This is a genomic window from Blastopirellula retiformator (assembly GCF_007859755.1).
GTDB lineage: Bacteria > Planctomycetota > Planctomycetia > Pirellulales > Pirellulaceae > Blastopirellula > Blastopirellula retiformator.
The window spans coordinates 1,147,440-1,205,110 of sequence record NZ_SJPF01000001.1; the positions used below are offsets into that span (position 1 = coordinate 1,147,440).

The 57,671-nt window shown below is 59.1% G+C and carries 48 protein-coding genes and 1 pseudogene (1 of these 49 only partly in view); 18 read left to right on the forward strand and 31 right to left on the reverse strand.

Annotated features, from left to right (window positions below; genetic code table 11):
• Positions 1-9: 9 nt before the first annotated feature.
• Positions 10-1,092 (reverse strand): magnesium/cobalt transporter CorA, encoded by a 1,083-nt coding sequence (corA, locus tag Enr8_RS04785; protein WP_146429448.1) that lies wholly within the window; start codon positions 1,090-1,092, stop codon positions 10-12.
• A 212-nt stretch (positions 1,093-1,304) separates the two neighbouring features.
• On the opposite strand from corA, the gene rimK reads away from it, so the two are divergent.
• Positions 1,305-2,207 carry a 30S ribosomal protein S6--L-glutamate ligase gene (rimK, locus tag Enr8_RS04790; protein ID WP_146429985.1) on the forward strand — a complete coding sequence of 301 codons (903 nt, stop codon included), beginning with the start codon at positions 1,305-1,307 and terminating at the stop codon, positions 2,205-2,207.
• Positions 2,208-2,395: 188 nt separating this feature from the next.
• Positions 2,396-3,493, forward strand: a complete 1,098-nt coding sequence (locus Enr8_RS04795; protein WP_146429449.1) for a succinylglutamate desuccinylase/aspartoacylase family protein — start codon at positions 2,396-2,398, stop codon at positions 3,491-3,493.
• A 180-nt stretch (positions 3,494-3,673) separates the two neighbouring features.
• Here Enr8_RS04795 and Enr8_RS04800 read toward each other — a convergent pair whose 3' ends face one another.
• Positions 3,674-3,871 carry a cold-shock protein gene (locus Enr8_RS04800; RefSeq protein WP_146429450.1) on the reverse strand — a complete coding sequence of 66 codons (198 nt, stop codon included), beginning with the start codon at positions 3,869-3,871 and terminating at the stop codon, positions 3,674-3,676.
• A 404-nt stretch (positions 3,872-4,275) separates the two neighbouring features.
• On the opposite strand from Enr8_RS04800, the gene Enr8_RS04805 reads away from it, so the two are divergent.
• The 4 genes from Enr8_RS04805 to Enr8_RS04820 all read left to right on the forward strand — a co-directional run bounded on the left by Enr8_RS04805 (position 4,276) and on the right by Enr8_RS04820 (position 8,888).
• Entirely contained in the window at positions 4,276-5,244 is a 969-nt protein-coding gene (locus tag Enr8_RS04805; RefSeq protein ID WP_146429451.1) for a hemolysin family protein, read from the forward strand.
• 94 nt (positions 5,245-5,338) lie between these two features.
• Entirely contained in the window at positions 5,339-7,129 is a 1,791-nt protein-coding gene (locus tag Enr8_RS26390; protein ID WP_146429452.1) for a zinc ribbon domain-containing protein, read from the forward strand.
• Positions 7,130-7,319: 190 nt separating this feature from the next.
• Positions 7,320-8,444: a leucine-rich repeat domain-containing protein gene (locus Enr8_RS04815; protein WP_146429453.1), complete on the forward strand. Its 1,125-nt coding sequence runs from the start codon at positions 7,320-7,322 to the stop codon at positions 8,442-8,444.
• Positions 8,445-8,585: 141 nt separating this feature from the next.
• Entirely contained in the window at positions 8,586-8,888 is a 303-nt protein-coding gene (locus tag Enr8_RS04820) for a GYF domain-containing protein (protein ID WP_146429454.1), read from the forward strand.
• Positions 8,889-9,511: 623 nt separating this feature from the next.
• Here the strand turns inward: Enr8_RS04820 and Enr8_RS04825 are convergent.
• The 6 genes from Enr8_RS04825 to Enr8_RS04850 form a co-directional block, all read right to left on the reverse strand.
• The gene (locus tag Enr8_RS04825; RefSeq protein ID WP_146429455.1) at positions 9,512-10,312 is read right to left on the reverse strand and encodes a creatininase family protein; all 801 of its coding nucleotides are present in this window, start codon (positions 10,310-10,312) and stop codon (positions 9,512-9,514) included.
• A gap of 58 nt (positions 10,313-10,370) precedes the next feature.
• On the reverse strand, positions 10,371-12,182 hold the full coding sequence (locus tag Enr8_RS04830; RefSeq protein WP_146429456.1) for a leucine-rich repeat domain-containing protein: 1,812 nt from the start codon (positions 12,180-12,182) through the stop codon (positions 10,371-10,373).
• 142 nt (positions 12,183-12,324) lie between these two features.
• The gene (locus tag Enr8_RS04835; RefSeq protein ID WP_146429457.1) at positions 12,325-12,843 is read right to left on the reverse strand and encodes a carboxypeptidase-like regulatory domain-containing protein; all 519 of its coding nucleotides are present in this window, start codon (positions 12,841-12,843) and stop codon (positions 12,325-12,327) included.
• A 60-nt stretch (positions 12,844-12,903) separates the two neighbouring features.
• Complete coding sequence (locus tag Enr8_RS04840; RefSeq protein ID WP_146429458.1) at positions 12,904-13,992, reverse strand: DUF1559 domain-containing protein; 1,089 nt, start codon at positions 13,990-13,992, stop codon at positions 12,904-12,906.
• Between the two features lie 486 nt (positions 13,993-14,478).
• Positions 14,479-15,483 carry a sugar phosphate isomerase/epimerase family protein gene (locus Enr8_RS04845; protein ID WP_146429459.1) on the reverse strand — a complete coding sequence of 335 codons (1,005 nt, stop codon included), beginning with the start codon at positions 15,481-15,483 and terminating at the stop codon, positions 14,479-14,481.
• Positions 15,484-15,755: 272 nt separating this feature from the next.
• Positions 15,756-17,288 carry a sigma-70 family RNA polymerase sigma factor gene (locus Enr8_RS04850; protein WP_146429460.1) on the reverse strand — a complete coding sequence of 511 codons (1,533 nt, stop codon included), beginning with the start codon at positions 17,286-17,288 and terminating at the stop codon, positions 15,756-15,758.
• Between the two features lie 542 nt (positions 17,289-17,830).
• Between Enr8_RS04850 and Enr8_RS04855 the strand changes: the two genes are divergently transcribed.
• The gene (locus Enr8_RS04855; protein WP_246119947.1) at positions 17,831-18,619 is read left to right on the forward strand and encodes an enoyl-CoA hydratase/isomerase family protein; all 789 of its coding nucleotides are present in this window, start codon (positions 17,831-17,833) and stop codon (positions 18,617-18,619) included.
• Positions 18,620-18,743: 124 nt separating this feature from the next.
• On the opposite strand, the gene Enr8_RS04860 is transcribed toward Enr8_RS04855, so the two are convergent.
• Positions 18,744-19,010 (reverse strand): ribosomal protein L7/L12, encoded by a 267-nt coding sequence (locus tag Enr8_RS04860; RefSeq protein WP_146429462.1) that lies wholly within the window; start codon positions 19,008-19,010, stop codon positions 18,744-18,746.
• 369 nt (positions 19,011-19,379) lie between these two features.
• Here Enr8_RS04860 and Enr8_RS04865 point away from each other — a divergent pair.
• The 3 genes and pseudogenes from Enr8_RS04865 (at position 19,380) to glnD (ending at position 25,266) form a co-directional block, all read left to right on the forward strand.
• Positions 19,380-20,748 (forward strand): annotated as a pseudogene (locus Enr8_RS04865) (MFS transporter).
• Between the two features lie 83 nt (positions 20,749-20,831).
• The gene (locus Enr8_RS04870; RefSeq protein ID WP_146429463.1) at positions 20,832-22,511 is read left to right on the forward strand and encodes an FAD-dependent oxidoreductase; all 1,680 of its coding nucleotides are present in this window, start codon (positions 20,832-20,834) and stop codon (positions 22,509-22,511) included.
• A 106-nt stretch (positions 22,512-22,617) separates the two neighbouring features.
• Positions 22,618-25,266: a [protein-PII] uridylyltransferase gene (gene glnD / locus Enr8_RS04875; RefSeq protein ID WP_146429464.1), complete on the forward strand. Its 2,649-nt coding sequence runs from the start codon at positions 22,618-22,620 to the stop codon at positions 25,264-25,266.
• Between the two features lie 7 nt (positions 25,267-25,273).
• Here glnD and Enr8_RS04880 read toward each other — a convergent pair whose 3' ends face one another.
• The 3 genes from Enr8_RS04880 to Enr8_RS04890 all read right to left on the reverse strand — a co-directional run bounded on the left by Enr8_RS04880 (position 25,274) and on the right by Enr8_RS04890 (position 28,337).
• A complete protein-coding gene (locus Enr8_RS04880; protein ID WP_146429465.1) occupies positions 25,274-26,632 on the reverse strand; it encodes a DUF1570 domain-containing protein in 1,359 nt (452 codons plus the stop codon).
• A gap of 90 nt (positions 26,633-26,722) precedes the next feature.
• Complete coding sequence (locus Enr8_RS04885; RefSeq protein ID WP_146429466.1) at positions 26,723-27,148, reverse strand: PilZ domain-containing protein; 426 nt, start codon at positions 27,146-27,148, stop codon at positions 26,723-26,725.
• A gap of 166 nt (positions 27,149-27,314) precedes the next feature.
• Entirely contained in the window at positions 27,315-28,337 is a 1,023-nt protein-coding gene (locus Enr8_RS04890) for a DUF3500 domain-containing protein (RefSeq protein ID WP_246119948.1), read from the reverse strand.
• 212 nt (positions 28,338-28,549) lie between these two features.
• On the opposite strand from Enr8_RS04890, the gene Enr8_RS04895 reads away from it, so the two are divergent.
• The 4 genes from Enr8_RS04895 to Enr8_RS04910 all read left to right on the forward strand — a co-directional run bounded on the left by Enr8_RS04895 (position 28,550) and on the right by Enr8_RS04910 (position 33,996).
• On the forward strand, positions 28,550-29,089 hold the full coding sequence (locus tag Enr8_RS04895) for a PTS sugar transporter subunit IIA (RefSeq protein WP_146429467.1): 540 nt from the start codon (positions 28,550-28,552) through the stop codon (positions 29,087-29,089).
• Between the two features lie 118 nt (positions 29,090-29,207).
• Positions 29,208-31,388: a sialate O-acetylesterase gene (locus Enr8_RS04900; RefSeq protein WP_146429468.1), complete on the forward strand. Its 2,181-nt coding sequence runs from the start codon at positions 29,208-29,210 to the stop codon at positions 31,386-31,388.
• A gap of 54 nt (positions 31,389-31,442) precedes the next feature.
• Entirely contained in the window at positions 31,443-32,165 is a 723-nt protein-coding gene (locus Enr8_RS04905) for an SGNH/GDSL hydrolase family protein (RefSeq protein ID WP_146429469.1), read from the forward strand.
• Between the two features lie 640 nt (positions 32,166-32,805).
• Entirely contained in the window at positions 32,806-33,996 is a 1,191-nt protein-coding gene (locus Enr8_RS04910; protein ID WP_146429470.1) for a DUF6268 family outer membrane beta-barrel protein, read from the forward strand.
• A 31-nt stretch (positions 33,997-34,027) separates the two neighbouring features.
• Here the strand turns inward: Enr8_RS04910 and Enr8_RS04915 are convergent, their stop codons facing one another.
• On the reverse strand, positions 34,028-34,798 hold the full coding sequence (locus Enr8_RS04915; protein ID WP_146429471.1) for an SDR family oxidoreductase: 771 nt from the start codon (positions 34,796-34,798) through the stop codon (positions 34,028-34,030).
• A 129-nt stretch (positions 34,799-34,927) separates the two neighbouring features.
• On the opposite strand from Enr8_RS04915, the gene Enr8_RS04920 reads away from it, so the two are divergent.
• Complete coding sequence (locus Enr8_RS04920) at positions 34,928-35,320, forward strand: winged helix-turn-helix transcriptional regulator (RefSeq protein WP_146429472.1); 393 nt, start codon at positions 34,928-34,930, stop codon at positions 35,318-35,320.
• Between the two features lie 72 nt (positions 35,321-35,392).
• Here the strand turns inward: Enr8_RS04920 and Enr8_RS04925 are convergent, their stop codons facing one another.
• From Enr8_RS04925 to Enr8_RS04950, 6 genes are all read right to left on the reverse strand, one after another.
• Positions 35,393-36,112 carry an SUKH-4 family immunity protein gene (locus tag Enr8_RS04925; RefSeq protein ID WP_146429473.1) on the reverse strand — a complete coding sequence of 240 codons (720 nt, stop codon included), beginning with the start codon at positions 36,110-36,112 and terminating at the stop codon, positions 35,393-35,395.
• A 139-nt stretch (positions 36,113-36,251) separates the two neighbouring features.
• Entirely contained in the window at positions 36,252-37,346 is a 1,095-nt protein-coding gene (locus Enr8_RS04930; RefSeq protein ID WP_146429474.1) for a serine hydrolase domain-containing protein, read from the reverse strand.
• A gap of 823 nt (positions 37,347-38,169) precedes the next feature.
• Positions 38,170-38,637: a DUF1569 domain-containing protein gene (locus Enr8_RS04935; RefSeq protein WP_146429475.1), complete on the reverse strand. Its 468-nt coding sequence runs from the start codon at positions 38,635-38,637 to the stop codon at positions 38,170-38,172.
• A 181-nt stretch (positions 38,638-38,818) separates the two neighbouring features.
• A complete protein-coding gene (locus Enr8_RS04940) occupies positions 38,819-39,379 on the reverse strand; it encodes a hypothetical protein (protein ID WP_146429476.1) in 561 nt (186 codons plus the stop codon).
• Between the two features lie 127 nt (positions 39,380-39,506).
• Positions 39,507-40,721, reverse strand: coding sequence for an argininosuccinate synthase (locus tag Enr8_RS04945; protein ID WP_146429477.1), 1,215 nt, complete (start codon positions 40,719-40,721; stop codon positions 39,507-39,509).
• Positions 40,722-40,955: 234 nt separating this feature from the next.
• The gene (locus Enr8_RS04950; RefSeq protein ID WP_146429478.1) at positions 40,956-41,849 is read right to left on the reverse strand and encodes an SDR family oxidoreductase; all 894 of its coding nucleotides are present in this window, start codon (positions 41,847-41,849) and stop codon (positions 40,956-40,958) included.
• Positions 41,850-42,091: 242 nt separating this feature from the next.
• Between Enr8_RS04950 and Enr8_RS04955 the strand changes: the two genes are divergently transcribed.
• The 3 genes from Enr8_RS04955 to Enr8_RS04965 all read left to right on the forward strand — a co-directional run bounded on the left by Enr8_RS04955 (position 42,092) and on the right by Enr8_RS04965 (position 44,615).
• A complete protein-coding gene (locus tag Enr8_RS04955) occupies positions 42,092-43,132 on the forward strand; it encodes a S1C family serine protease (protein WP_146429479.1) in 1,041 nt (346 codons plus the stop codon).
• Between the two features lie 70 nt (positions 43,133-43,202).
• Positions 43,203-44,300, forward strand: coding sequence for a S1C family serine protease (locus Enr8_RS04960; RefSeq protein ID WP_186767436.1), 1,098 nt, complete (start codon positions 43,203-43,205; stop codon positions 44,298-44,300).
• A gap of 42 nt (positions 44,301-44,342) precedes the next feature.
• On the forward strand, positions 44,343-44,615 hold the full coding sequence (locus Enr8_RS04965) for a DUF4404 family protein (RefSeq protein WP_146429481.1): 273 nt from the start codon (positions 44,343-44,345) through the stop codon (positions 44,613-44,615).
• A 250-nt stretch (positions 44,616-44,865) separates the two neighbouring features.
• On the opposite strand, the gene Enr8_RS04970 is transcribed toward Enr8_RS04965, so the two are convergent.
• The 12 genes from Enr8_RS04970 to Enr8_RS05025 all read right to left on the reverse strand — a co-directional run.
• Complete coding sequence (locus Enr8_RS04970) at positions 44,866-46,128, reverse strand: outer membrane protein assembly factor BamB family protein (protein WP_146429482.1); 1,263 nt, start codon at positions 46,126-46,128, stop codon at positions 44,866-44,868.
• 143 nt (positions 46,129-46,271) lie between these two features.
• Positions 46,272-47,033: a hypothetical protein gene (locus Enr8_RS04975; RefSeq protein WP_146429483.1), complete on the reverse strand. Its 762-nt coding sequence runs from the start codon at positions 47,031-47,033 to the stop codon at positions 46,272-46,274.
• Positions 47,014-47,580: an RNA polymerase sigma factor gene (locus Enr8_RS04980; RefSeq protein WP_146429484.1), complete on the reverse strand. Its 567-nt coding sequence runs from the start codon at positions 47,578-47,580 to the stop codon at positions 47,014-47,016. Before Enr8_RS04980 ends, Enr8_RS04975 begins: the two co-directional genes overlap by 20 nt.
• A 226-nt stretch (positions 47,581-47,806) precedes the next feature.
• Positions 47,807-48,484, reverse strand: coding sequence for an FHA domain-containing protein (locus Enr8_RS04985; protein ID WP_146429485.1), 678 nt, complete (start codon positions 48,482-48,484; stop codon positions 47,807-47,809).
• Between the two features lie 403 nt (positions 48,485-48,887).
• On the reverse strand, positions 48,888-49,577 hold the full coding sequence (locus Enr8_RS04990) for a lipoate--protein ligase family protein (RefSeq protein WP_186767437.1): 690 nt from the start codon (positions 49,575-49,577) through the stop codon (positions 48,888-48,890).
• A 57-nt stretch (positions 49,578-49,634) separates the two neighbouring features.
• Positions 49,635-51,089, reverse strand: coding sequence for an aminomethyl-transferring glycine dehydrogenase subunit GcvPB (gcvPB, locus tag Enr8_RS04995; RefSeq protein ID WP_146429487.1), 1,455 nt, complete (start codon positions 51,087-51,089; stop codon positions 49,635-49,637).
• On the reverse strand, positions 51,082-52,449 hold the full coding sequence (gene gcvPA, locus Enr8_RS05000; protein ID WP_146429488.1) for an aminomethyl-transferring glycine dehydrogenase subunit GcvPA: 1,368 nt from the start codon (positions 52,447-52,449) through the stop codon (positions 51,082-51,084). The genes gcvPB and gcvPA overlap by 8 nt, the downstream gene beginning before the upstream one ends.
• 124 nt (positions 52,450-52,573) lie before the next feature.
• Positions 52,574-52,969, reverse strand: coding sequence for a glycine cleavage system protein GcvH (gcvH, locus tag Enr8_RS05005; RefSeq protein WP_146429489.1), 396 nt, complete (start codon positions 52,967-52,969; stop codon positions 52,574-52,576).
• 27 nt (positions 52,970-52,996) lie between these two features.
• On the reverse strand, positions 52,997-54,100 hold the full coding sequence (gene gcvT, locus Enr8_RS05010; protein ID WP_146429490.1) for a glycine cleavage system aminomethyltransferase GcvT: 1,104 nt from the start codon (positions 54,098-54,100) through the stop codon (positions 52,997-52,999).
• Positions 54,101-54,487: 387 nt separating this feature from the next.
• Positions 54,488-55,447 carry a bestrophin family protein gene (locus Enr8_RS05015; RefSeq protein ID WP_146429491.1) on the reverse strand — a complete coding sequence of 320 codons (960 nt, stop codon included), beginning with the start codon at positions 55,445-55,447 and terminating at the stop codon, positions 54,488-54,490.
• Between the two features lie 183 nt (positions 55,448-55,630).
• Positions 55,631-57,352, reverse strand: a complete 1,722-nt coding sequence (locus Enr8_RS05020; protein ID WP_186767438.1) for a DUF1559 family PulG-like putative transporter — start codon at positions 57,350-57,352, stop codon at positions 55,631-55,633.
• Positions 57,353-57,495: 143 nt separating this feature from the next.
• Positions 57,496-57,671: the end of a lipase family protein gene (locus tag Enr8_RS05025; protein ID WP_146429493.1), read on the reverse strand. 1,285 nt of this gene lie beyond the right edge of the window; only the last 176 of its 1,461 coding nucleotides appear in the window; the start codon falls outside the window, past its right edge; the stop codon is at positions 57,496-57,498.

A 57,671-nucleotide genomic window follows, 5' to 3' on the forward strand; every position in this document is an offset into this window, starting at 1 on the left:
TGATTCCGTTTACTCGGGGTCGTTTACCTGCTTGGTCTCTTGCGGGCGTAGCCATCCTTTGCGACCAAAGAAGATCAACATGCCAACGGCTAATACGGTCGCCAGCGACCAGAACATTGGGTAGCCAAACGTCCAGTGCAGTTCTGGCATGTCGACGAAGTTCATCCCGTAGACGCCTGCCAAAAAGGACATCGGAATGAAGATGGTCGAGACGATTGTCAGTACCCGCATTATCTCGTTGGTGCGATTGGCCATCGCCGAGAGGTAGGTGTTGATCATGCCGCTGACCATGTCACGGTACATTTCGATCACTTCGGTCGTCTGCACGCAGTGATCGTAAGTGTCGCGCAAGTGCAGGCGAACTTCTTCTCCGACAAGCGTATTCGGTTCCCAGACCATCGAGTGCAGCGCCTCGCGCTGTGGCCAGAGTGCCCGGCGGAGGTTGATCAGGCGGTTCTTCATGTGATGGATTTTTTGCAGAATCGCGGTTGTTGGAGCGACGACCGCCTCTTCTTCCAGGTCTTCCATACGCTCGCCAATCACTTCGAGCGCCGGGTAATAATGGTCAATGATCGAGTCGGCGATCGAGTAGGCCAGGTAGTCGGCTCGCTTTTCTCTAAAGCGGCGGTGTCCGGCGGTGATTCGTTTGCGGATCGGGTCGAACACGTCTCCGTATTTCTCCTGGAAGGTCAGCACATAGTCTTCGCCCAGGACGATTCCGACCTGCTCGATCGTAATCTTGGCGTCTTCCTCCACTTTGACCATCCGCAAGACGATCAACAGATTGTCATCGTGCAGTTCCACCTTCGACCGCTGCGGTACGTTGACGACATCTTCCAGCAACAGCGGGTGCAGTCCGTAGGTCTCGGCCAGTTCGACCAGCAGTCGGCGATCGCCGAAGCCTTGAATATCGACCCACGAGACCCCTGATTCGGGCGCCGCTTCCAATTCCTCCAGATCGGTGATCGGTCGGTCCGACTTCAGGCCATCGATCGAATAGAGGATCTGGCGGAATCTGGGCGTCGGGGCGTCCTCGGGAATGACCAAGGTTCCGGGAGCGGCGCCGACTTGGGGATGACGTTTGTGGAACATAGGATGGCTGGAAAGTTCCCCGGTGCAGAAAGAGACGCCGCATTGGCAGGATATGGTCAATTGCTAAGATAAACGGCCGATCGTTACACGGGGCGCGATAAATTTCTAGTCGAATATTCAACCCAGCGGCCCAAATCGTCGATTTCTCGTCCTTCAATGGCGGCATCCCTAGGCAACTGTACCCCAACCTCGGTGATTAGCAGACTATGTCGATGGATATCGTAATCCTCTCCCGGAAAGCCTCTCTGTATTCGACCCGTCGCCTGCGCGAAGCGGCCGTAGAGCGAGGGCATGACGTCCGTGTGGTCGATTATCTCCGCTGCTACATGGACATCACGTCGCATCGTCCCCGGGTCTTATACCAGGGGGAAGAACTAGTTCCCGACGCGATTATTCCCCGAATTGGCGCCAGCTATACTTTCTATGGGACCGCGGTCGTTCGCCAGTTTGAAATGATGGGCGTCTTCACCGTCAACGAGTCGCAGGCGATCAATCGCTCGCGAGACAAACTCCGCTCGACCCAGTTGCTAGCACGCGACGGGGTTGGCTTGCCGGTTACCGGCTTCGCCCACTCAACCAAGGATATCGATGGCCTGATCTCGATCGCCGGCGGTTCGCCCTGCGTCGTCAAGCTGATCGAAGGGACCCAAGGTGTCGGCGTGATCCTGGCCGAAACCAAGAAGGCGGCCCAGGCCGTTATCGAGGCGTTCCGCGGTCTGGATGCGAACATCCTGGTTCAGGAGTTCATCAAAGAGGCAGGCGGCAGCGATATTCGCTGCATCGTCGTCGGCAATCGGGTGATCGCCACGATGAAACGCCAGGCCGCGCCGGGCGAGTTCCGCTCGAACCTGCATCGCGGCGGCTATGCCGACAAGATCAAGATTACGCCGGAAGAGCGAACCACCGCCAAGCGAGCCGCCAAGACGATGGGGCTGAACGTGGCGGGCGTCGACATCCTTCGCTCGAACCATGGCCCGGTGGTGATGGAAGTCAATTCTTCGCCTGGGCTGGAAGGGATCGAAGGGGCGACCGAGGTCGACGTGGCAGGTAAAGTGATCGAATTTATCGAACAGCACGCCAAGCCCGGCCGCCAACGCGATAAAGGGAAGGGCTAGCTGCCTGTTGAAAAATGCCATCGTGGCATTTTCCAACCTCGCCAGGCTCAGAGCATAGCTCTTCGCGGCTTGCAAAATAACGACTTACGTCGCTATTTTGGGATCGCATCCATGCGATCACGCAGTCCGTCGAGAAAATCAACGGACTGCTAGGAAGTCCACCTGAATACGTACCAGAGACACTGCCAATGACGGGCAATGAAGGCGAGTCCGCGGAGCCGCGGATCAAGCGTCCCATCGACGATTGGAACGGCGTCATTATTGAGCCAGGGCAGACCCGCGACGTGCAGGTTTCGATCGGCGAAAGCTACAGCGGCTTTGACGTCTTGATCCCGGTGCAAGTGCGCCGGGCAGTTGAAGATGGTCCGGTCGTCTTTATTACCGCCGCTTTGCATGGGGACGAGATCAACGGGACCGGCGCGATCCGGTCGTTGATCATGGATGACACGCTACGGCTCAAAAAAGGGGTTCTCGTCCTGGCCCCGGTGCTCAATATCCTCGGGTTCGATAACCATACCCGCTATCTCCCCGATCGCCGCGACTTGAATCGCGTTTTCCCGGGGTCCCCGAGCGGCAGTCTTGCCAGTCGGATGGCGCGGCGAATCTTTGACGAGATCGTCGCTCGCTGCGACTACGGTATCGACCTGCACACGGCGGCGATTCGGCGGACGAACTTTCCCAATGTTCGGGTCGATTGGGGCAATCCGGAGGCCCGCAAGCTGGCCGAGGCGTTCGGCAGCGAGTTGATCGTGACCGGCAAGGGCCCGATTGGGGCGTTCCGCCGTACGGCCTGCGGCGTCGGCTGTGCGACGATCATTTTGGAGGCGGGCGAGGTCTCGAAGGTCGAACCGTCGATCGTCAATTGGGAGCTGCGAGGGATTCGAAACGTGCTGGTTAAGCTGGGAATGATCTCCGGTACTCATGTGCCGGCGTCGCGGAAGTTTATCATCGACAAGACAAAGTGGGTACGCGCCGATCGGGGTGGTTTTCTACAGTTTCACGCCGCGCCCGGTGAGGTGGTCCGTCAGGGGCAACTCTTAGCGACCAACGCCGGGCTGCTTGGCAACCAGCTGAATCAAATCGTCGCCCCGTTTGATGCGATCGTCATCGGCACGACAACGCTGCCGGCGGTAAGCCCTGGCGAGCCGATCTGTCATTTAGGTTTCTTGGTCGACGACGCCCAAATGGTGCAAAACCATCTAGAGAAGGATGAAATGTACGGCACGGTGAGCGATCACCTAGCGACGAGCATGGTGATTGACCGACCGCACGATACCGGCGGCTAGTCGTAGGTTGGAGACGCCATAATACAGGATCTTGGGATCGCTTGGCGGAAAGTGGGCCGGCTGCTTTGGCCAGCGGGAAGTTCGCGAGAATCGCGAGAGAGTTGGGGAAGAACCCTAAAAGGCGAGCTCGCCCCGCGATTGATAGTTCGCGAGGCGGCTCTGCATTTAGCTTGGCCTAGCTCAGATCAGTTGGACCTGCTCAGCGCGCGGACCCTTCGGACCTTGGCCTTCGACGTACGAGACCGTTTGGCCTTCGCGCAAATCGTCGTAGCGGACGCCTTCCAAACTCGACATGTGGAAGAACAAGTCCTTGTTTGACCCGGTGTCGATGAAACCGAAACCCTTGTCGGTCAAACGCTTGATTTTACCTTCTGGCATCAAAATCACTCACAAAACATAAAGCTGTGGCTGCCGGTCAAAAAAACACTCTCGCAACCGGTAAAGCCACCATCAAAACTGAGAAGCATCCTATGCGTGTGGGGGCCCGTCGTCAACGATCGGGCGGTATTTGGGGGCGAAATCTACAAGAAAACTACATCCGGGAGGTGAGAAATAGTGAAACCGGCCGGTTGCGCCCTCTTTTGGTCCCGGTTTTTGAGGGTTTACGCGTTCTAGGAAGACGCTGGATCGGCGTCCCTGAACGGGACCGGCCCAGCCGTTTCGCCCGGCGATCGGTCCTTCGGCGTTGCGTTGGAGTAGGGCGCCCTTCGGAACATCTCCGCCGGTCCGTTACTATGGGATTCTGATCCCACCTTGCTACGCTCTTACCCGTGGAACCGACCATGCTTACCCTGATCCTTTACATCGTTGGCTTCATCTGCCTTTCCGGGGTCGCCGCCTTGGTCGATGCCGCCATCCTGAGCGTCTCGCGCAGCGAGGTTGAGGAGATGGTCATGAAGAAGCTGCCGGGCGCCGTCGCTTTACAGGCAGTGAAAAACCGGATCACCCGGGCGGTGGTCGTCGTCGTGATTCTGACCAACACGATCAATATCTTGGGGCCGATCCTGGCCGGCAACAAGGCGATCGAGCTATACGGCGATACCGTGATCGGCATCGTCACGGCGATCTTGACCTTCGGCACGATCATCTTCTCCGAGATCATTCCCAAGTCGCTCGGTACGCATTACGCTCCGCTGATCTCCCGATTGGCGGCGCCCCCGATCTTAGCGCTGATCTACGTCTTGTACCCGATTGTGCTGCCGTTGGACTGGATCTCGCGGCAGATGCAACAAGGGGAACGTCCTGTCGGGACCGAGGCGCAGATTCGCTCGCTGGCGACGCTGGGACGAACCGCGGGGCATGTCGACAATGATGAACTGCGGCTGGTCCATCGCGCGTTTCTGCTGAACGACAAAACGGCCGCCGACATCATGACGCCGCTGAAAGATATCGTCGGCGTTCAGCGAGACGCAAAGGTCAAAGACGCCGCCAAGCAGGTCTTGCAGCATACGCACTCGCGCTACCCCGTCTTTGGCAACTCGGTCAACGAAGTGATTGGCATGGTCATCAGTCACGACATCCTTGGAGAACTGACCGAAGAGCAAGACGCGGCGCCAATTGAAGGGCTGGTTCGTCCGGCGATGGTGATCCCAGCTGAGACGCGTTGTGATGACCTGCTGAAGGAGTTTCGCGCCAAGCGGATTCATCTGGCGATCGTGCAGCAAGAGGAGAAGACGGTCGGCTTGGTGACGCTGGAGGATGTGCTGGAAGAGCTGGTCGGCGAGATCGACGACGAAAAAGAAGCGTCGTAGCCGCCGCAAATTGATGGCGAGATTCGACGAGAAGATTTAACCTGCGCAGTATCATCTCCTCTGCAATCTCCTCTCCAAAATTGGATATCGTCCCATGTCGTCGCGCCCTGCTGCGCCGATCCGGCGGATCGGCTTTACCCTCGTCGAATTGTTAGTGGTCGTCGCCGTGATTGGGCTGGTGACCGCGCTGCTGTTACCGGCGGTTCAGATGGCCCGCGAGTCGGCCCAGAAGGCGAAGCGGCAGTCCTCGCCGATGGCGACGCCGCTGGCCGAAGCCCCGATTGCACGCCCCTCGTCGCAAGATGTGACCCCGCTGCCGACGATCGAGCGTCTCGAGCAGCGCATGAAGTTGGACTCCAGCTACCATCGCATTGGCTGGGATATCTTTTCGCGGTTCGTCGTCGCCAGCGAAGGTTCATTGCAGGTCGCTCCGCCGACCGGTGAGCAGCGGCAAGTTTCGCTCTTGTTGCCATTTCCGGCCGGAGCCGTAGAAGCGAGTCATGTAAAGGTCGACCTCAAAGATGCTGACGGACAGCCGCTCGGGGCAGAGCAAGTTGTGTACGGCCGCGACGGCATCGCGTGCCGCTATACGTTTACCGACGACCAACCGATCGTGGTCGACTGGACCTTTCAGGTGTCGGGGCGAGATGATTTCGTCTATCGCTTGCCGCCGGCGGTGAAGATTGGTGACGGAGAAGTAACGCTTCAGCTGGATGTTGCGACCTGGTCTATTCCGGACGAAGCGCTGCAGCCGACCAATGTGAACGCAAATCAACTGCACTGGGAGATCGCCAACCTGGTAACGATGCCGGCGATCCGCGTCAATATTCCGTCAGCCCAAACGCCAACGGCGCGCGTCTTGTTGCTGTTGCGTCTGACCGGCGTCGCGGTTCTCTTTTTCGGGGCTGGGTTCTGGTATCTCAGCGAGCTTGATCACCCGGGGCATCTCGACGACTTTCGCTGGGGACGCTTCACCCTGTTGGCGGGCAACTTCTGTTTCTTCTTTTTGATTTTCACGACGTTGGAGTTTCATGGGCAACTCCACACATGGCAGTCGGTTTTGATCGCGGCGATATTGTCGCTGCCGCTGCTAACGTTGCATGTGACGCGGATTCTTGACCTACGTTTCGCCCTGTGGCGCGTGATTCCGCTGACGTTGCTCTCGCTGGGGATCGTAATGAGCGGGGTCTATGGAGGCGCCTATCGCGACTATCTGATGATCGCGGCGGCATTTCTGATTGTCGCAATCGTGACGCTCACCTTCGGCCAGTGGCGGGCTCAGCGCGAATCGCACGATCGCCAACTGCTCGAAGATCGCAGGGCATACGCGCTGCAATTGCTCGAGTGGTGCGTCAGCGATGTTGCGCCGCGATTGGCGACGGTCCGCCAAATGTATATCGATGCGTCGCAGCATTCTGCGGATTTAAGCGGCGCCGAAAATATCGAACTGCGGGAAGAGCTGGAATACTCTGGAAAGCGGGTTGCCGATGTCGAAGACAACTTTCTCGAGGTGCGCGAACAGCTAGAACAACAAGCGACGACCGCAGATTCTCCGCTGCCGAGTTCTTACTACAAACAAATTACCGATAAGTTGTCGCAACAAGTCTTTCTTTGGAACGGGCGGCTAACGTCGCTGTTGCAGCGATTAGAGCGAATCGCTCCGGCGGCGGCTCGCCCAGATGAGGCGGGTGAGGCGCATTGCTCCTCTTGTGGAGAGAAGGTGGCAGGCGGGCGCTTCTGCCACGCTTGCGGCGTTCCCTTGGCTCGCCGCCTAGGTTGCAGCAAATGTGGTGAAACCGCTACCATTCCGGTTCATTTGCTGCAGGAAGAGGCCATCGACGATGCGGTCCACTGCTTTCATTGCGGGACAGTGCTCAAGCTCTAGGTTGTCAGGTGACGGCGGTGAAAATGCGATTTTCCGTTTTGTGAGCTAAGCTATTGTCGCCAACGGATGGGGGGCTGGGCGCTTTGTCGCGGCCTGCTCGGTTGAAACTCTCCGGCGGCGCAGTCAAAATAGGGACGTATCCCGCCGAACTCACTTCTTCGCCCGCCTTGCCTATTTGGGAGTCTCCTCCATGTTGCGATCGCCAGCTATCCTCAAAACGCTTGCCGCCGCGTTCAGTGTTTGCCTGTTCGTTTCGTTGTCGGCCCGTCAGGCTGCGGCGGTGCCGTTCTTCTGGGAAGTCTTCGAGAAGCAATACGTCAGCCCGGATGGAGACGACAAAGCGAAGCAGTTCGCTGCGGCGGCCACGACCGCCAAGTGCAACGTTTGCCATGTCGATGGGCAATCGAAGAAGCAGCGCAACCCGTACGGCGCCATCCTGGCCGAGACTCTGCACAAAGATCAGTTCTCGAAGGATCGCCTCGAAAAAGAACGGGACAAGGCCGAAGCCGAAGTCGTCGCCGCCCTAAAAGCGGCCGCCGACACGAAGGCGAACGACAAACAAACCTATGGCGAGTTGATCGCCGCTGGCCAACTGCCCACCGCCGCCGAGGCGAAGCCGGAGCCCATGCCGGAAGCGAAACCGGAAGAAGGCGCCAAGACCGAAGAGGTCGCCGCGCTCTCGCCGGAAGAGATCGCCAAGCTGAAGCGCGAACTACGGGCTGAAATGGAAGCCGAACTGGCGGCCGCCAAAGCGGCGCTGGCTGCGGCGATTCCGAAGATGCTGGAAGCGACTCGCACCGCCAACGAAATCGCCGCCAAGTACCCGCAAGCGCCGATTGACGAACAGGCGGAAGCCGAAGCGGTCAAACAGATCACGGCGCTGGGCGGTACGGTCAATCGGATCGCGCAAAGCAGCGACGCCAAGGTGGTCACGTATCATCTTTCGGACAAGCCGGTTAACGACGACGCGCTGGCGCCGATCCGCAAGATTGGCAACGTGGTCGAAGTCAACCTGATGGGAACTGAAGTCACCGACGCGGGGCTGGAGCATCTGGCCGGACTGAAGAGCCTGGAACGGATTAACCTGGCGAAGACCAAGGTGACTGACGCTGGTTTGCGTTACCTGGCTGCCTGCGAGAAGCTGAGCTATTTGAATCTGTACGGGACCGCAGTGACCGACGCCGGCATCGATCACCTGTACAGCTTGCCCAGCCTGCGAAATCTTTACCTGTGGCAGACGAAGGCGACGCCGGAAGGCGCCAAGCAGTTGTCGGCGGCGATTCCGGGATTGCAGACGAATCTAGGTTCTATGTAAGTTGGGTTTACATGATCTTCATGTTTCGTTCATATGCGAAGAAAATTGGCGTTCGTCGTCGGTTTGCTTGAACCGAACCAGATCGCTTCCGTAAGGAGGGATGGAGAAATGCCTCTCACCTTGGAACGGAAGAGAAACAAGATGTTTGCCGAAGCTCTTCGCGGTCTGCTGAGTCGCGTTAAGAAGGGTCCGGCCAAGAGCACGCCGACCCAGGAAGCGAAACCGCAGAAGCCGCCTGAAAAGGGAACCTACTTCATTAAGTTCGATTCTCACTCGCCAGAAACGGGGCCGTTTACCAAATCGGAACTGCGTGCCCTGGCCGAGGATCGGCTGATTCACAAGCGTTCGCTGATTCGCTCGGGAAAGACCGACTGGTATCAGATTTCAAATGTCAAAGGGCTGGGGCTACCGCTCATCGAGCCGCCAGCGGACAAGATCCACTAACAGTCCGTTGATTTTCTCGACGGACTGCGTGATCGCACGGATGCGATCCCAAAATAACGACGTAAGTCGTTATTTTGCGAGCCGCGAAGAGCTACGCTCTGAGCCTGGCGAGGTTGGAAAATGCCACGATGGCATTTTTCAACAGGCAGCTAACCAACATACGTTACCCACGTACGTTGGTTTAGCGGCATCCTTTCCATCTCTTGTCTTCACTGCAGCGTTGAAACGATCAGCGCTGCTGACATTGCAGTCACGCCAACCAGGACGAGGCTCTGTACGAATAGTGAGGCGATCTTTGCCTTTTGCATTTCCAGATCTCCTTGCTTGGCTACGATTGCGATTGCTCTGGCTCGTGGGGCACTCTCTTGTGACGTCATCGTTTTCCTCCTGAAAAAAGGTGCTGCCAAACCAATAGCATCCTGCGTGCCGAAACGGACGCGGATCGCGGCGAATCGCCTAAGTCCCACTGCAGCCGAGAGTTGGCCACTTTATTTTCACGGCAACAAGATCCGCGCATACGGACGCGAGCGACAAGTGTCTCATGCTTGTGTCTCAGAATGAGACGCGTCGGTCGTAGATCGGAGCTTCTCTTGCCAGGCAAAGTGCAAAGCGTGCTGTCGTCGCTAGCCCGCTTCAAACGGGAAGGAAGCGTCGATTTCCGCCGCCGAAAGTTCGACCAGAAACTTGGCGAGCCGCTCGGTTAACTTTTCGAGAAGCTGCTCACCTTTTTCCGCGGTCGACGCATGCGGATAGCCCGAACCGCTGTTAGTGGTCAACAGATGCCAGGGCCGAGTGATGCCGACCCAGCCTTCTTGCAAGGCTTCAAACCGCATCGGCCGTTGGGCGCCTTGATCTGCGTTTAACGTGCCGTCCTCCTTCTTGTCGACCAAGTGACCCTGGCAAGCCATGATCAGCGAGGTTTCCATTTCGCCGGCATGATCATCCATGTGCTCAAAAATCTGGAAGTAGTCGTCCGAAGAGAGGACGCGAAACCAATTGCAAAGGAAAAGGTGCGCTTCGGTCTTGCCATACAGTTCGCGCAGCAGCGGCTTGAACTCGTTGCCGCCATGACTGTTGAGCAGCACTACCTTGCGAATTCCACTTTCGACCAGCGATTGCACCAGGTCGGTAACCAGCAGGAACAACGTCGAAGGATTGACGTTCATCGCTAGCGGAAACTGGTTCATGTTCGTCTCGGTTCCGTACGGCATGGTCGGCAGCAACAAGACTTTCGCCCCTTGCTTGTGGGCCACTTCGCAGATCCGCTCGCCGATCGCTGTTCCTTCGTACATGTCGGTTCCGTACGGCAGGTGCAGATTGTGCGGCTCGGTCGCGCCGAGCGGCAGCACGGCTACTTCGTACTGGTGCTCTTTGACGTAGCCGAAATTCACTTCCGACAAGATCCACGGGCGCATTCCGCTCATCGCGATGTTCCTTCGGCAAAGACCAGGGTGCAAAAAAAGAATGCCGCCATTCTAACGGCTACTGGTCGTCGGTCGTAACCTGCAGCGAAGGGATCGCCTGTTTGATTTTCGCGACGCCTGCCGGAGTGGTAAGCGTGCGGCGCAAATCAAGTGCACGTAGCTGCGCACAGCGGGCAAGTTCGGCCAGGCCGGCGTCGGTGATGCGAGTAACGGCCAGTCGTAAGATCTGCAATTGATCAAGCTGTGCGAGCGGCTTCAGCCCGGCGTCGGTGATCGCTGTGCCGCTTAAGTCGAGCTCGCCTAGTTTGGCGAGCTTCGCAATCGACGGCGTCGCCGCGTCGGTGGTCGCCGTTCCGCCCAGTCCCAGGTCACGCAGCTGCGGCGTCTGCAATTGCCTCACGCCGGCGCTGGTTACTTTCGTTCCGGTTAGATCCAGCCAGGTCAGCTGCGGCAGCTTGCCGATCGAGGTCATCCCTTCGTCGGTCACCGCGGTGCGTCCCAGCGCCAGATCGACGGTTGGTCCCGCTGGATCGAGTTGTTCCAGCATCGCATCGTCGACTTGCAGGAAGCGAGCGTAGCTGTCGTCGATCTGGCTTGGCGACAGGCCGGTCGTTTCTTCCAGCGAACGAGCATGATCGCGGCCGAGGTAGATCGTCCGCAGGTAGTCGATAAACGGACGGCGGTACTGGGCGGCGTCTCCATCCATCCAGTAGTGAGCCAAGCCTGCCGCTTCGCTATACAGCGGGCGGATGTCGGGGTGCTTTTGCAGTTGCTCGCGCGACAGACCGGTGAGCTCGCCGACCGGCAAGTGGAATTCGCCAACCAAGCGTCGGTTGCGGGCAAACTGGAGTCGCGACGCATCGAAGCCGCCGATCGTGCAGTAGCCGTCGAACATGCGGACCGACTCCATGTAGAGCGCGGCGCCTTCGATCGCCCAGAAGTTGGCGGTCGTGCCGATCTCGGCCGGGGCCGAGCGATACTCATGAAACAGCTGGTGCGTCGCTTCGTGCAGCCAGGTCGACTGGGCTGCCGGATCGTCGGACGCAAAAAAGTAAGCCTCTTCTTTCTTGAAAAGGTAGATGCCCAGCGTCATCGCCGCTTGGGGTTCGAGCGGCGTCAGATAGTCGACATACTCCTGCCGCGAGCGAAAGTAGGCGATGTGAAACTTCTTGCGACTGGGGCTAGGCGTCGCCCCATCGAAATAGCTTTTCAGCTGCCGCGAGTTGCTCCAGTAGTCGAAGAAAATCTGCTCCCAGGCCGAATAGAGCTGCTCCAGCTTTTCGGCCAGTTCCAGGCCCGCCTGTTCGCTATGGTTGGTGCTGATCTCAAAGTGGGGCGACTCGATCAGCCAATAGGTGCGAGCCGGCCAGGGGAACTTCGGGTGATCAAGTCGAAGCTGCTTGACCCGCGTCGTCACGCCGGGACGTCGCCAGACGCCGCCGACCTGGCGGTAGCCGAGGATCCGCCGCGCTTCGGTATGATCAGGGTTTTCTCGCAGGACGTCGTGAATCAAGCGATAGGCGACGTCGGCGCGATCGGCGGTCAGCTCTTGCCGGGCAAGTTGAAATAGTTGCTCAGCATATGCCTGTCGGAGCGACGTCAGCCGTTCGTACCAGAAGGCGATCAGCTGCGTAGGCTGCCCGGTCGGCTTGAGCGGGTCGCTCTCGGGAACCATCACTGCGTAGTTGTAGATCGGCCGCCGCTCCAGCAACCAGCCGCGAGTGGCTGCCGCCTGTTGCGGCATTTCTAGCTCGTCGCACTTATCGGCCAACTGCGTCAGTTCGCTCTGAAAGCGTGCATCGAGCGTCGCCCGATCCAGCGCGGGATCGGCGGCCAAGAGCGACAAACTGACCAGAAGCGGAGCAAGCACGTACTTTAAGGGGGAGAGCAGGGAAGCGGGGCGGCAAAGGCTTATCTTCTAGTCTACTTTCCCACAGCAAAACAGGCAGCAAAAAGGCCGCCGGAATCAATCTGGCGGCCTGAAGGTTGTAGCGATCATATCGGCGAATTGGCTATTTGAGATCGAACGGAAAATCGTTCGCCTGATCTTCTAGTACTTTGGCGGACAATTTCGTCGAAGCGGCCACCGAGTACTGCTTGGGAAGCATCTCAACCAGCGAAGGAGGTTCTTGTCCCGGACGAAGCGTACCACCTTCTGCGGAGATCTTGTTGGCCGCATCGACCTTTGCCTGATAGGCGCTGACGGAGATCCCTTTCGGCGGTACGAATTTGGAGATCGTCACCTTGTACTCGCCTGGGACGGCGCCGCTGACGTCCTGCTCACCGCCGATGTGCGTCGTCAGCTTGAAGTTTCCCTCGGCGTCGGTTTTGCCGAGAGCGACTTCTCCATTGGCGATATTGTACGAACCGCGACTGAAAATGACGTTGGCGCCTTCGACCGGTTGCCCTTGATAGGTCACGTTGCCGGTGACCGGGCTCGTCTTCGGCAAATCTGATCCGCCGCAGCCGATCATCGTCGCCGCCAGGAAGATTCCGACCGAGCTAAGTGCAAGATTATAAGACGGAGCCATCGTAACACCTACATGGAGAGGGAAGCGAACGAAACTGAGATCAACGGAACTCCAAGTTCGTTACGGCAGAGTCACCGTCTCACCGCCAGCCTTGCTACCGAGAGCGCCCCAGACGCCATAAGGGCTGGGACCGCTGGTCGACTCGGCGGACGTTAAATTGCCGGTATCGATTGTGTTGGGGATAAACTGAACCGAAGCGTCTCCCATTGAGACCAAGACGCCGCCTGGATGGTAGCTGCTGGCGCTGAATAGCCCCCAATTGTCTCCCCAGTTGTCGTTGGCGCACGACGGGCTGTTCGGCGGAAGGACCGTGTTAACGCCTGTAAATGCCGGCATACCGTCAAACCACTGAACGCCGGCGGCGCGATCGGTTTGCACCGATTGCCCCGTCAAATATTTGCCGTTACTCGCGGTTGTCAGGCAGTTGGTCGGGGAGGTGTTGAGGCCGCTCACGTTATTGGCGAAAAAGCCGCGGATGTTGCGCGTATCGCCGCTGACGCCAAACGCCCGCTCGGCCAGCATGATGGTGTTGGTCGTGCCGTCGATAATCGACGCCATGTTGGTGGTCGACTTCTTGTCGAGTTCGCCACGGGCAAACATGCCGCGCGGGTTTCCAATGGAGTGACTATTGGCGATCGAGTCTCCCATGCTGGTCGCATAGTTGCGGGGGCCCCATGCGCGATTCCAGATATTTGCCGGCGTCGATGGCTGCGAGGGGCAGACGAAAGCGGGAATGGTCGCTTGATAGGGTGGGTAAACTCGTTCGCGAATTGGACCGAACGGAAGAATATCGATCCCTCCGTAAGTTCCTGGCGCCGAGAGAATGTCGAAAAGGGCCGACTGCTCCAAGAAGGGCATCAGGAACATGAAGCCGCTACTCCGGTTCTCATTCCCCTGAGGATCGGTCGAACGCGTACCGCCGTTGTCGTAGGTAAGAGCCGGGAAGCTGAGGAAGGTGTCGTGGTGGTTATGCAGCGCAAGGCCAATCTGCTTCAAATTGTTTGTGCATTGCATACGTCGAGCCGCTTCGCGGGCTTGTTGTACCGCCGGAAGTAATAGGGCGATCAACACGCCGATGATGGCGATCACGACCAACAATTCGACCAAGGTGAAACCTCTGCGACTATGCGTCGAGTAAGAAACGCTCATAGCAATCTACCTTGAGTAAAAAAGAATGAGGAAGATCGAAGCCGTTGCAAATGTGTTGTGGTGGCCGAATTGGCGAACCCAGAAATGGTGTCCGCGCGCAACGCAACGTTCTCCACAACCGAGGCTCAATTTGCGACGTTACGGTTGGTTGCGTTGGAAATTGAAATCGGAGGCCAAAATGGCGGGATGTGCGGCTGGGAGGCGCTCAACCGAAATAAGGTGATCTTGTAAAAACAAAGCATCACCTCAAATCGACGCATTTAGTCAGGTAGTACCGTTGTAATAAAGAGCGAATTGAACAGCAAGAAAAAGGAACTATCAAAAAAGATAATTTAAGTGCCGCGCGAAGAATCGCCTATTTGGTGCAAGTAGAGGTCATGTTTGTCTGTGCAGCTCGTCCCGGGAGAACCGACGAGCGCAGCAAAACGGCCGCTGGAGAGTCTCCAGCGGCCGCAAGAACTCAATAGTGTAGGAGGCTAATTTCCCTTATTGCTTCTCTTTATCGAAGGCCGCGTCGAAGGCGACGTTGCTGGGAGCGAAGTCCATGTCGCGGACGAACTGGCACGATTCTTCCGCGCCATGCATCCGGTCCATGCCCGAGTCTTCCCATTCGATCGACAGCGGGCCTGCATAGCCGATGTCGTTGAGGGCGCGGATGATTTCTTCAAAGTTTACGCCGCCGTGGCCGGGGCTGCGGAAGTTCCAACCGCGGCGGTGATCGCCAAAGTCGATGTGGCTGCCCAAGATGCCGGTCTTGCCGTTGAGCGTGACGATTGCGTCCTTGATGTGGACGTTGTAGATGCGGTCCGGGAAGGCGCGGATGAACTCGACCGGATCGACCCCTTGCCACAGCAGGTGGCTCGGATCGAAGTTGAAGCCGAATTCTTCACGACCGCCGACCGCGTCCAGAGCCCGCTCGGCCGAGTAAAGATCGAACGCGATTTCGGTCGGGTGAACTTCCAGGGCGAACTTGACGCCACATTCGCCAAAGACGTCGAGAATCGGGTTCCAGCGATCGGCGAACAGTTGGAAACCGTCATCGATCATCTTGGGCTGAACCGGCGGAAAGCTGTAGAGCAGGTGCCAGATGCTGCTGCCGGTAAAGCCGTTGACCACGTCGACGCCAAACTTCTGGGCGGCCCGGGCGGTCGCTTTCATCTCGTCGGCGGCGCGAGCGTTGACGCCGGCCGGGTCGCCATCGCCCCAGACATACGGCGGCAGGATCGACTTGTGACGTTCGTCAATGATGTCGCAAACCGCCTGACCGACCAGGTGGGCGCTAATCGCCAGGCACTGCAGGTCATACTTCTCAAGCTGTTCCCGTTTCTTTTCGCAGTAGTCAGCTTCGGCGTTCGCCTTGTCGACTTCGAAGTGGTCGCCCCAACAAGCGAGCTCCAGGCCGTCGAAACCGAAGTCCCGCATCGCCTTGGCCATCTCGTCCAGTTTCAAGTCGGCCCATTGTCCGGTGAACATCATAACGGGGCGTGCCATGTGGAGCTCCTCTTTGGCGTCGTAGTAAGAGTTGGAAGGGGGGTGGCGAATTGCGTGCGACGCAATCTCTGTCGCAGCAGGGCGGGCCGCACGAAACAGGTATTTTGCCCCTTCCCAGGCCGGCGTGCAACCTGTCGCCGCGATAGCGCACAGCAGCGCCAAGAAACGGGTGACAAGAAAAGGGAAGAGGACGAGTCCATTGGTTGTCGCCTGGTGGACTCGCCCTCTCACGCACCCAAAGATGGTGGGGCCTGGTTTGCTAGTGGCAGGCCTTACGCGGTTTCGGCATGATCGACGATCATTTCGTCGCCCCCTTCCAGAAAGCTGGCCAAGCCGCGGCTGCGGTAAGGCTGCTGAAGTTTACGAACCGCTTTCGATTCGATCTGGCGAACGCGTTCTCGGGTGACCGAGAAGATCTTGCCGACTTCTTCCAGCGTGTAGGAGTAGCCGTCGGTCAGACCGTAGCGAAGACGGATGATCTCACGTTCGCGGTGGTTGAGCGCCTCGAGCACTTCGCACAGGCGATCCTTCAGGGCCTGCTGATGCGTTTCGTACAGCGGGTCCTCGTCGCGGTGATCTTCCAGGAACTCGCCGAAGAAGCTGTCATCGTGATCGCCGACCGGCTGGTCGAGCGACAACGGATTGCGGTTCATCTTCAAGATGACCCGGGCATCGTCCAGCGACAGACCGGCCCGTTCGGCGACTTCTTCCGGGGTCGGATCGCGGCCCAGCTCTTGCAGCAGATCGCGGGTCACTGCCCGCACCTTGCCCATCGTATCGATCATATGAACCGGCACGCGAATCGTGCGGCTTTGATCGGCGATGGCGCGGGTGATCGCCTGACGAATCCACCACGTGGCGTAGGTCGAGAACTTGTAGCCCCGTTGGTACTCGAACTTGTCGACCGCCCGCATCAGGCCGGTGTTCCCTTCCTGGATCAGGTCGAGGAAGCTGAGCCCGCGGTTGCGATATTTCTTGGCGATCGAGACGACCAGACGCAAGTTGCCGGCCGACAGCAGACGCTTGGCGGCGTCGTACTCTTCCTGGAACTCTTCAATACGAAGCAAGCGGCGACGGAGCAGCGTCGGGCTTTCCAGCGTCACCTTCATCAGGTAACGGAGTTCGGTCCGCAGTTCGCCAACCGTTTGGCCGCCGCGGGAGACGCCCGCCTTGGTCGCTTCGTCAATCTGCACGAGCAGGGCGTCCATGCGGTGCGAGATTTCTCGCAATTTGGTCAGGAATTGGACGATCTTGTTGGTACGTAGATTGAGTTCTTCGATCAGCCGGACCGCTTTCGCGCGGCGACGGATCATCGCTTTCACGGCGGCACACCGTTTGGCGAGCGGCGTCGACTTGCTGATCACGACTTTGAAGTCGGCGACGTTGCCGCTGAGCAACTTGCGGAGCGTGACCAGGTTGGGCCCGATCCGCCGCATGATGTTCTTTTTCTCTTTGGCGTTGGTAACCGACACTTCGACCGTGCGATCGAGACGGAGCTTGCCGTCGCGAACTTGTTCGAGCAGCTGGACCGATTGTTCCAGGATGAAGTCGTTCGAGATGAAAGCATGGCGGAAGCGGGTTCGCCAGAACTCAATTTGGCGAGCGGCGTTGATTTCTTCCTGACGCGACAGCATCGGGATCTCGCCCATCTGCATCAGGTACATGCGGACCGGGTCGTCAATCTGACTGTCGTCATTGGCGTCCTCGAACATCTCGTCTTGTTCTTCGGTCGATTGAGCCGAAAAGCGACGGGCTTCATCTTGTTCGAAGTCATCGTTATCGAAAGCGTCATGCGCGTGAACCATTAGGTGCGTTCTCCTCAAGAGTTCTGACTGGGCGACCGCGAGTCAGCGATCAGGCGACGATCCACATAGATGCAGCGTCCGTGCCGAATCCATACCGAGCGGTCGTCAATCGACCTAAATGCATTCCCTCAAACGCTTTAAGAAAATGATGCGACGCCTCCTGGGCGATTTTCATGTTGCCGGAGAGCATCATCCGGCGGGATTTGGTGATAACGATCAACGACAGCAAGCCTCAGATCAGCCGGGGGGAAGGGGGAACCAAACCGTAATAACTGAAAAAGACGCTATGAAGCGTTGTTGAATAGGTCTTCTCGAGCCGTGGCAAAGTTCCGTAAAACCAGGGGAAACTTCGATGTTGATTGGTCTCAACATGTTCGATTCTTCACTTATCTCCCCTGCGACGTTAATCCCTGGATCGGCGATTCTTATCGTAAGTCTTTGCTGCCATGAGACTTGTCGCGTTTCTTCGGTTTTCGCTATGATGAAAACTTAGGTAGAAATCCAACTGTCCGTCATAACTAACCGAGCTAGACGTGATCAAAATGAGCGAACCGATCGTCGTCGTGAAGAAACATGCCCCGCTCGGGACGATCATTTTGAATCGCCCCGAGAAACGAAACGCCCTGTCGCGGGTCATGGTCGAAGAGCTGGAGCAGGCCTTTCGCGACCTGCACGCCGAGAAGAGCGTGCGGGCGATTGTGCTGACCGGCGCCGGAACCGCTTTTTGTGCCGGTCTCGACTTGGCCGAGATGCACGCCGCCACCGGCGAAGAGGACTCGTTTGATCGTTGGCGCGACGACGTGGTCCGGCTCCGCGATCTGTACGAAATGATGCTGCGGTTTCCCAAGCCGATCATCGCGGCGGTCAATGGTCCGGCGGTCGCCGGAGGGGCCGGTTTGGTGTTGGCGGCTGATTTCGCCATCGCCTCGTCCGAAGCGACGTTTGGCTTTCCGGAGCCGCGCCGCGGCGTGATCGCTGGGATCTGCGCCCCGCTGTTGACGTTTCGCATCGGCGGTTCGCATGCGGCCCGGTTGCTGCTGTTGGCCGAGACGATCACCGCCCAGCGAGCCGAGGCGATCGGGATCTTTCAAGAGCTGATCCCGCACGAGAAGCTATGGGCCCGGGGAATGGAGATTGCCAATGAAATCGCCTTGTCGGCCGAAGAAGCGATATCGCTGACCAAGCGAATGCTGAACGAAACGATCGGCGAAACGCTGGAAACGTACCTCTCGGCCGGAGCCGCCGCCAGCGCGGCCAGCCGCACTACCGAAGCCGCCGCCGAAGGAATGAAGGCGTTCCTAGAAAAGAGAGAGCCAAACTGGCCGACGTAGGCCAAGTTGGCGGTAAGTGCCTGGCGCCATCTTCGCCGGATGAGTATGTCTTTGCACTATCAGAACGTTTTGAAGCCATGCTTACGCGACGAAGACGCCGTGAAAGCATGCCGCCATTAATCCTCTACGCGAACAACCAGGCCGCCGTTCCGGCGCCGATCGTCGCGGCGCCGAGCAGGATCATCCCGCTGCAGCCGACCCCAGTTGGTTTATCGAGTTCGCCGTCGGCGACCATTTTCGCTTCGATCTGTTCGACCAACTCTTTCGACTCTTTCAAGCCTCGGCCGGTCTCTTCACGCAGCATCTTGATGGCGGCGATCTTCTGCCCTTCTTTGAGCAGGCGTTTGATTTCGTCGAGTTGGCCATCCGGCGATTCATTTTCTACGTCCATGGAAGCGACTTTCTCCTGGCGACTTGCAAGCGGGAACACGGTAACGAAGTGTAGCCGATATCACGCTCACGCCAAAATGGTTGGGCGACTCTAGTTCGACTAGGGATCGGTTGGCACATTCTTGGCGATCTTGCGGCGATCTCCGCTTGTGAACGGATCGCCGGATCCTGAGAATTCGACGAATACGGCAGTGCACGCCGCCTTGCCAAAGTCTATACCCAGGACGCTTCTCCCATGTCTGACGCTCCCCGCCTAACAGTCCGTTGATTTTCTCAACGGGCTGCTGGATCGCAGGGATGCGATCCCAAAATAGCGACGTAAGTCGTTATTTTGGGATCCGCGAAGAGCTATGCTCTGAGCCTGGCGAGGTTGGAAAATGCCACGAGGGCATTTTTCAACAGGCAGCTAACCTTCTTCCAGTGGACCGTCTGTGTGATCGCGGCGATTGGTTTCGCCTTCGACATCTACGAGCTACTGATGTTGCCGCTGATCGTTCGGTCGGCGCTACAAGAGCTGATCGGCGCCGCCCCGGGTTCCGACGCGTTCAATGTTTTTGGTTGGGTTCCTCTTCTTTGTGCCGGCCATGGTCGGCGGGGTATTTGGACTAATCGGCGGCTATCTGACCGACCTGCTGGGGCGGCGGCGGGTGTTGGTCGCCAGTATCTTGCTGTACGCAGTCTCGGCGTTTGCATCCGGTTTCAGCACCGCGGTTTACATGTTGCTGGTGCTCCGCTGCTTCACGTTCATCGGCGTCTGCGTCGAGTTCGTTGCGGCGGTCGTCTGGCTGGCCGAGCTGTTCCCCGACCCGAAACGGCGCGAAGCGGTCCTTGGTTTCCCCCAAGCTTTCTCCTCGATCGGCGGGATGCTGGTAACCGGCGCCAACATGCTGGCGATTCACTATGGATCGCACCTGCCGGAAATCATGGGGGGACACGAAGCTTGGCGATACACGTTGATCTCCGGCGTGATCCCGGCGATTCCGCTGCTGGTGATTCGGCCGTTCTTGCCCGAGTCGCCAGCCTGGGCCGAAGAGAAAGCGGCCGGCACGCTGCAAAGTCCAAGCATCGCACAGCTCTTTTCGCCAGCGCTGCGACGCACGACGATCGTCACTACGATCATGTTTGCCTGCTCGTATGGAATCGCCTTTGGTGCGCTGCAGCAGACGCCGCGCATTGTGCCGCGCCTGCCGCAGGTGAAAGCGCAGGTCGAAGGGATGTCGGTTCCGGAGCAGAAGAAGACGGAACAAGCGGTCGCCGCCGAAGTGAACGGCGTGCAGGAAATTGGGGGTCTGGTGGGACGTTTCGTTTTGGCGGTGTTGGCGCTGGTGGTGGTCAGCCGCGTGACGCTGATCCGGATCTTCCTGTTTCCGGCATTGGTTTTCGTGCCGCTCCTTTCCTTTTATCCGGCTCGTTACAGCCTCGATCTCCTGCATTACGGCATCTTCTTCGCCGGCGTGCTGACGGTCGGGCAGTTTAGCTTCTGGGGGAACTACCTGACGCGGGTCTATCCGCTCCACTTGCGAGGGACCGGCGAAAGCTTTGCCGCCAACATCGGGGGCCGGATGTTCGGCACTTCGTTCGCCATGGTGACCTCGCTGTTGGCGAGCGTCATGCCAGACAAATCGACCGCCTTAGCGGCCGCCGCAGTGGCGCTATTCGTCTGCACGGTGGGGGTGATCGCTTCGTTTTTCTTTCCGGAACCGCCGGCCGAGGACATCGACGAGCAATTTGGAGCGTGAAATCGCAGCTCCTCGGCTGGAGACGATGCAGGGAAATGGCGTAGAATCTAGGGGTTACGACTTACGCCCAGGAATCGCTCGCTATGCCCCAAAAACTTACGATTGTCATCGTCGGCGGAGTCGCCGGCGGCGCTTCGGCCGCCACCCGCGCTCGTCGCATGAACGAGTCGGCCGAGATCATCCTGTTGGAAAAGGACGAGCATGTCTCTTTCGCCAATTGCGGTCTCCCTTATTACATCGGGGGAGAGATCGCCGAGCGGCAGAAGTTGTTGGTCGCCACGGCCGATTTGCTGCGGACTCGCTTTCAAATTGACGTTCGCGCCAATCAAGAGTGCAAGAAGATCGATCGAGCCGCCAATCAGTTGTCGGTTCGCGATCATCTGAAGCAGGAAGACTACGACCTGGCGTATGACAAGTTGATTCTCTCGCCTGGCGCGGCGCCGTTGGCGCCGCCAATGGAAAACGCCGACGCGCCCGGGGTCTTCACCCTGCGCAACTTGGCGGACGCGGACAAGATTCGGGAACATGCGATCAAGACCTCGGCCCGCAAGGCGGTCGTCGTTGGCGCCGGTTTCATCGGCTTGGAGATGGCGGAGCAGTTTCATCGGCTGGAACTGGACGTCGCCCTGGCCGAACTGCAAACGCAAGTCTTGCCGCCGCTCGATCCGGAAATGTCGTACCCTCTTGAGCAGGCGCTTCGCGATCGCGATATTCAGCTGTTCCTGGGAGACGGCATCGCCAGCGTTATGACCGACGAACGGGGCAACGCGTCGGGCGTCAAACTGCAAAGCGGCGAAGCGGCGATCGGCGACCTGGTGGTGCTGGGGCTGGGCGTTCGCCCGAACGTGCAATTGGCCAAAGCGGCGGGGCTGGAGATCGGCGCCACCGGCGGCATCGCCGTCAATCGCTTCTCCCAAACGTCCGATCCTGATATCTACGCCGTGGGCGACGCGGCCGAATATACGTATGGCCCGACGGGCCAACAGATGCGCGTGCCGCTAGCGGGACCGGCCAATCGCGCCGGGCGACTGGCTGGCGAACATGCGGCGACCGATGGCTCGGCCGAGATGCCGGAGGTGCAGGGGACGGCGATTGTCCGCGTCTTTGAGCAAGCGGCCGGCATCACCGGCCTGAGCATGAAAATGGCCCGCAAGCTGGGCTACGATCCGCTGAGCGTCACGATCGCGGCCAATCATCATGCCGGCTATTTTCCAGGCGCTAAACAGTTGGCCCTGAAGCTGGTCTTCGAGAAAGAGTCTGGCAAGATCTTGGGCGCCCAGTGCACCGGCGTGGCTGGGGTTGATAAGCGGATTGACGTGATCGCCACGGCGATGCAGCTAGGCGCCACTGTGCGTCAATTGGCCGGCGTCGATCTCTGCTACGCTCCGCCTTTTGGATCGGCGAAAGACCCGGTTCACATGGCGGCATTCTCGGCTTGTAACTACTTGGATGGCATTGACGCCTTCCTGGAGAGCGACGCCGATCTGGAAGGACGCCAAGTGGTCGACGTCCGCACCGAGAAGGAGGTCAGCTCCAAGCCGCTTGCAGGCGCCGAGGGAACGCTGCCGATTCCGCTGGATGAGCTGCGGCAGCGTCTGGGAGAACTCGATCCGGCGAAACCGACCGTCGTCTCGTGCGGCGTTGGCGTTCGTGCACACGCTGCGGCCCGGATCTTACGTCAGAACGGGTTCTCCGACGTGCAGAACTTGTCCGGCGGCGCCCTGGTGCGTCAGTGGGCCGTCGCGAAGCGAACTGCCGAGTAACTTTTATTCAACAAGCCGATGGCGCCGACTACTCTGGTAATGTTTGACCAGTCGGCGCTTCTTCGGCCTCGCTCGTTTAACGCCTCCGTCCAGCACAAGGCAATCGATGAATTCTGCGATCCGCTTGCGTCCCAGCGTTTTGAAAGCGAAAGAAACGCTGGCCCAAGGCCGAGAGAAACTTCGCCAACAACATGATCAAGGTTCGCCTGGCGTCCAGGTCTGTACGCGACTGACTGATCTGTTTGACCAGATCGTGCTCGATCTGTTTGAAGCGGCGCTGGTTGATCTGGGAGAAGATGGCCCCAAAGGGTTGGCGTCGCAGATCGCCTTGGTGCCGCATGGAGGCTATGGACGCCGCGACGTGGCGCCCTATTCGGACGTCGACCTGATGATCTTGCATCATCCGAAGGCGTACGCTCGCGCGGCGGAGCTGGCCCGGCGAATGGTGCAAGACATGTCGGACGTCGGGTTGGTCCTGGGACATAGTCTGCGAACGCCCAGTCAGGCGATCAGTCTCGGCTTGTCGGATGCGACCATCTTTACGTCGCTTACAGAAAATCGCTATCTGACCGGCAGCGTCTCGCTCTTTCGCAGTCTTGCCGACCAGTTGCGCTCGCGGGCCTGTCGCCGCTTTCGTTCGCTGTTTCACGGGATCATTCTGGCGCGGCAAGGAGAACGAATTCAGTATGGCGATGCGGTCTATCTGCTGGAGCCAAACCTGAAACGTTCCCGCGGCGGTCTGCGCGGTATTCAGATGGTCCGCTGGCTCGGCTTCGCGCGATGCGGCGAAGTCGAGATCGATTCGCTCAGTTTGCTGGGGCTCCTTTCTGACCGTGATCGGCAGATTCTGCGCAACGCGCGGAACTTCTTTCTGCAGATCCGCAACGAGATGCACTTTCACGGCGGCAAGTCGACCGATCAGCTGGACCGCGGCGAACAACTTCGCTTGGCCGATCGCTACGGCTATGTCGGTACGAAAGGGATGCTGCCGGTCGAGCAATTCATGCAGCAGTACTTCTTGCACTCCAGCGGCGTGCGCAGCGTCGTTAGCAACTTCATCGAAACGATCCGCCCCCGATCGATTCTTTCCCGTTCGCTCGCTCCGCTAATGACCCATCGCGTCGACCGCGACATCTACGTCGGTCCATCGGTGATCAGCACGTCGAAGCGATGGAAAGAGGAGAAGAGTGGGCAGATCTCCGAGATCCTGCGTCTGATGGATCTCGCCAATCTGTACGATCGCTGGATCGATCATCCGACGTGGGAGTCGGTCCGACTGCGGATGCAGACGATCGGCGAGATCCAGCTCGATGACGAAGGGCGGAAGCGGTTTCTCTCGATCATGTCGCAACCGCCTCGTCTGGGTGAGTTGCTGGGACGCTTGAACGAATTGGGCGTGCTCGAGAAGATTATCCCTGGTATGGCGCACGCCAAAGGGTTGTTGCAGTTTAATCAATATCACAAGTACACCGTCGATGTGCACTGCATCGGTACGGTCCGCTGTGCGACAAGGTATCAAGATCGAGACGACGCTCTTGGCGAGGCGTACCGCTCGCTCCGCTCGAAGCGAATCTTGCATTTGGCGTTGCTAATCCACGACTTGGGCAAGGGTTTTGAAGAAGATCATAGCGACGTCGGCGCTCGCTACGCGCTAGGGACCGCCGCTAAGTTGGAGCTGACTTCTCGCGAGGCGGAGTCGCTGCGTTACTTGGTGCAAAATCATCTGGTGATGTCGCACCTGGCCTTTCGCCGCGATACCACCGACAAAGAATTGGTCGTCCGGTTTGCGATCGACGTCGGTTCGCCGGAACTTCTGAAGATGCTATTTGTGCTGACGTGCGCCGACTTTGACGGCGTTGGCCCCGGCGTTTTGAATGACTGGAAGGTCCGCGTACTGGCCGAGCTCTATCGCGCGGCGATGGGGCATCTGGGCGTCGAAGTCGAAGGAGAGTCGTCGTCGCGAACTCGCAACAAACGCCAGCGGCTCGAGCAACTGGCTCAGAAGCAGGAAGATCACGTTTGGTTCCAGCGTCAGTTGGAAGCGTTGCCGCCGAGTTACCTGAAGGAAACGCCGGTCGATCAGATTATCGAGGAACTGTCGCAACTGCGAACATTGCCCGAGCAGGACGCCTTCGTCAGCACCAACTATCTGGAAGATCGCGACGTCATCGAGATCACCGTCGGCACGCACGAGGAAGCGGCGCCGGGCGTGTTTCACCGGATCGCCGGCGCGGTCACCAGCTTGCGGATGAGCATTCTGTCAGCCGAGATCAACACGTTGGCCCGGGGACTGGTGCTCGATCGCTTCTTTGTCGTCGATCAAGAGTCGAACGGTGAGCCCGCCGACGAACGGATGGAGGATCTGGCGGCGAAGATCAAGAAGATGGTGCTCGACAAGAACGATGCGCCGCCCAATTTCCGGGCTCGTTGGACTAGCAGAGCGTCGCGAACGGCCGCGCATGTCCAGGTGTTGCCGACGCAGGTAAAGATCGACAACGACACCTCTGAGATCTACACGATCATCGAAATCTTCGCCCACAATCAGTTAGGGCTGCTCTATACGATCTCGCGGACGATCTACCAGTTGGGGCTGAATGTGGCGATCGCCAAAATTGCGACTCACCTGGATCAAGTCGTCGACGTTTTTTACGTCGCGGACGATGAAGGACGAAAGATCGAAGACGAAGGACGGCTCCAAGAGATTATCGCCCGCTTGGGCGAAGCGGTCGATGAGTTTAGCGCTCAGCGGGACTAGCGACCGCTTAGCGAGGTGAGAGTTCCTCGACGTACTGACGCCACTTCGGTTCAAACTCTTCCAGCGACTCGTTAATCAGGTTCTCAAGACGCTGGCGACGCGCAGGGTCGGCGGTGACCATCTTTTCGAGACGATTCCCTTCGAATAGCCGCTCTTCAAACACAAGTCGCCACGCCAATCCCCAGGCCAGCGCATAGTCGAGCTGTTCGCGATGCGGCGACATCGTTAATACAAAGGCGGCGCTGTCGCGCTCAAGCATCTCGGCCAACAAAGGACGATCTGACGCGGCCAGGCGTCGTTTCAGTTCGGCGACCAGGTCGGCCGGCGGCGCGTCGATGCGAAACGAGTCGCCTTCCAGTTGCCCATGCTCAAAGAGCTGCGCCAGCCCTTCGTTGAGCCAAATCGGCACGTCGTACTGAGCCACCGGGAAGACGAAGCATTCCAGGTAGGCGTGAAACGCTTCGTGATAGATGCGCCGGGTCGTATCTTCGATCGCTTTCTCGAAAGCGTCGGCGTTGGTTCGTTCAACCGCGCGGATGCGACTGAGCGCTTCACGACGTTGCCGGAGAAACGCTTCGCGGCGAACCGAGACTTCTTGCTCGATCTCTTCCGGTGGGATCTTCGCGGCCGCCAGCTCTTTGCGATAGGCTTCTAAACGTTCGGGCAAACCTCGTCGCAGTTCGTCCCACCAGCCGATTTGCCGCTTGTGCTCTTCGGCGGCGCGCTTGGCTTGGGCCTGGAGGCGGCGGAAGTCGGTTCCAACGAGAACCAAGCCTTCCTGCGGAAGGAAGATCGCAGGGTTGCGAACGGCGGCGCCGAGCGTCGCCATGTAGTCGGCGTAGTCGCGCATGTCGTCGAACAGAATCAGACGCAGGCGGATATCGCTCTCTTTTCGCGGCGGAATCATGTGCTGAAACGCGCGGGAGGCTTGTTCCAGGCGGACCGCCATTCGCCGCGTTAGCGATTCGTCCAAGCGACTGTAAAAATCATACCCTTCACCGGTGACCACGCGATAGGTAACGCCATCTCGCTTGACCGTTTCCAATTGGATCGTTTCGCGATTCTCGGCCTCAAACTGCAGGCGGTTGCGGAGACGTTCGACTCGTTGGATTAGTTGCGAGCGCGACTCGGGATCGACTTCGGTGATCGCGCGGATTTCGCTCTGGGGGAAATTGCGAACCACGCCGAACATCGGCTTGCCGGCCGGCTTGACGATCTCGAGAAAGTCGAGGCCGTCGGCTTGGCGTTCGACGATCATCCCCTCCAGCGTTCGCCCGTCGCTGAGCGTCAACGTATCGCTTTCGGCCGCGGCGAGCAGCGCCTGACAGCAAAGCAACAGGGACAAGGTGAGAGTTCGGATCAACACGCGAAGCCTATGGGCGGAAGGGGAACGGGAAAAGCTCCCCCCATTCTTGTCGCAAAAAGTCCGCGTGGCAACGGCGAGTCGCTAAGCCGGCTAATGAGGGAGAATCCGCCGCACCAGACGGCAGCCCAACTGATAGGAAACCTGACCGTTGGCGACCATTTCGCGGACGTGCACCAGTTCGGCCTCAAAAAAGCGGAACGGAACCGTGCCGATCGCCAGGATGAAACGAGCGTGGGTCGGTTTGATTGGCAAGACAAACGCAATGCCGGTCGACGAAATATCGTGGAACGTGGCAAGCCGAAACCGCGATGTCGGCGGCATGTTCTCGCCGTCGTACTCGGCGTACATCTGCGTCGTCTGAAACGGATGTCGCGGGCTACGGCGACGTTCGCGCATTACCTCGACATCGTGCCCCAGCAGCGCATCAAGCGACGCTTCTACATCGAGAGCATGTGCCGCCTCATCGGCAAACTCCTCGAATAGTTCGAAGCATTCGAGCTGCGTAGGCTTGTTCATAGGTTTCGCGCAAACAGAGCCGGTTCGGGTGGAAACACCACATCGGAAATCTACGATCGAATCGTCAAGTTGCCAAATTATCTCGTCTCGACCGGTTACCGCGAAAGCCTGCCAGACGGCCGATTGAGACGACAGTGACGATTGAAATGACGCGAACGGTTATTAATTAGGCGGAATTCGTCGCAACCTGGGAGGTGTCGGCGACGTTCACCCAGACATGGACGTGCGGACTACCTCGATAGTGCCAGACAAACGAGGGGCCTTCCAGCCGCCAGATATCCCAAACCTGATCGTCGCCGATATCCCCTTCACGGAAGAAGGCGAGCCGGCACTCGTCCAGGCCGCCGTTCTTATCGAGACAGGCGACCACCTCGTCCCGATCGGATTGGCGGTAGGGGGCGATCAGCGTCTGCAGAACCTTCTGCACCCCTTCTTTTTGATCGCTCGCCAGATCGGCAACCTCGATCCCCAGGAATTTTCCTTCCGGCCCTTGGAACTTGACGTCCTCTTCAAACGGCGCCGTTTTGACCAGCGCCTGTTCCTGCTGTTTGCCATCCAGCATTTTGTAGACGTTGTTCGCCGCGACCGCTTGTTGCCAGAAGACGTTGCCGGGGTGATCGGGCTTCTCGTTAAATCCCTTCGCCGCGTGACCGTAGAAGATCGGTCCGCCAAACGCGACGTGCGGCGTTGAGTTGCCGTCGCAACGCATCGTCATGTGTCGGCCGGTCATCACCAGTTCAAACTTGTCCTCGCCTGGGGCGCCGAAGATCGCGATGTTTTGATCGTTGCCGAAACCGCCGGCGTCGTCCTTCAGCTGCCGATCAAATCGCTCGACCCAGTCCTCGGCGACGATCCCTTCAAAGATCTGGCGGATCAAATGCTTTTGATCGCTGGTGAAGTAGTTGCTGTTGATGCTCGGTTTGGTGATGTGCCAGTTGTTTTCGACCCGAGCTCGCAGCAGTCCGCGCGAGTCGGTATGTTCCCAAGGCAAGCAGATCTCTTTCTTCTGCTTCTCGTTCATCGAGTCGAACAAAACCTTGACCAGCGATTCAGGCGACTGGGCGTCAGCCGCCGGTTTCGTTTCGTCTCCCAGCAGCATGCCCGGGGCGGCTGCGGCAAGCGCGGCGCCAGAAGCGGCCGTTTTGAGGAAATGACGACGATCGACGGAAGAAAGGCGATCCAAGGCCATATCGGGACTCCGAAAAAAGAGGCGGGGAAGGGGGGGGCGTGGCGTTCATTAGAATGAGGTTTTGAAACCATGGCAAATCTTTTTGCGCAGAATCTTGCTTCGCTAGCGGCTATTATCAAGGATCGCCGACAAGACTTTATCGCGGAAATGTGATACGAATCACATGACTCAAATCTCGAGTTTGCAACGTTGCATTACGAAGGTCTGATCTCATGACGCCGGCGTCGCGCGCCCCCGAGGGAGAATCGAATCGTTGTCCGCTTTGCGGCGACGCGATATCGATTTCTCCTTCCCGTCCGCCAGGCGACGCTCCTTGTCCTAATTGCGGAGTGTTGCTGTGGTGGCCCGCGTTGCAGTCGGACGGGGGCTTTGCGTTTCTGGTTGGTGAAGGGACGCTATATGAGATCGCAGCGACCACCAAAGAGGACGCGATCGCGACGCTCGTTCGGCAGATGGTGGACCAGGGGGGGCTCGATGCGAGTTTGGCGCCCGATGCGCTCGCCGCCCTCTATCGCCGTGAAGAAGTCGGTACGACCGCGATCGGTGGAGGAGTGGCGATTCCCCATGCGCGAATTGATGGCCTCGATCAGGTCGTCGGGATTCTGGGTTGCGCGCCACACGGCGTTGATTTTGGCAGCGTCGATGGTGCGCCAGTGACGCATCTCTTCTTGTTGGTCGGCTCCCAGAACGACCCGAGCGGCTATTTGCGAGCGCTGGAAGCCGTCGCCAAAGCGATCCGCGCAATTCGCTGAATTGTGCGCTGGGGGGGCCGGTTTCTTCCCCGCTCACGCCCGATTATCTTAGTATCAAGCGGACTGCCGTCCGCTTGCTCCTCCCCACTACATCCCGATCACCCCGAAACACAATCTCATGACTCGACTTCGCCTTGTTTCCGCCCTGTTGTCGACGCTGCTCGCCCTCGGGGCGACCCCGGCGTTGGCCGAAGTTCGCCTGCCTGGCTTCTTTGGCGATCACATGGTTTTGCAGCAACAGATGCCGCTGCCGGTTTGGGGCTGGGCCGATCCCGGCCAACAGGTAACCGTCACCCTGGGCGAAGCCGCGGCGACCGCCAAGGCCGATGACAAGGGGAACTGGAAGGTCGAACTGCCGGCGATGGAAGCCGGGGGCGGTCCAATGAAGCTGACGGTCGCCGCCGGCGAACGGAAGTTGACCCTCAGCGATATTCTGCTGGGCGAGGTCTGGCTTTGCTCTGGCCAGTCGAACATGGAGTGGGTCGTCCGTTCGTCGAAGAACGCCGCCGCAGAAATCGCCGCCGCCAACTATCCCGAAATTCGTCAGATCAAGTTCAGTCATCAGACGTCCGCTGCGCCGCAAGACGACGTGAAAGGGACCTGGACGATCTGCTCGCCGGAGACGGCCGGCAACTTCACGGCGTGCGGCTACTTCATGGGCCGCAAGTTGTACCAAGAGTTGAATGTGCCGATCGGGCTGATCAATTCGTCGTGGGGCGGCACGCGGATCGAACCGTGGACCCCGCCGGTTGGTTTCGCCAAAGTCGCAGAGCTGAAAGACCTGTCGCAGAGGGTGCAGCGCCGCACGCCGGGCACGCCGCAGAACAGGGCGCTGGCCAAGGGGCACATGGCGGCGACCGAAAAGTGGCTGGCCGAAGCGAAAGCGAAAGACGCCGCCGGCGAAGCAATTCCGCCGAGTCCCGCCGTTCCTGGTGATCTGCAGCCGCACGTCTCGGCAACCGACCCGACGGCGATCTACAACTCGATGATCCATCCGCTGATTGGCCTGCCGTTCCGTGGCGCCATCTGGTACCAGGGAGAATCGAACCATGGCGAGGGAATGCTCTACAAGTACAAGATGGAAGCCTTGATCGGCGGCTGGCGAAAGCTGTGGAACATGGGCGACTTCTCCTTCTTCTACGTGCAGATCGCGCCGTATCAGTATGGTGACGAAAAGCCGGAAGTCTTGCCGGTCTTCTGGGAAGCCCAGGCCGCCGCGCTCGATATCCCCAAGACCGGGATGGTGGTGATCAACGACGTCGCCACGCTCAACGACATTCACCCGCCGATGAAGCAGGAAGTCGGCCTGCGTCTGGCCAATCTCGCCCTCCGCGACGTTTACGGTCAGAAGGATGTGATCGCCGACGGACCGACCTTCAAAGAGCTGAAGGAAGAGAAGGGCGCCTTGCGCGTGGTGTTCGACAACGTCGCCGCTGGTCTGAAGTCGAGCGACGATCAACCGCTGACTCACTTCGAGGTGATTGGCGTCGACACTGGTTGGATGAAGGCCGACGCTAAGATCGACGGCGATTCGGTGATTCTGACTTCCAGCGAAGTCAACCAGCCGGTCGCGATGCGGTTCGCTTGGCACAAGTTGGCCGAGCCGAACCTGGTTAACAGCGCCGGTCTCCCGACTTCGGCGTTCCGCGCCGGCGAAGTGCCGAAGCCCGACGCGTTGCCGAAAGTGGGCGCCGCCAAAGGCTACAAGTTGATCTACGATCTCGATCTGGCGACGCTGCCGCGCGGCGTCAAGTACGATGTCGACAACAGCCAGCAAAAGCTCGCCTTTGATCGGATCGGCTATCTGCTGGAACTGCAAACCTCCGGCGGTGAGCGCAAAGCCGCCTTTGTGTCGATGGACGCGTTCACCGACGACCTGTCGAAGATCGGCGTGCCAACTTTCACCAGCGGCGCTGTGTTCCAACAGCCGGTCAAGTCGTTGACCGTGTGGGCCAGCGGCGCCGACCTGAAGACTGGAGTCAATCTGGATGGCGGCAACATCGAGTTTTGGCCGCACAACTATGGAACGCCAAACGCCGCCAAGGTTCCGGGCGCTTCCGACCAAGTCTATGACTTTGGCGACGTTAAGGCCGAACCGGTCAACGGCTATGGCAGCATGCAAGTGCACAACGGCGCCGCCAAGCAAACGGTTTTCGCCCTCAATCACTGGGGCGCTGGCGCCAATGCCGACATCGGCATCGGCAACAGCAGCGGCGAAACCCGCGATTGGACCTTCAACGGCAACGCTTCGAACTACATCCATAAGCGTCTGCGGGTGTTGGTCCGCCCGGCCCAGTAATCGCGTTTGATCGCTTTCATCATTTCCCATCGCTATCTCACCCAAGAGCCCCCCATGCCCAAGCTCACCATTCGTTTGTTCGCCCTGTTGTTGTCGGTCGCCGTCGTTGTGCCTGCGCTGGCCCAAAAGAAAGAGGCCAAGAAGCGGACGCCGTTTACCAAGGTGGAGGATGTCGCCGGCTTGCCGCAGGTGTTGTTGATCGGCGATTCGATTTCGATCGGCTACACGATGCAGGTACAAGACAATCTGAAGGGCGTCGCCAATGTGCATCGCCCCGGCGCCAATTGCGCTTCGACCAAGCAAGGGGTACAGAACATCGACAAGTGGCTCGGCAGCGGCAAGTGGGATGTGATCCATTTCAACTGGGGTCTGCATGATCTGAAGTACGTGCTGGGGGATAGCCAGACGATCACGGCGATCGACACGCCGGAGGCTCACCCGCAGGTTTCGGTCGAAGAGTACAAGGCGAACCTGGAGAAGCTCGTCTCGCGGATGGAAGAGACCGGCGCTACGCTCATCTGGCGGAACACCACGCCGGTGCCGGTCGAAGGTTCCAACGGTCGCATCCCCGGGGACGCCGCCAAGTACAATGCGGCGGCGCTCGAAGTCTTGAAGAGCCACCCCGACGTTATCGTCGAAGACATGTGGAGCTTCGTGAAGCCGAACCAAGACAAGTGGAAGACGAAGCAAGGCAACGTCCACTTCAACGGCACGGCCAACAAAGAGCTGGCAAAGCATGTTTCGGAGACGATCCAAAAGGCGCTGCCGCAGAAGTAGCGGCTAGACCTCTTCGCGATTTGGCAATGGCTGCTGGAGAAAGGTGAGTACCATTCCTAGGAACGCGACTGAAATCCTTGGATCGCGCCGCAGGGCAAGCAAGCGCGGTCCGGGGATCGGTGGTGTCGATTTGACGGTCGGTGGCGGTCATCGAATTCTCATTCTGGTAGGGTTTCAAGTGAGGAAGTTGAAGGCGCTTTCCTGACGTCTCGTCTAATGGCGACTCCAGGAAAGCTTGCAGCGCTCCGCAACTTCGACAGACGCGATGCGTTGTCTTGCGGCCCCCGAGTTGCATCCAAAAGGAGTCGTCGGGAAGGATAAGACGAGGGCTGCCGACGGACAAATTGGTTGCCAGACGGGTGATAATATTGCCCCATGCGAAGTCGCTCTTGCCGCAGATGTGGCAAGGAGCATGTCGATGGATTTGGGGATCATTTGCCGTGGTCATCGCTCTTTCTGTTGCTAGAACGTCGTAGATGTACTAACAGGCAATTCGCCAGCGGGCGTGGCTGATTTCCGAAAATCGCCCTCGATTGGCGCTAAATTCAGACGCCAATCGGCCTGAAACCCTTTGACGCCAACCGCGGTATCTAGTACTGTCCTCGCTGCGCTGTTCATCGAGAAGGGATGCTCGATCCGAATGAAATTCCGGCTACTCGTATTACTGCTAGCAGTCTACGCCTTAGGGCGCCTGCAGTACGCCGCTGCGCAGTCGTTTGATCCGTTCGTCGATCCTCCGCTGCCGCAGCAAGCCGGCTATTTCGACCAAGACTCGCATGCGATGCCGACGGCAGAGTACATTCCTTGGTCGCGGCCGCAATCACAACCGGCGCCAGCTCCCTATCAAGAGGCCGCCTATCCGCTGCCCGAGGATCCGCAGACCGAGCTGTTCCAGGAAGAGATGTACTTCCTCGAAGAGCTTGACGAAAAGCCGAAGCGGAAGGGGGCTGACATTCCCAAACGTGATCCCTTTCAGGCTCACGCCTATTGGGCGCCGCAGCAAAACCTGCGGGGGCAGGATGGCGACTTCGCGATGAACGGTTTTATTACCAAGTTGATGCTGCCGATCTCGATTCAGGAAGGGCGAATCTGGGCCGCCAACATCACCTACGATCAGCTCAACATCGACTCCGACGCCTTTCTGCCCGATACCGGCATTCCGCTGCCTGACAACTTCTATCAACTCAACTTTGGCGTCACCCATATCCGCACCTTGGACAATGGTTGGCAGGCCGGCGGCAACCTGACCATCGGTACGGCGACCAACAAGCCGTTTGATAACATCGACGACATGACGATGTCGGGGCTCGCCTTCGTCAACATTCCGTGGAACAACGAACGCGACGCTTGGAATCTCAGTCTCTTTTATTCGCCAACCAGTCAGTTGCCATTCCCACTGCCTGGCGTCGCTTATCTCTGGCGACCGAGTGAACAGTTCGAGATGAATATCGGCGTCCCGTTCGCGCTGAAGTATCGTCCCACCGAGCGACGAACGTTCTCGTTCACCTACACGCCGCTGACCAACGTCAATGTCCTGCTCGAGCAAGAACTGGGCGCCAATTTGGTGGCATACGGCGGCTACTCGGTCAACAACAAGATCTATCTGCTGTCAGAGCGAACCGACAACGACGATCGCTTTTACTTCTTCGATCAACGTCTGACGATCGGGCTGAAGCGTCAACTGCCGTGGGGCCTGTCGGCCGATCTCTCGGCCGCCTACCTGTTCGACCGCAAGGTCTTCCAGGCCCAAGGCTTCTCCAGCGACCGCACCGACGAGTTCGGCATCGATCCCGGCGGCTTAATCTCGTTCTCCCTTAGCTGGAGCCGCTAGCCGGCCTTGCCCGGTGGCGCCATGCTCTGCGTCATTCATCCAAATGCTGCGCCCCATTCAACCCCGCGAACACCTCCTCATAATTCCCGTTCGCTTCCCCAAACCGCAGCGGCTTCACCCGCTCGACCAAGATCTCGCCCTGTGGAGTTCCGCCGCTGGTCAACAATCCAACTGATTCGGTGATGAACTCATCCAGCGGCATCGCCCTCGGATCGCTCGCTTGGTCGCTGCCCATCAACTCGGTCTGCACGTACGGGGGCGCCAGTTCCAACACTTCAACGCTCGTCTCTTTCAGCTGATATCGCAGCGATTGGGCGTACGAGTGAATCGCCGCTTTCGTTGCGCAGTAGGTCGGCGTCATCGCCAACGGCGTGAAGGCCAGGCCCGAACTAACCATCATCACGGTGGCGGCCGGTTGCCGGCGAAGATGCGGCAGCAAGCTCGCCGTCAGGCGAATCGGCCCGACCAGGTTGGTGGTGATCGTCGCCAGGCTGGCCGACAGGTCGATCGCATCGGTCTGCAGGTCTTCGGCGATCATGATACCGGCGTTGTTGATCAGCACGTTCAGGTTAGGAAAGTCGGCGATCGCGCGACGCATCACTTCGGCGATGCTCTCGGGCGAGGTAACGTCCAACTGGTAATAGGCCATCCCGTCGTGCTGTTCGGCCGCTTCGGCCAACGCTGCGGTTCGCCGCCCGCACAAGATGACCTGGTTGCCGAGCTTGTGTAGCGCTTCCGCCAGCGCCTTGCCAATGCCTGACGCGCCGCCGGTGATCATGATCGTGTTGCCGTCGCTTCTCATCGTCTGCTCCTGTTCGCTGCAAATGCCGTTTGCAGCAACGATAGGCGTCAGTCGCTAGAATGGAAAGAACGCACATGAAAGTGCGTAACGCACCTTTTGGTAACAATTGGCGAAACGCCGAGAAAAGTTGTGAACGAAGCTGCCGAAAATTCTCCCGAGTGGTCGGACATCGGTACCCAGGTCACTCGCCTGGTGCGCGAGATCATTGCCCGCGTCGCCGACAAATGGACGATGCCGATCATCGAGGCCCTGCACGAAGAACCGAACGCCCGGTTCAATCAGTTGCAACGCGCGGTCGACGGCATCAGCCAAAAAGTGTTGACTCAATCGCTACGTCAATTGGAAAGCGAGGGGCTAGTCGAACGTACCGCCTATGCCGAAACGCCTCCGCGAGTCGAATACAAACTGACCCCGCTTGGCGAAAGCCTGGGCGAAGCCTTCTGCGGCGTCTGGATCTGGGCCGAAAAGCACTGCCAGCAGATCGAAGCGTCGCGAGCCGCGTTTCAGGAAAAGCGGAAGTAGTTCCGTAGGGCAGGCTGTGCCTGCCGAAATGGAAAGCGTATGCACTTCGGCAGGCACGGCCTGCCCTACAATTTACTCCGTATCGCGAATGACGCGCCAGTGTCCTTGGCGGTCGTCGATCGTGCCGATCATGCGGGGCCAATAATTCTCGCGGTCGGCGAAGGCGTCGGCGTCGATCATTTGCAGACGGTTTTCTAGCTGGCCAGCAAAGCCGGCCGGCAGCGTGCGATAATCGTCGCGCTGCGCTGACCACTCGATCACCGCTTGCAGCGATTGGGCGAATTGCAGCACGCTGGCGTTTACCAAGGTTTGCGGCGGGGCGGCGGCGATGTTGACTAGGTTGACCGCGCCGCTGGTTTGCTCGACGCAGAACGACGCCACGCCGGCGGCCGAGTCAACCTGGCCGATCACCAGTTGCTCGCTCATCCGGGCGTCCAGTTCCGAGTCGAAAAAGATCCCCCAGCCGATCAGCGAGTTGTAGCCAACCAGCGGTTCGGCCAAAGCCGCAAACGAAATCGTCTGCTCGTTACGTCCCTCGAGCACGATGGATTTGGGCAGCCCGCACGTTTGCAGAAAACGGTGCGCGGCTTGCGGCAGCTTGGCTTCGACGTGACGCAGGTATATCAACGCGTCAACGCCAAAGTAGTCGGCCCACCACGCGGCGTCCGGCTTGGTGGCGGTCCACGGTTGCTCGGCGCCTGACTCCGGAATCGTTTTCCAGATCGCTTGAGCCAACTTAATTCGTTCTTCGATAGGGAGAGCGGAGACGCTTGAGAGATCGATATCCGCCATGTTGGACTCCGAAATCACGAATGAAAATGATAGCGATCGATGATGACGCCATCGTAACCCAAGCCAGACTTTTCTTCAGCCCTGAAAATTTGGGTGGTGAAATTGAGACATATTGCGATCTGCCTGTTTTGCGAAGCGTTTAACGTTGCGCCTTTAGCTGCGCGATGGTCGCTTTCAATTCGGCGACTCCTTGCTCATCGGCAGGCAACGCTTCTTCATGGAGCGCCGGCAGAAGGTGATCCCAAACGACGTTCAGCTCGGCTTTCATGTCGCTTGTGTTGGCGGTGATCGCGATCACCGCATCCTGATCCGGTAGCACGATGCAAAGTTGACCATCTCTGCCGTCCCCGCGAAACGCATTGTGCCGGCAACGCCAGAACTGAAAGCCGTACCCTTGGTTCCAGTCGCTGTCCGGGGTGTCGCCGTTGGGGACTTGCTTGGAAGTCGCCATCGCGATCCAGTCGGCTGAGATGATCTGCTGGCCGTTCCATTTTCCTTTTTGCAGATACAGCTGGCCGAACTTGGCGATATCTTCGGTCTTCAGATACAAACCATACCCGCCGATCGATTCTCCCTGCGGGCTCTGGTCCCAAACCGGTTTGCTGATCCCCAACGGCTCAAACAGTCGCGGCGTCAGATAGTCGAGCACCGTCTCGCCGGTCACCTTCTGCACGATCACCGACAGCATGTAGGTGGCCGGCGTGTTGTAGCGGAAGTGCGTGCCTGGCTTGTGTGGAACGGGGTGATTCAAAAACGCCTTGGCCCAGTGGGGCTGCTCGCGCCAGTTGAGTTCGTCGTGGTGCCCGGCGTTCATCGTCAGCAGATCGCGAACGGTCATCGCCTTCAGGTTCTCGGAAGGATCCTTCGGAGTCAGATTGGGGAAGAACTTAACTACCTTGTCGTCCAGGCTCAGCTTCCCGTCGGCAATTGCCAGGCCGACCGCCGTCGACGTGAAGCTTTTGCTTAGCGACCACAGCACGTGTGGTTTGTCGGCCGCCTCCGGCGCCCACCACGCCTGGGCCACCACCTTGCCATGCCGCACCAGCATGAAGCTATGCAGCGAGCTGATCTCTTGGTCGGCCGCTTCGATAAAGGCTTGAATCCCGGCCGACGACACTCCCTCCGCCTCTGGCGTGCTCCGCGGCAGGACCGAAGTCGAGACGTTTTTTTCTTGGGCGACGGCGGCGCTGGTCCAAAGGAGCGCAAGTAGAAAAAGAGGCGAAAGTCGTTTCATGATGGGGCTCGGGTAAGTGCAGCAAAAAAATGGAGTTTGCGGGGTTGAGGGGCATTATCTCCTGATGCAGCGCCGGACGCTAAGGTTGGGCTCGATCTGGGACCGCCCTGGAAATAGGACTCCGGACTCACGTTTTTTTTCCAGCTATTCTTTTTCGTCACCAGCGTTCCGATATTGGTCCCAACTGGGGAGTGGACTGGACTGCGGTGCGAACTTTTTTTCTTCAGCTCGAACGGGGGCGATCTAACCGGATGCCGGAATCCGCGGGACCGACTTGACTGGACCGTTTTAATTTTTCTAACGTCGACCCGTTCAATTAGCCCGCCGTTTCAGGGGCTTCGATTGCGGCCGTGGGGCTGAGGACTGGACTGGACCAACTGCGCGCGTTTTTTTCGCGATGAACACCCTTTCACCGAAAACGTATACGCCATCGATACTTGCGCAAGTTTGACCGAGGCCGCTGCCGGTGGACTGGACTGCTCTCCCATTTTTTTCGACGAGCGTAGGGTCCGCTGTGCGGACCGGGGAAACGCCAACGAGCTTCGCCAACCGGTGCACACTTCCATGGTCCGCACAGCGGACCCTACTTTCACTAAACGCAACAACCGCAACCAACGACTGGACTGGACCGCGTTCCTATTTTTTCGCTGCACCGCCAATACCGTTCGTATCCAAATCGTCAAGGGGCAAGCCAATCCGGCCGATCCCAAGCAATTCTTCGCCACTCGGAAATCGACCACAATTCCGTGCGCTTTGTCAAGCAAAAGAAGGACCAGCGAGAGACGCTGCCGAGGTGCAGATCGGCGACCGGTCAAAACGCCAATCAAGCCGTCTCGACCTGAGCCGCCAAATGCCGCAGATGATGCGACGCATGGGCGGCGTGGATCTCCAGGATCTTCTCCGGCGGCAAGCGGCCGAACCCGGGGTGCGGCGCATAGGGGCCGGGGTGACGAAGTAGTCGCTCGACGCTGGCGGCGAATGCTTCCACTTCCACCGCGTCGTCCAAGTCGCCCGGCGGCACAAACATCGGCGCGGTCCGGATCCCCCGCGGCGAATCGCCGCTCAGCAGCTTCGGCAACAGCCACCACCGCATCAACGGCCGCAGTGGAGCGAACACCGACATCCAAGCAGGGCAACCGTCGATACTCAAGTCTTGCACCAGCACCAGGTGCCGACAGATCTGTCCCAGCGACCAGTTGCCATGCCGAACGTAACCGCCGGCCAAAAGCTGCCGAGCATCGTCGACCGCCGCTGCGATGTTTGGGAATTGGAGGTTGCGGAGTTGGGGCATGGGGCGCCTGTTCTCAATGGGATTGCGATCGAAGTCTATTATGAAGGGATTGGATATCGATCGATACCAGTGCTGGGTAATCGTCGGCTGGGACAATCGAGTTGCTTTTCCATCGGGTGCCACTGGCCTTAGCCAGTGTCTTCATTCGGTATGCGGCAACTGCACGCCACCTGTATCCCAGTCAGTCGATCAGATTGCCCAACTGCTGTTCATAAAAGGAAGTCCAGTTGCGATTTTCCACCGCGGCTTGGATGGAGCGGCGCGTAAAGGTTTTGAGATCGTCGAGCGTGGCGAACGTTTCCTTCTCGGCGTCGGGGAAGACGACCTGCAAGTTGCTGGTCAGAAAAAGGCTGGCCCCAGTGTTGGTCGTCAAAAAAGGGAACGTGCCTGGCGGAGGATCGATTTCGGGATAGCCGAGATCAGCGTCGTTGCCCAGCGGGCTAAACAAACTGCCGCGAATGGCTGGTTCGTGGCTCAACTCAATCGCATAGCCGCCTGCCATCTCGTACTCGTCCGCCTTCAAACCATACAACGAAGCGACATAGGCGGGAACGAAAGCGGGAAACGAGCGGTCAGCGTCGAGGGCCGAAAAGCAAAGCCGATCACCAGCGGCGAAGAACGTACCGAGATACTCGTCGTTGATCTGCTGGAAGGTCAGCGACTCGACCAACTGCAGCAAGGCGTGCCATTCGGCCCAACCAGGATTGGAGTCGCGAAGACGCTCGTGAAGATGTGAAGCCATGTCTTTTGCTGCCAGGAATGTTGAGTATCGTCGTTTGGTGGAAATCGTATCACAAATGAGAACACCCAAGAAATGGAACAAGGCGCCGAAAGGCGCCTTGTTCGTTTCGATTATTTCGCTTCGCGGCTTAGTACGCCCGCGGCGTAACGCGGCCTTGGACGCGGCTCGGCAAACCTTGGATTCGCAGGAAGCCTTCGGCGTCGGTTTGGTCGTAGCTGCCGCCCCCTTCCATCGTGGCGATCCCTTCGTCGTACAGGCTGTTTTTGCTGCTGCGGCTGTCGACCATGATGTTCCCCTTGTAGAGGTTCAGGCTGACTTCGCCGGTGACGTTCTTCATCGTTTCGCGGCCGAAGGCGAGCAGGGCGTCCATCTTCGGGGCGTACCAGAAGCCGTAGTAAACCATTTCGGCGACGACCGGAGCGAGTTGATCGCGGAGGTGGATCAGGTCGCGGTCGACGGTCAGTTGCTCCAGCACCAGCACGGCGTCGTACAGCACGGTCATGCCGGGCGACTCGTAGACGCCGCGGCTCTTCATGCCGACGAAGCGGTTCTCGACCATGTCGATGCGGCCGACGCCGTTACGACCGCCGATTTCGTTCAGCTTCAGGACGACCTGCAGCGGCGAGAGCTGTTCGCCGTTGATCGCGACCGGTACGCCTTGCTCGAAGGTGAGCTTCACGTTTTCGATTTTGTCCGGCGCCTCTTGCGGCGAGACGGTCATGCCGAAATCGACCGCTTCGACGCCGTTGACCATCAGGTCTTCGAGGTTGCCTGCTTCGTAGCTGATGTGCAGGCAGTTTTCGTCCGAGCTGTACGGCTTGGCGATCGACGCTTTGACCGGGATGTTCTTTTCTTCGCAATACTTGATCATCGCGTTGCGGCCCGGGAAGAGCTGACGGAACTTTTCCATCCGCCACGGGGCGATGATCTTGACGCTGGGGTCGAGCGCTTCGGCCGCCAGTTGGAAACGGCACTGGTCGTTCCCTTTGCCGGTGGCGCCATGGACGTAGGCGTCGGCGCCAACTTCGCGGGCCACCTGCAGGCAGATCTTGGAGATCAGCGGGCGGGCGATCGAGGTGCCGAGCAGGTAGATCGATTCGTACTTCGCTTGCCACTGGGCGATCGGGAAGGCGAAGTCGCGGCACATTTCTTCTTGGCCGTCAACGATGCGCGCCGATTTGGCGCCGCAGGTCTTCGCCTTTTCGAGAATGGCCTGGCGGTCTTCGCAGGGTTGCCCCAGATCGACGTACACCGCGTGCACTTCATAACCTTCGTCTTGCAGCCAACCGAGGATGACCGACGTGTCCAATCCGCCCGAGTAGGCGAGTACGCAGCTAGGCATTGGCGAAAACCGTAAGCAGTTAAAAGGAAAGTGGCGTCCCCAGCCGGGTAGACAGGCCCGCAGGGAAGGGGTTCATTGTGATCCGATTTGAGCCCTGCGGCAAGGTAAGGGGAGGAGAGTGAGGGGAAAGCGGAGGGAGAAGAGGAATGACGAATGTCTAATCACGAATGTCTAATGACGGAGATGGCCGGTAGGGTGCGTCTCGACGCACCCTACGGAGGACCAGATTTCCACTCAGCTTTCCGCTTTCCGCTTCTCTCCCAAAATCTTAGCCAGGCCGGCCTTGTAATTCGGGTACTTGGGGCGTAGGCCCAGATGCTCGGTGACCAACTGGTTGGACATGCGGCGGTTGGTGGCGGCGCGTTGGGCGGCGGGGGAGTTGGGATCGGCCGTTTCGTAGACGGGGGGCGGAGCGCCCAGGCTGCGGGCGATTTGGGCGTAGTACTCGGTTCGCTCGACCGGGTGCCCGTCGCTGACGACGTACAACGATTTGGGGGCAGGGTGAGCGGCGGCCAGCACAACTGTCTCGGCGGCGTCGTCTACATGAATAAGGTTTAATGCGCCCGGGCCCGGCGTGGGAATCGGCGTTTGGGCGGCGATTTCCCTCGCGCGCGGGATGCGGCCGGGTCCATAGATGCCAGCCAGCCGCAGCGTGACGTGTTTCTGTTGCCAGCGAGGATCGGCTCGCAACAATTGTTCTGCAGCCCAACATGCTTTTCCACCGGAACGTTGTGGATCGCATGGGGTTTGTTCATCAACCACTTGTCCGCCGGCGTCGCCATAAACGCCGGTCGAACTGACGTAGATCAGCCGGCCGCAGCTGGTGGGCAAATGGTCGAGAACTTTGGCGAGACCCGCTACGTAAACATCTTCGATCGGCATACCGGCCGAGCGATCGTATCCGACCGCAAACAGCACGGTATCGACCGAGGGGAGATCGGCGAGCGAGTTTTCGTCGGTCACGTCGGCGATGATCGGCCGCAGCCCCGCGTTGGCGAGTTCCGCCGCTCGATCCGCATTTCGCGTTACGGCAAAGACCTCGTCTCCCTGCTCACGCCAACGATTGGCGACCGGCAGGCCGACGTAGCCGCATCCGAAAATCAGTCGACGAGATTGTCCCGTGCTCATGGAAGATCTTTCTGGGACCTGTAGGTAGTTTGCATCCGTCAGCTAGATCTTAGCGGTTCGGCTGACTGTAACAAGCGTCTACAAAAACAGTTACGTTCTGACTATTCTGGCAATACGGCCTGCTTGAGCGAATTTCCGCAGGGTGGAGTCGTGCGAATTGTTTCGAAATTGCCGGAATTGTCGCCTATAATAGAAGTCCCCTTCCCGAAGCCCCAATCTCACGATCGCGGAACCATCGGATTATGACGCATCAGACGAGACTCCCCCTCTCTGTCCTTCTCCTCCTGTTCGCTGGCTTAGGGGTTTCGCTCGCTAAGGCGGAAGAATTGCCGAAAGCGGCGGCGGAACCGACTGTCGTCCAAACGGCCCACTTCCAAGAAGTCTTGGCGGGCGACGCACCGAACAGTTTGAGCGAACTGCGAGCCCTCGAGCGACGGGTCCAAGAGGTCGCCAAGAAAGTGATTCCTTGCACGGTCGGCGTTTCGGTCGGCGGCGCCCAAGGCTCTGGCGTTATCGTCACCGAGGACGGCTATGTGATGACGGCCGGTCATGTGATTGGCGAGCCAAATCGGCAAGCGACCATCACCTTGCCCAGCGGCAAAAAGGTGAAGGCGATCACCCTGGGAGCCGATCGCAGCATCGACTCGGGCTTGTTGAAGATCACGACTCCGGGCAAGTACGAACACTTGAAGGTCGACCATTCCAACGAACTGCGCGATGGGCAGTGGGTGTTGGTGACCGGGCATCCCGGCGGTTATCTGAAAGACCGCCTGCCGGTGTTGCGGCTCGGCCGAGTGTTGGCTTCTTACGAAGACGTGGTCGCGACCGACTGCGTGCTGGTGGGTGGAGACAGCGGCGGTCCGCTGCTGGATATGGATGGCGACGTCGTCGGCATCAACAGCCGAATCGGCAACCGGATCACCGCCAACATGCATGTGCCGTCGGACGCTTACTCCGAAAATTGGACCCGGCTGACCGATGGCGAAGTCTGGGGCAAATTGCCGGGGACGCGTCCGGTGCTGGGAGTCCGCTGCGACAAGGATAAGAAGGCGCCGATCGTGATCGAGGTGACCCCCAATTCTCCGGCCGAGCGGTCGGGCGTCGAAGTGGGGGATCGGATCATTCGCTTTAACGGACGCCAAACCAACTCTTTTGATGATTTGAAATTGCTAGTCGATCAGACAAGCCCCGGCGACCAGGTGGATGTGGTCGTCCAGCGCGGGGAGCGAACTCTGACGCTGAATGACGTCCTGATCAAGGACGCACGCGAAATCGGCGGTTAGAAGACCGCGCAATTGAGATTGGGCGGATGTTCCCGGCTTTTCTCTTGTCCAAGTTGAGGGATAAACAATGATGGCGAAATTGGTGCGCACGCGGACGCTCTGGAGCGTAACGGCACTGTTGACGACCCTGTCGATCCTGACGGTCGCCTACGGCCAGCAGCGTCACGAAGGGATGATGGCTCGGTTCCTGCAAAAGGTAAACGAGCGGAGCAACGTTCGCGTGATGGCCGCGTTTCGCGAAGTCGTCGCCGAGCCGCATGATTCGACCGTCGAATTGCTGATCAAAGGCGAGCGGGTCGCCTTGGGGGGCATCGTCGACTCGCAAGGTTGGATCATCACCAAGGCGAGCCAGATCATGGCCCAGGAGAACGTCGACAAGCTGGTCTGCCGCTTGTCCAACGGCGACAGCTTCGCCGCAACGATCGCCTCGCACGATCGTAAGTTTGACTTGGCGCTGCTGAAGATTGACGCATCGGGTTTGAACGTCATCGAGATGGCCGATACCGCGCCGGAAGTCGGCAGCCTGCTCGCCACGACCAGCCCGAAGGCCGATCCGCTGGCGATTGGCGTGATGAGCTCGGCCGCTCGCACGATTCAGGGCGAATATGGCGTGCTGGGGATCCGGCTGCCAGGCGTGGGGGAGAATGTGACCGAAGCTCGAGTGATGCAGGTGTTTGACAAGAGCGCCGCCGACAAGTCGGGCCTTTTGGCGGGCGACCTGATTCGCTCGGTCAACGACATCACGATCGGCTCGGCCAGCCAGCTGCAAAAGGCGATCCGCGGTTATCAGCCGGGGGATGTCGTGCGGCTGACGATCGCCCGCGGCGAAAGCGATGTTGATTTGCTTTGCACGCTGGGAGATCGCTACACCGGCGTCGAAGGGCCGGAAGGGATGGCCCGCCATGAGTTTCAGAATCATTTGGGGGGACCGCTCAGCTCGCGTCGCAGCGGCTTTCCGACGGCGTTTCAGCATGATACGTTCCTGCGTCCCGAAGATTGCGGCGGTCCGGTCGTCAATCTCGACGGCAAAGTGGTCGGCTTGAACATCGCCCGGGCAGGGCGGGTCGCCAGCTATGCAATTCCGGCTGACATTTTGTCGGAAGTGGTTCAGCGGTTAAAATCGGAGGCGGCCCTGCAAACGGTCTCGACCGAAGCGGCGGCGCTTTAGACGCTACCCTGATACCTCATTCTGCCCTGGAAACGAAACGTTATGACTGATGCGGATCAACTACGGCTAAAACTGCAAGAGCTCCAAGCCGAGTTGCGTGATATCGACGAGATGGATGCCGAGACGCGTCGGTTGCTGGAAGGGGCGATGGAAGAGATTCATGACGCCCTCAACCAGGATAACTCGGACGCGCTGCAGCACCCGTCGCTAGTCGACAACCTCAACAAAGCGACGCAAGAATTCGAAACGTCGCACCCCGGCCTGACTCGCATCATCGGCAACATGGTCGACATCCTCGGGAACACCGGGATCTAGGTTGAACAAAGCTAAACACGAAACGAAAAAGCGACGCTAGAGGGCGTCGCTTTTTTTGTGCGTTTAGCAGTCCGTTGATTTTCTCGACGGACTGCGTGATCGCACGGATGCGATCCCAAAATAACGACGTAAGTCGTTATTTTGCGAGCCGCGAAGAGCTATGCTCTGAGCCTGGCGAGGTTGTAAAATGCCACGATGGCATTTTTCAACAGGTAGCTAGTGTTGAATGGTGGCCGCATGGAGGGAGGATCTACTTCGCTCCTAGGCAATACAAGTGCGACGCCGTGCGAACATATAGTTTGCCATTGGCGACGGCGGCTGTGGCGTTGCTTCCTTCGCCGAGCGAGAAGCGGGCCAGCTCTTGGAATTGTTCGCCTGCCTTTAGGATGACGACTTCGCCCTCTTCGCTGACGTTGATCAATTTGTCGCCGGCGATGATGGGCGAGCCCGAGAAGTTGCCGCCGATCCGCTGCTGCCATACCTTGCCGCCATCTTCGGTCCGGATGCAGGAGACGATCCCTTTGTCGTACCACAGGTAGGTCAGGCCATCTTTGCCGATCGGCCCCGGCACGTACGGCGCCGAACGCTCGAAGCGATAGAGCGTTTCGCCTGTCTCGGGATCGATCGCCACCACGTAGTTGCCGCCGCCGCCTGATCCGCACGAGCCATAAACGACGCCGTCCACGACGACCGGCGATGAGACGCTCCGCATTTTGAAAACAGGGTTGGCCCAGACCTGATCGCCGTTGGCTGGGTTGTGTGCGGCGATGCCATGGGCCGAGCTGTTGCAGATCAGCAGGTCGCGGCCATCTTTCGCCTTGTAGATGCAGGGAACCGAATAGGCGGCGACGTCGCTGTCGCGGGCCGACTCCCAGACAATTCGCCCGGTCGCACGATCCATCGCCACCAGGCGGCTTTGACCGGCGTCGCGGCCATTCAGTTTGCGAGGATTGCCCAACTGCATCAGCGAGAGGATGACGTACTCGTCGTACAACATCGGCGAAACGCCAAACCCATGTTGGCTGACCCACGGGCCCAGTTCGGTGGTCCACTCCAATTCGCCGTCATGGTCAAGTGAGGCGAGCGTCGTTTGCTCGCCATCGCTCCAGGCGATGTATACCGAGTGGGCGTCGACGGCCGGCGTAGTCGACGCGAAGGTGTTCTTCGAGTGCAGGTGATATCCGCCCGAGGCGAGCCGTTTCTTCCAGATCTCTTTGCCGGTCTTGGCGTCTAAGCAGAGGGCGTAAACGTACGAGCCGTCACGTTCGCTGCTGAGCAGAAAGATTTTGTCGCCCCAGATCACCGGCGACGAGTTGCCCAGGCCCGGCAGATCGGCCTTCCAGCAGACGTCGTCGGCGGCGCTAAAGGGAAGCTGCAAGTCGATCGGAGCGGCCAGCCCGCTGCCGTTGGGACCGCGAAACCGGGCCCACTCTTCTTCGGCCATGGCGGGAGCCGAGCAGAAGGCGAGCAGCGTGGCGGAGAGCGCAAGCGAGCGGAGGTGAAGCGAGTTCATCGATAGGGCTCAGGAGGGAACAAGAATCTGGCGGGAAACCAAGGTGGTCGCTTGGCAATGTAACCCGCCCAGCCCCTTCTGGCTAGCAAAACGGCCCCAGATTTACGTGAGAATCGGGGCCGAGAGGGTAGATGGTTCGTGCCTTAAGTAATTCGGCGTCCTTGCGGCAGCGGCAGTCGGGCGCCGCGGGCCTGGGGCTTCGCTTCCAGGTTGTCGCGATCGGTCGACGTCGGAATCGTCACCTCTTTGATCACCATCAGGGCCGAGCCCATCGATTGCGTCAGCGGGCGAAACGGATGCTGCACGGTGTCGATCCAAGGTCGGGCGTCGAGCGAGCTGACCGCCAGCGTCGTCGAATCAAGCGGCAAGCGCTGGGCGGTGGTGGTCACGCCGACCAGGTCGTTGGTCAGATCCCAGGGAAGGTCAAAGGGAGAGCGAACGGTCGAGACGTACTGGGCGTCTTCCCAATCGAGCGGCTCTAGCGGCTCTTCCCAGGTTGGGTCATCGGTCAGGGCGGTCATTCCGTATTGGCCAATGCGATCGTCCCGCTGATCGTTCAGCGAGAAGGGGATGACCGCCAGGATCAACAGCGACGCCGCCATCCCCAAGGCGGCGATTGGCAGCCAGGCGGTCACCGGCGTTGCTGGCGAGGGAGTCTCGGCGGCGATCGGCAGAGTGGCCGACGTGGTCTGCAGCTGCGCGATTACGCAGGCCGTCAGATGGGGACCGGCGGTCGGCTGATCCCACGACTCTAGGCCGTCAAACAGCATGGCGTAGTCGGCGGCGAGCCGCTCGCAGCGCGTACGATCTTCGGCGTCGACCTGCGAAAGCAGCTGATCGACTTCATGAAAACGCCGCTCGTCCAACAGGTCGTGCAGCTGAGATTCAAACTCGACGCATTTCATTTTCACGCCCTTCCAATACCCCTCGTTGGGACAATCGCGCGATCATCTCCCTCCGCGCTCGGTGGACCCAGGTTTTGATCGTGCCCAGCGGTTTTCCTAACTGCTCGCTGATCTCGATGTAGCTCAGCTCATGTTCATGAAACAACAAAAATGCTTGTCGGTATTCCGACCGGACTTGCTGCAGGGCCAAATGAACTTCTTCGGCCAAAATTTGGGCCGGCTGCAGGTCGGGTCGATGATCGGCGACATGATCTTCGATCGGGTGAGCCTGAGGGCGCCGTTTTCGCTTGGCCAGCAAAGTGCGGCAGCGATTGCCGGCGATCGTCAGGATCCAGGGCTCCAGCGGACGCTCGCGATCCCAGTGATCTAGGCTGCGCATCACGCGTACAAAGGTCTCCTGGGCCATGTCCTCCGCCTCGTGATGCTCTCCGACCATGCGGTAGCAGAGCCCATACACTTTGTTTCGAAATAGGTCGATAAACTGCCCGATGGCGGTACCATCCCCACTGCGGCATTGATCGACTAGCAGGTGAATGTCGGAGACCAACGGTCAAACCTTTCCGCGGAGTTTTTCCGTTCAGAAGTGCTTACTTGGTGAGGTCGACCGGGGTTTCATCCAGGCAGATTGATTTTTTGAGCTTGGGGCCGATCGACAGGCTTACCGCAGTTCGGCGGGCGAACCCGCATCTTGGCGCTATTATGCCGGAAAAGACGCAAAAAAGCCGGCACGGAGCCGGCTTTCTGCTTATCTACTGGTGTGCTCGAGCGGCCGCCTAGCGACGATCGAACATCTTTTTCAGCGTTTCCTGAGCCGCGTCACGACTGTTTTGGGCTTCGTCCTTGTCCATATGCGGCAGTTTGCCGTATTCCTTCTTCTTCTTGCCCGCGAAGAGCCCCATGAAGCCCGACTTGGTGTTGGCGCCCGCCTCGTCGGCCGAGGTCGGTTGCTCTTCGTCTTCGACAAAGTCGTCGACCGAGACCGTTTCGCCAATGCGGAACTGACGTCCTTCCGGATTCGCCAGACGATCCATCCGGTCTTCCTCGTCCGCTTCGGCCAGCCAGCCGGCGACGTCGGAGTCGTTGAGGCCAGCTTCGGCGACCCGCGTGGCCGCTTCTTTCACGCTGTTCACACGGGGCCGTTTGGCGGCTCCGAGCGAATGATCGATCAGCACGAGGAATTCGAGCGGACCAACGCGAAGTTCGTCCCCCATCTTCAATTCGATCGTGCCGCTGATTTGTTCGTTGTTGACGAAGGTGCCATTCTTGCTGCCGAAATCTTCGATCACTAGCTTCGAGTCGGCGACGCGCAGCTCGCAATGTCGGCGACTAATCATGTCGCTTTTCGGTTTCAGATGACATCCATCGCCGCGTCCGATGACAAAGCTGTCGACAGGAATCTTGAATTCCTTACCGGCGCTCGGTCCTCGAACGACCCTTAACATTACCTGCATCGACAATCCTTCCTTCGCATTTAGTCCCGCCCCCGGAGATTCTCTGAACGAAATAATTACGGTTAGCAATATTTGGGAACAAAACCGCGAATAGGATTTAGGAGATGTCTCGACTGCTATCACTCGGATTACAGTCGAACATCAAAGGGAAAAGGTGTCTGTCGCTAGCCCGGATGATAAGTAGGAATAGGCGAGCGATTAGCTACTTAGGTTACTGCTGGCGCCGGCTAGAAAAAATGACCATTCTGAGGGGCTCCGTTCCAATTTGGGAAACTTCACAATCCCCAGATTCGTCTTCTTTCTTCTTGCATATCGGCAATATCGAGGTAGCCGCTTCAGGATCATAATACTCCACCGTAAAGTCCGGGTCAAAGGATATGTTTCTTCCGGCCTGGGCGGGCGGCTACTTCTTCTCGGTCCAATCAGGGGAGGCGAAACGCGACTTTTCCGTTTCCGTCGCCAAATCGATTTCCCCCCCGGTTAGCGCACCAATTTCAAAATTCACCTGCAAAATTTGGCTAAGATTCGGCAGCCAAACATTTTGCAGCTCATCAGCGGCGATTCTCACGCCTGCCAGCTCGACGATTCCCGGCAATTGAGGGGCTGCAGTCGACCGCCCCAGCAGGATGCTGCCATGCTGGAGCACCGCTCCCCGGCCGCGACGCTGGGCGCTGCCGCAAACCTTATATCCATCGACAATTACGTCGACGCTGCTCCGTCTCTCGAAGCAGAGGAACGGATCGCCTTCGGGATGCTTCTGTGGCTTTCCGCAAATCGCCGCCGTCACGCCCAGCTCAGCCAGCGTGACAATCAGGGACTGGTGGAACAGGTCAAACAGGCTGGTCACCGACGTGCTGCGGGGATCGGCCGTCGGCACGCAGTAGCTGTAGGTCAGCTCGACGTCATGCAGAATCGCCCCGCCGCCGGAAGCGCGCCGTACGCAGGCGGCGTCGCGACTTTCTGCGTGGGACCAGCGGTCGGCGTACTTCTGGAAGTAGCCGAGCGAGAGGGTTGGCTCGCTCCATTGGTAGAAGCGGAGCGTCGGCCTCTGGCTGTCGGCGGTCGACTCCAGCAAGGATTCGTCGACCGCCATATTCCAGCTTCCGCGGTGGGAAGCGTTTTCTATCAGGCGAACCGCCATCGCACTCGCCTAGTTGCAAACGGCCCGCAGGCAGGGCTGACGCGCCGCCGCCACTTCATTCGGACGGCTGATCGGCGTCGTGTGGGGCGCTTCGTGCAGCAGATCGGCCGACTCTTCGGTGATGCGGAAGAGGGTTTCGACGAAGGCGTCGAGCATCTCTTTGCTTTCCGTTTCGGTCGGTTCGATCATCATCGCTTCGGGCACCGTCAGCGGGAAGTAAACGGTCGGAGCGTGATAGCCGTAGTCAAGCAACCGCTTGGCGACGTCCATCGCGGTGACGCCTTTCTCCTGCTTCAGCTTGGCCGCCGAAGCGACAAACTCGTGCATGCAGCGAGTCCCGTGCGGAACCGGCATGAAGTGCTTCACCTTGCTCAACAGGTAGTTGGCGTTCAGCACGGCGTTTTCCGACACCGCCTTCAGACCATCGGGCCCGTACGACAAGATGTAGCAGTAAGCCCGGACGAGCACGCCGACATTGCCGAAGAAGGTGCGAACGCGACCGATCGAGTTGGGGCGATCGTAGTCGAGACGATACTTGTCGCCTGCTTTGACTACGATTGGCGACGGCAGGAATGGGCCCAGCTTTTCGGCGACGCAGATCGGACCAGCGCCAGGACCACCGCCGCCGTGAGGGCCGCTGAAGGTCTTGTGCGGGTTGTAGTGCATCATGTCGGCGCCGATGTCGCCGGGACGCGAAATCCCCAGGACCGCGTTCATGTTGGCGCCGTCCAGATAGATCAAACCGCCGGCGGCGTGGACCGCGTCGGCGATCTCGGCCATCTGCGTTTCAAACAAGCCGAGCGTGCTTGGGTTGGTGATCATGAAGACGGCGACCTGGTCGTTCAGCTTGCTGCGGAGGTCATCCATATCGACCGCGCCGTCGACCGTTCTGACGGTGACCGCGGTGAAGCCCGCCATCTGGGCGCTGGCCGGGTTGGTGCCGTGCGAGCTGTCGGGCGAAAGGACCAGCTTGCGGCTCTCTTGTCCGATCGAACGGAAGTAGGCGGCGGCCGCCATCAGCGCGGTCCATTCGCCATGGGCGCCAGCGGCAGGTTGCAGCGACACGGCCGGCAGACCCGAGATCTCCGTCAGGAAGTCCTGCAGCTCAAACAGCAACTGCAACATTCCTTGCAGCGAATCTTCGGGCTGATACGGGTGCAAGTCGACGATGCCCGGCAGCGAAGCGAGACGCTCGTTCCGCTTCGGGTTGTACTTCATCGTGCACGAACCGAGCGGGTAGTAATGCGTATCGACCGACATGTTGAGGGTCGACAGGTTGGTGTAGTGCCGCACCACTTCGGGCTCGGCCAGTTCCGGCAATGCCGGCGGATTATCGGCCAGCGCGTCGGCGGGCAGCAGCTCGCTGAGCGGGGTTTCGGGGACGTCGCACTTCGGCAGAACCACGGCGCGACGACCCGGTTGCGAAAGCTCGGTCAGCAGCTGGGTAGAGCGGGTATTACGCATGGATCGTCGTCCGGTTGGTAGTCAGGGCCAAAGTTTTCACAAGACCGTCGATCTCGACGCGAGTTCGTTTTTCGGTCACGGTAACCAGGAAGCAGTCGGCCAGTTCGGGGAACCAGGTTCCCAGGGCGACGCCGGCGAAGAAGCCTGCTTCGGACGCTTCGGCCAACACGGTGGCGACGTCATTTTGCGTATCGCGGACGACGAACTCTTTGAAGAACGGCGTGTCGAACGCCAACTCAAATCGCTCGTGCGAGGCGATCTGCTGGGCCGCGTAGTGCGACTTGCGGGCACACAACTCGCCCACTTCTTTCATTCCCTGCGGTCCCATCAGGGCCAGGTAGATCGAAGCGCGAAGGGCGAACAACCCTTGGTTGGTACAGATGTTGCTGGTCGCCTTTTCGCGGCGGATATGCTGTTCGCGCGTTTGCAGCGTCAGCACCCAGCAGCGCTTGCCGCGGCGATCGGTCGTTTCGCCGCAGATACGGCCCGGCATGCGGCGGACGAACTGCTCGCGGCAGGTCATGATGCCAAGATAGGGACCGCCATACTGCATCGGCGAACCAAGAGCATGTCCTTCGGCGACGGCGATATCGGCGCCCAGGTCGCCGGGACGCTTCAGCACTCCCAGGCTGAGCGGATCGAACGACTGAACCAACAGCGCGCCTTTGGCGTGGGCGATGTCAGCCAAGGCTTGCACTTGCTCGGGCGAGCCGAAGAAGTTGGGCGACTGGACCACGACGCAGGCGGTTTGGTCGTCGACCAGCGCTTCGACTTCGGCCGGATCGGCCGTGCCATTGGTGGTCGGCGCGACGACGATTTCCAGACCGAGCGGACCGAAGTAGGTCTCCAGGATCTGGCGATACTCGGGATGGATGCTGCCAAGGACGACGATCTTTTCATGGCGACGAACGGTGTTCATGCTCATGATCACCGCTTCGGCCAGGGCGCTGCCGCCGTCGTAGAGACTGGCGTTGGAGACGTCCATGCCGGTTAGTTCGCAGATCAGCGTCTGATACTCGAACATCGCCTGCAAGTTCCCCTGCGACACTTCCGGTTGGTAGGGAGTGTAGGAGGTGTAGAACTCGCCGCGGGACGCGATCGCATCGACCGCCGCGGGAATGAAGTGATCGTAGCTTCCGCCCCCTAAGAAACAGACCTTGTCACCCGGGCCTTGGCTTTTGGCGGCCAGGCTCGACAAGTGTTGCGTTAGTTCCAGTTCCCCCATCGCTGGCGGCAGGTCGAGAGGACGACCGAGACGCAGTGACGGCGGGATTTGCTCGAACAGCTCTTCGATCGAAGCCGCGCCGATCGAGGCGAGCATTTCTTGCTGCTCTTGGGGAGTGTTAAATAGGTAAGCCATGTTCTCTCGCGTTGGTCCATATTTGACGTTGCGTGATCGCTGACAAAGGAAAGAGACGCCTCGAGCGGCGCCGGCCGCAGCGTCAACTGACGGTGCGACGCTGGCGATCGCGACAGGAAGTGGACTAGCCTTCTTCCTGGCACTGCTTTTCGTAGGCGGGCTGGTCCAGCAAGTTGGCCAGGCCGCTGTCGTCCGTGATTTTGATCCTGGCGATCCATCCGCCAACGTAGGGGTCGTCGTTCAGCGATTCCAGTTTGTTCGGCAGCTCTTCGTTGACGGCGATCACTTCGCCGGTGACGGGAGCATACACGTCGCTGACCGCTTTGACCGATTCGATCTCACCAAAAGGCTGACCGGCGGTCGTTTGGGCGCCGACTTTCGGCAGTTCCAAGTAGACCAGGTCGGTCAGCGCTTCAATCGCGAAGGCGCTGATGCCGACGGTCGCCACTTTGCCGCCGTCTTGTTCTTCGACGAAGGCCCATTCATGCGTTTTCGCGTACAGCAGTTGGGAAGGGTCCACGTGGAGAGTCTCCTGAAAATTCTTTTTTTAGGTGCGAGGACGAGTGTAAAAGGGAAGCGGCGCGATCTCGGCCGTAATTCGTTTACCGCGAATATCGATTTCTACCGCGGTGCCGACGGTCGCCACGCTGGGGTCAACGTAACCCATCGCGATCGGCTTATTGAAAGTAGGTGAGAACGTACCGCTGGTCACTTCGCCCACTTGCTTGTCGCCGATATGAATCGTGCAGTGCTCGCGGGGGACCCGACGATCGCCGCAGGTCAAACCAACGCGAACGACGCTGGGCGCCATGTCGCGGGCCGCTTCGATCCGGTCTTTGCCAAAGAAGTCGTGGTCGTACGAGACCCCAAACGCCAGGCCGGCGGTCAGCGGATCGATCGATTCCGACAGTTCGTGGCCATACAGCGGCATCGCCGCTTCGAGCCGCAGCGTGTCGCGGGCGCCCAATCCGCACGGCAATCCACCAAGCGGTTTGGCGTTTTCCAGAATCTTGTCCCAGATGGCGGTCGCGGCGGCGGCCGGCACGGTCACTTCGACCCCGTCTTCGCCGGTATAGCCGGTCCGGCTGATCAGGGCGGACTCGCCGCAGAGGGTACCAAGGGCGCCCGAGTAGTATTTGAGCTCGCCGATCGCAACGTCGCACAGCGGCTGAACCGCTTCGATCGCTTTAGGACCTTGGACCGCGATCATGGCGGTTTCGAGCGTGTGATCGGTGAAGACGACCCCTTCGGCCGGCAGGTGCTTCTCGATCCAGGCGGCGATCTTCTCGCGATTGCCGGCGTTGACGACCAGCCAGAAGTATTGCTGATCGGCTTCGCCCAAGTTGTAAATCAAGACGTCATCAAGGATTCCGCCTTCTTCGTTACAGACCAGGCTGTAGCGAATTTTGCCCATCGGGACGACGGAAGCTTTGCGAGTGAGCAGCTTGTCGAGGAACTCGCCAGCGCCAGGCCCATCGAAGCGAAAGCGGGCCATGTGGGAGACGTCAAACAGCCCGGCCGCGGTGCGGGTGGCGTTGTGTTCGTCAATGATCGAAGAATATTGGACCGGCATCTCCCAGCCGCCGAAATCGACCAGGCGGCCGCCTGCGGCGTGATGCCAATCATTAAGAGGCGTTTTGGCGAGCGTCATCTTGCTCCAGGGTGGTTTGAGACCAATGGTTTTCCGCAGGATACAAGGCAACTGGGGCACGGCGCGAGACGCAAGTTCTGATGGTGCGCACGGCCAGATCGCTCGCCGGTCACATGGTTTGCGACCGAAGAGGAAAGGCGCCCAGCGTCGTGCTCGGGTGAGAGCGACGCTCGACAATGCTCAGATGCCAATTAGCGAAAGATCAACTATTGGCAAATTGTAACCCACTGCGCCGAGGTTGCTAGGGGCGAAGTGGTGTGTGGTTTGCCGTTCTTTTTGTGGAGCATAAGCCGAATGGGCGAAAAACCGCGCGCTTTGCGCATGGAAACGCCCAGTTCGCGGCGCGGAGCAATTGCGATCAGCGAATCTCTTCGATAGCGGTTCTCACTAGATCAAGAAATGATCGACCGGCTTGACCGGCGGCGGAACAAGCTCTGGCGGTTGTTCCGAGAGTTGGCGGATGTTGATTTCGATCATCGTGGACAACTGCAACAGCGGCAGATCGTTGTCGTCGGTGCTGAACGGCTGTTCGATTTCGTCGCCGACGGCGTCGAGGCCCAGAAACGCATAAGCGACCAGTGCGACCACGACCGGCGTCAGCCAACCGATTCTGTCATGGAGGCCGCACGGCAGCGCCAAGCAGTACAGCACAACGGTGCGGTGAGTCAGCACGCTGTAGGTAAACGGGATCGGCGTGCTCTTGATCCGTTCGCAACCTCCTTGGATCGCCAGCATCTCGGTCAGGTTCTGATGCAGCAGCGGGAGATGAAAGACATTCAGCCGTCCGCTTCGCCAAGCGTGATTCAAGCAGCGCGAGATTCGATCGGCGATCGCGGCCGGCACGTTGTCTTGCGCCAGGTAGCTGTCGGCCTCGGCGTCGTTTTTTAAGCGCTGACGCAGTTCGGCGGTCGCGTCGGTGTCGCGCAGCCGATGTCGGAAGGCGTGGACGTAGGCGATGATCAGCCCCGTAATCCGATTCTGATCTGGCTGCTGTTCTCGCGGGGCGTCGGGATCGCTGTCAGCGTTCTCTTCGCCGATCAGTGAGTTGACCTGCATCGTAAAGGTGCGGCAGACGTTGACCATCCGGCCCCACAACTTGCGTCCTTCCCAATAGCGATCGTAGGCGGCGTTGTTGCGAAAGCCGAGAAAAATCGCCAGCGCCAGGCCGACCACCGTAAACGGTTCCATCGTCAAGCTATACGCCTGGGTTGGAAAGAATTTTGCGATGACCGTGATCACGACCGAGAACCCGACCACCACGGCCAAGCGAGGCCATGTGCGATCCATGGTCGTGCCATGGTACGCAAAGATCATGCGGATCCAGCTATCTTTTTCGGTGATGATCATCGGCGGCGCAGCTCGTTGGAATAAGGATCATTGGCAAGCCGCCTAGGATAGCCGAGATCGTCCGCCTCCGACAAGCAATTCGAGCGAAGAAGTCGGCAGACTGGCGACGGTAGAATCGAAAACGAAAAAAGCCGCGTGCCCAACGGCGACGCGGCTTTGCTTTGTTCCGAAGACGTGGCGACCTTATTCCGCCTCGTCCCAATTGACCACGTTGCCATCGTTGCGCTCGATCAGGTTGCGCATCGTTTCTGGTTTCAGCTTTTTGGTCGAGAACTGGCGAACGCTGCCGTCGACTAGGGCCGCCGAGAAGGTTCCTTCCGGGTTGAGGTTGGTGAGCCCGCGAAATGGGTTTTCGGGGTCGTAATCCCATTCGTCCGGCTTGGTCCAAATGACCGCTTCCTCCGGCGCCACGTTTAAGATCAGGATCGTGTTGGACGTGCCGTCGGTCATGTCATGCATGCCGAGCGTTTTGCCAGGTTGAAAAGAGGCTTTCTCGCCGGCTGGTACGACATAAGTCGTCTTCGTGGGATCGTCCAGTGGATGGACGGGGTCGATATAGATACTCGGCATCTTCTCGACCAGCTTGATGTTGTGCTCGCTATCCCACGGCTCATCCAGATGAAACTGATCGTACAGGGCTCCATATTCCAGGTAAGGAAGCAGGTAGACGCGCCACGAGAGGAGCGGCTTTTCCGGCGTTTTTCCATCCGGAACGCCGGCGGGAGGGAACTTTCCAAAGGTGTCGTGAAAATTGTGCATCCCCAGAGCGAACTGCCTTAGGTCGTTGCGTCCATGCGTCTGCTTGGCCGCCTGACGAGCCGCATCAATCGCCGGCTGCAGCGCCGCGCGCAGGGTCGTAATCTGCTGATTGTCGAGCGAGATCCGCAGCTCGTCGTCGTCCATCTTCGGCAAGATCGCCTGGCGAACCATTTCGACCAACGCCGCCGGGGGCTTCATGGGGAGACTTTCTGGCCGGGTCATCAGGTCGACCCAGTTATACAGCTCCTGGGCGCCTTCTTGGGAATCGGCGTCGACGATGACGTTGACTTTGGCGCCATCGACATAGGCGAACGCGACTCCGGTGTACTCGACCTTGTCGAGATAGTACTTGGCGAACTGGCCGCCGGGGATGAATCGTTGTTCGATCATCAAGGTGCGTGAGTCGTCGTCGAGCAGTGCGATCGCCTGGATGGGGGCGGGGCCAATCGCTGCGACCGCCGCATCGAGCTTCGTCGCGTCATACGGCTTGAGATTGGCCAGACGTTCCGCTTCGTCCGGGCGGTTGACCATCGTGAACCACTCGCCATGCCGGATGAGACCTTTCTCGAGCGTTTCCGGTGGGATATCCGCAAAGCGGTCGCCGACGATGATCTTGATGATGTCTTTGTCAGAGACCGCGCCAGTCGTGTGGAAGAGGGGCGAGGCGGATATTCGCGTATTGGTCTCGCCGTTGCCAAGATCGGATTCCATCGCGTAGAAAGCGATCGCCAACTCCTTCACCCCTTTCGCAAATTCGGGGCTGTTTGCCGGGTTGGTGAACACGTCCTCTTCAAAAAAGCCGGTATCGACCTCGTTCTCTTCCATTTCCTGGAGGATCGCCTCCAGGTCGGGATTGGGCCAGTCGAGCCGAACAATGGCAAAGGTCGATTCGCCGAGGAATGGCGAGATTTCCTTGATCCAAGTCGGCGCCGTTGCGGCGGCCGGGTTGGCGGGCTGAGCGGCCGGTTTCGCGGGAGTCTCCGCAGGCGTGCTGGGCGCCGTTTCCATGTTCTTGTCGGCAGCGGCCGGGGGCGGATCGACCGGCGTTTGTTGCGAATCGGCGTCGGGCGCCGCCGCCTGTTCGACGCCAGAGCAGCCGAACGTCAAGGGAATCAACGCGAGAAACAGCAGCAAGGTACGTGGCATCTTCCGAATCCTTGTGGCCATGAAAAGTGGAGGCGAAATGGGACGCCCCTCCATGGTAGTGCATGTCGCGCGCAGATCTCAACAAGCGGCCCACAGAAAGGGCCAAAAATAGACTGTCGCTTCTCGTTGGCCGCTTGCCTGGCTTAGGCGGCGGCGCGGCGCTGCAAGGTGATCGGTTCGGCCGGCGTATCGCGCAGAATACGATCGAGCGTTTCGGCGCCTTGCCAGTCGCCGGTCATTTCGCGGAAATAGCGGGTCCACTCTAGCAATTGGCGATGGTAGGCGGCCATTTGCATCAAGTAACGTCGATCTCCGCGAT

Coding starts and splice junctions, on each gene's coding strand:
- corA (WP_146429448.1), bottom strand. CDS start 1,092: ATGTTCCACAAACGTCATCCCCAAGTCGGCGCCGCTCCCGGAACCTTG.
- rimK (WP_146429985.1), top strand. CDS start 1,305: ATGGATATCGTAATCCTCTCCCGGAAAGCCTCTCTGTATTCGACCCGT.
- Enr8_RS04795 (WP_146429449.1), top strand. CDS start 2,396: ATGACGGGCAATGAAGGCGAGTCCGCGGAGCCGCGGATCAAGCGTCCC.
- Enr8_RS04800 (WP_146429450.1), bottom strand. CDS start 3,871: ATGCCAGAAGGTAAAATCAAGCGTTTGACCGACAAGGGTTTCGGTTTC.
- Enr8_RS04805 (WP_146429451.1), top strand. CDS start 4,276: ATGCTTACCCTGATCCTTTACATCGTTGGCTTCATCTGCCTTTCCGGG.
- Enr8_RS26390 (WP_146429452.1), top strand. CDS start 5,339: ATGTCGTCGCGCCCTGCTGCGCCGATCCGGCGGATCGGCTTTACCCTC.
- Enr8_RS04815 (WP_146429453.1), top strand. CDS start 7,320: ATGTTGCGATCGCCAGCTATCCTCAAAACGCTTGCCGCCGCGTTCAGT.
- Enr8_RS04820 (WP_146429454.1), top strand. CDS start 8,586: ATGTTTGCCGAAGCTCTTCGCGGTCTGCTGAGTCGCGTTAAGAAGGGT.
- Enr8_RS04825 (WP_146429455.1), bottom strand. CDS start 10,312: ATGAGCGGAATGCGCCCGTGGATCTTGTCGGAAGTGAATTTCGGCTAC.
- Enr8_RS04835 (WP_146429457.1), bottom strand. CDS start 12,843: ATGGCTCCGTCTTATAATCTTGCACTTAGCTCGGTCGGAATCTTCCTG.
- Enr8_RS04840 (WP_146429458.1), bottom strand. CDS start 13,992: ATGAGCGTTTCTTACTCGACGCATAGTCGCAGAGGTTTCACCTTGGTC.
- Enr8_RS04845 (WP_146429459.1), bottom strand. CDS start 15,483: ATGGCACGCCCCGTTATGATGTTCACCGGACAATGGGCCGACTTGAAA.
- Enr8_RS04850 (WP_146429460.1), bottom strand. CDS start 17,288: ATGGTTCACGCGCATGACGCTTTCGATAACGATGACTTCGAACAAGAT.
- Enr8_RS04855 (WP_246119947.1), top strand. CDS start 17,831: ATGAGCGAACCGATCGTCGTCGTGAAGAAACATGCCCCGCTCGGGACG.
- Enr8_RS04860 (WP_146429462.1), bottom strand. CDS start 19,010: ATGGACGTAGAAAATGAATCGCCGGATGGCCAACTCGACGAAATCAAA.
- Enr8_RS04870 (WP_146429463.1), top strand. CDS start 20,832: ATGCCCCAAAAACTTACGATTGTCATCGTCGGCGGAGTCGCCGGCGGC.
- glnD (WP_146429464.1), top strand. CDS start 22,618: ATGAATTCTGCGATCCGCTTGCGTCCCAGCGTTTTGAAAGCGAAAGAA.
- Enr8_RS04885 (WP_146429466.1), bottom strand. CDS start 27,148: ATGAACAAGCCTACGCAGCTCGAATGCTTCGAACTATTCGAGGAGTTT.
- Enr8_RS04890 (WP_246119948.1), bottom strand. CDS start 28,337: ATGGCCTTGGATCGCCTTTCTTCCGTCGATCGTCGTCATTTCCTCAAA.
- Enr8_RS04895 (WP_146429467.1), top strand. CDS start 28,550: ATGACGCCGGCGTCGCGCGCCCCCGAGGGAGAATCGAATCGTTGTCCG.
- Enr8_RS04900 (WP_146429468.1), top strand. CDS start 29,208: ATGACTCGACTTCGCCTTGTTTCCGCCCTGTTGTCGACGCTGCTCGCC.
- Enr8_RS04905 (WP_146429469.1), top strand. CDS start 31,443: ATGCCCAAGCTCACCATTCGTTTGTTCGCCCTGTTGTTGTCGGTCGCC.
- Enr8_RS04910 (WP_146429470.1), top strand. CDS start 32,806: ATGAAATTCCGGCTACTCGTATTACTGCTAGCAGTCTACGCCTTAGGG.
- Enr8_RS04915 (WP_146429471.1), bottom strand. CDS start 34,798: ATGAGAAGCGACGGCAACACGATCATGATCACCGGCGGCGCGTCAGGC.
- Enr8_RS04925 (WP_146429473.1), bottom strand. CDS start 36,112: ATGGCGGATATCGATCTCTCAAGCGTCTCCGCTCTCCCTATCGAAGAA.
- Enr8_RS04930 (WP_146429474.1), bottom strand. CDS start 37,346: ATGAAACGACTTTCGCCTCTTTTTCTACTTGCGCTCCTTTGGACCAGC.
- Enr8_RS04935 (WP_146429475.1), bottom strand. CDS start 38,637: ATGCCCCAACTCCGCAACCTCCAATTCCCAAACATCGCAGCGGCGGTC.
- Enr8_RS04940 (WP_146429476.1), bottom strand. CDS start 39,379: ATGGCTTCACATCTTCACGAGCGTCTTCGCGACTCCAATCCTGGTTGG.
- Enr8_RS04945 (WP_146429477.1), bottom strand. CDS start 40,721: ATGCCTAGCTGCGTACTCGCCTACTCGGGCGGATTGGACACGTCGGTC.
- Enr8_RS04950 (WP_146429478.1), bottom strand. CDS start 41,849: ATGAGCACGGGACAATCTCGTCGACTGATTTTCGGATGCGGCTACGTC.
- Enr8_RS04955 (WP_146429479.1), top strand. CDS start 42,092: ATGACGCATCAGACGAGACTCCCCCTCTCTGTCCTTCTCCTCCTGTTC.
- Enr8_RS04960 (WP_186767436.1), top strand. CDS start 43,203: ATGGCGAAATTGGTGCGCACGCGGACGCTCTGGAGCGTAACGGCACTG.
- Enr8_RS04965 (WP_146429481.1), top strand. CDS start 44,343: ATGACTGATGCGGATCAACTACGGCTAAAACTGCAAGAGCTCCAAGCC.
- Enr8_RS04970 (WP_146429482.1), bottom strand. CDS start 46,128: ATGAACTCGCTTCACCTCCGCTCGCTTGCGCTCTCCGCCACGCTGCTC.
- Enr8_RS04975 (WP_146429483.1), bottom strand. CDS start 47,033: ATGAAATGCGTCGAGTTTGAATCTCAGCTGCACGACCTGTTGGACGAG.
- Enr8_RS04985 (WP_146429485.1), bottom strand. CDS start 48,484: ATGCAGGTAATGTTAAGGGTCGTTCGAGGACCGAGCGCCGGTAAGGAA.
- Enr8_RS04990 (WP_186767437.1), bottom strand. CDS start 49,577: ATGGCGGTCGACGAATCCTTGCTGGAGTCGACCGCCGACAGCCAGAGG.
- gcvPB (WP_146429487.1), bottom strand. CDS start 51,089: ATGCGTAATACCCGCTCTACCCAGCTGCTGACCGAGCTTTCGCAACCG.
- gcvPA (WP_146429488.1), bottom strand. CDS start 52,449: ATGGCTTACCTATTTAACACTCCCCAAGAGCAGCAAGAAATGCTCGCC.
- gcvT (WP_146429490.1), bottom strand. CDS start 54,100: ATGACGCTCGCCAAAACGCCTCTTAATGATTGGCATCACGCCGCAGGC.
- Enr8_RS05015 (WP_146429491.1), bottom strand. CDS start 55,447: ATGATCATCACCGAAAAAGATAGCTGGATCCGCATGATCTTTGCGTAC.
- Enr8_RS05020 (WP_186767438.1), bottom strand. CDS start 57,352: ATGCCACGTACCTTGCTGCTGTTTCTCGCGTTGATTCCCTTGACGTTC.